This is a genomic window from Thiorhodococcus mannitoliphagus (assembly GCF_010915725.1).
In the GTDB taxonomy this organism is placed as follows: domain Bacteria; phylum Pseudomonadota; class Gammaproteobacteria; order Chromatiales; family Chromatiaceae; genus Thiorhodococcus; species Thiorhodococcus mannitoliphagus.
Map to the genome: position 1 here is coordinate 1 of NZ_JAAIJR010000016.1, position 57,671 is coordinate 57,671.

The 57,671-nt window shown below is 63.2% G+C and carries 49 protein-coding genes and 2 pseudogenes (1 of these 51 running past the window's edge); 32 read left to right on the forward strand and 19 right to left on the reverse strand.

The window, feature by feature from the left end; translation table 11 throughout:
- A pseudogene (locus tag G3480_RS05605) lies at positions 1-322 on the forward strand (IS4 family transposase); the annotation flags it as partial.
- A 10-nt stretch (positions 323-332) separates the two neighbouring features.
- On the opposite strand, the pseudogene G3480_RS05610 reads toward G3480_RS05605, so the two are convergent.
- Positions 333-884, reverse strand: a pseudogene (locus G3480_RS05610) (AAA family ATPase); the annotation flags it as partial.
- 846 nt (positions 885-1,730) lie between these two features.
- On the opposite strand from G3480_RS05610, the gene G3480_RS05615 reads away from it, so the two are divergent.
- From G3480_RS05615 to G3480_RS05635, 5 genes are all read left to right on the forward strand, one after another.
- Positions 1,731-5,501 carry a DUF1631 family protein gene (locus G3480_RS05615; protein ID WP_164652693.1) on the forward strand — a complete coding sequence of 1,257 codons (3,771 nt, stop codon included), beginning with the start codon at positions 1,731-1,733 and terminating at the stop codon, positions 5,499-5,501.
- A 36-nt stretch (positions 5,502-5,537) separates the two neighbouring features.
- Positions 5,538-5,708, forward strand: coding sequence for a hypothetical protein (locus tag G3480_RS05620; protein ID WP_164652694.1), 171 nt, complete (start codon positions 5,538-5,540; stop codon positions 5,706-5,708).
- A gap of 46 nt (positions 5,709-5,754) precedes the next feature.
- Entirely contained in the window at positions 5,755-6,435 is a 681-nt protein-coding gene (locus G3480_RS05625; protein ID WP_164652695.1) for a response regulator transcription factor, read from the forward strand.
- Positions 6,425-7,765 (forward strand): sensor histidine kinase, encoded by a 1,341-nt coding sequence (locus G3480_RS05630; RefSeq protein WP_164652696.1) that lies wholly within the window; start codon positions 6,425-6,427, stop codon positions 7,763-7,765. The genes G3480_RS05625 and G3480_RS05630 overlap by 11 nt, the downstream gene beginning before the upstream one ends.
- A 203-nt stretch (positions 7,766-7,968) precedes the next feature.
- Positions 7,969-8,331 (forward strand): hypothetical protein, encoded by a 363-nt coding sequence (locus G3480_RS05635; RefSeq protein WP_164652697.1) that lies wholly within the window; start codon positions 7,969-7,971, stop codon positions 8,329-8,331.
- A 109-nt stretch (positions 8,332-8,440) separates the two neighbouring features.
- On the opposite strand, the gene G3480_RS05640 is transcribed toward G3480_RS05635, so the two are convergent.
- Positions 8,441-9,256 carry a YfdX family protein gene (locus G3480_RS05640; protein WP_164652698.1) on the reverse strand — a complete coding sequence of 272 codons (816 nt, stop codon included), beginning with the start codon at positions 9,254-9,256 and terminating at the stop codon, positions 8,441-8,443.
- A gap of 267 nt (positions 9,257-9,523) precedes the next feature.
- On the opposite strand from G3480_RS05640, the gene G3480_RS05645 reads away from it, so the two are divergent.
- From G3480_RS05645 to G3480_RS05685, 9 genes are all read left to right on the forward strand, one after another.
- Complete coding sequence (locus G3480_RS05645) at positions 9,524-10,264, forward strand: carbonic anhydrase (protein WP_164652699.1); 741 nt, start codon at positions 9,524-9,526, stop codon at positions 10,262-10,264.
- A gap of 348 nt (positions 10,265-10,612) precedes the next feature.
- Complete coding sequence (gene mobA, locus G3480_RS05650) at positions 10,613-11,251, forward strand: molybdenum cofactor guanylyltransferase MobA (protein WP_164652700.1); 639 nt, start codon at positions 10,613-10,615, stop codon at positions 11,249-11,251.
- 192 nt (positions 11,252-11,443) lie between these two features.
- Entirely contained in the window at positions 11,444-11,914 is a 471-nt protein-coding gene (locus G3480_RS05655) for an Hsp20 family protein (protein ID WP_164652701.1), read from the forward strand.
- Positions 11,915-12,183: 269 nt separating this feature from the next.
- Complete coding sequence (locus G3480_RS05660; protein WP_240905610.1) at positions 12,184-13,305, forward strand: AI-2E family transporter; 1,122 nt, start codon at positions 12,184-12,186, stop codon at positions 13,303-13,305.
- A gap of 82 nt (positions 13,306-13,387) precedes the next feature.
- Complete coding sequence (locus G3480_RS05665; protein ID WP_164652702.1) at positions 13,388-14,749, forward strand: DegQ family serine endoprotease; 1,362 nt, start codon at positions 13,388-13,390, stop codon at positions 14,747-14,749.
- An 89-nt stretch (positions 14,750-14,838) separates the two neighbouring features.
- Complete coding sequence (locus tag G3480_RS05670) at positions 14,839-15,165, forward strand: hypothetical protein (RefSeq protein WP_164652703.1); 327 nt, start codon at positions 14,839-14,841, stop codon at positions 15,163-15,165.
- A gap of 163 nt (positions 15,166-15,328) precedes the next feature.
- On the forward strand, positions 15,329-15,559 hold the full coding sequence (locus tag G3480_RS05675; protein WP_164652704.1) for a PepSY domain-containing protein: 231 nt from the start codon (positions 15,329-15,331) through the stop codon (positions 15,557-15,559).
- Positions 15,560-15,589: 30 nt separating this feature from the next.
- Positions 15,590-16,288: a response regulator transcription factor gene (locus tag G3480_RS05680; protein ID WP_206171512.1), complete on the forward strand. Its 699-nt coding sequence runs from the start codon at positions 15,590-15,592 to the stop codon at positions 16,286-16,288.
- A complete protein-coding gene (locus tag G3480_RS05685; RefSeq protein WP_164652705.1) occupies positions 16,285-17,625 on the forward strand; it encodes an ATP-binding protein in 1,341 nt (446 codons plus the stop codon). The genes G3480_RS05680 and G3480_RS05685 overlap by 4 nt, the downstream gene beginning before the upstream one ends.
- Here G3480_RS05685 and galE read toward each other — a convergent pair.
- From galE to G3480_RS05755, 14 genes are all read right to left on the reverse strand, one after another.
- Positions 17,622-18,632 (reverse strand): UDP-glucose 4-epimerase GalE, encoded by a 1,011-nt coding sequence (gene galE, locus G3480_RS05690; protein WP_164652706.1) that lies wholly within the window; start codon positions 18,630-18,632, stop codon positions 17,622-17,624. The genes G3480_RS05685 and galE overlap by 4 nt on opposite strands.
- 122 nt (positions 18,633-18,754) lie before the next feature.
- The gene (locus G3480_RS05695) at positions 18,755-19,213 is read right to left on the reverse strand and encodes a protein YgfX (protein WP_164652707.1); all 459 of its coding nucleotides are present in this window, start codon (positions 19,211-19,213) and stop codon (positions 18,755-18,757) included.
- Between the two features lie 9 nt (positions 19,214-19,222).
- Complete coding sequence (locus tag G3480_RS05700; RefSeq protein ID WP_420824608.1) at positions 19,223-19,498, reverse strand: FAD assembly factor SdhE; 276 nt, start codon at positions 19,496-19,498, stop codon at positions 19,223-19,225.
- A complete protein-coding gene (locus G3480_RS05705; RefSeq protein WP_164652708.1) occupies positions 19,499-20,191 on the reverse strand; it encodes a succinate dehydrogenase iron-sulfur subunit in 693 nt (230 codons plus the stop codon).
- Complete coding sequence (sdhA, locus tag G3480_RS05710) at positions 20,191-21,954, reverse strand: succinate dehydrogenase flavoprotein subunit (protein ID WP_164652709.1); 1,764 nt, start codon at positions 21,952-21,954, stop codon at positions 20,191-20,193. The genes G3480_RS05705 and sdhA overlap by 1 nt, the downstream gene beginning before the upstream one ends.
- Positions 21,955-21,961: 7 nt before the next feature.
- The gene (gene sdhD, locus G3480_RS05715; protein WP_164652710.1) at positions 21,962-22,306 is read right to left on the reverse strand and encodes a succinate dehydrogenase, hydrophobic membrane anchor protein; all 345 of its coding nucleotides are present in this window, start codon (positions 22,304-22,306) and stop codon (positions 21,962-21,964) included.
- 4 nt (positions 22,307-22,310) lie between these two features.
- The gene (sdhC, locus tag G3480_RS05720) at positions 22,311-22,685 is read right to left on the reverse strand and encodes a succinate dehydrogenase, cytochrome b556 subunit (RefSeq protein WP_164652711.1); all 375 of its coding nucleotides are present in this window, start codon (positions 22,683-22,685) and stop codon (positions 22,311-22,313) included.
- A gap of 422 nt (positions 22,686-23,107) precedes the next feature.
- On the reverse strand, positions 23,108-24,022 hold the full coding sequence (locus G3480_RS05725; RefSeq protein ID WP_240905611.1) for a lysylphosphatidylglycerol synthase transmembrane domain-containing protein: 915 nt from the start codon (positions 24,020-24,022) through the stop codon (positions 23,108-23,110).
- Between the two features lie 678 nt (positions 24,023-24,700).
- On the reverse strand, positions 24,701-25,384 hold the full coding sequence (locus G3480_RS05730) for a hypothetical protein (RefSeq protein ID WP_240905612.1): 684 nt from the start codon (positions 25,382-25,384) through the stop codon (positions 24,701-24,703).
- A 29-nt stretch (positions 25,385-25,413) separates the two neighbouring features.
- Positions 25,414-26,412, reverse strand: coding sequence for a lysophospholipid acyltransferase family protein (locus G3480_RS05735; protein WP_338114069.1), 999 nt, complete (start codon positions 26,410-26,412; stop codon positions 25,414-25,416).
- Positions 26,381-30,418 (reverse strand): translocation/assembly module TamB domain-containing protein, encoded by a 4,038-nt coding sequence (locus G3480_RS05740; RefSeq protein WP_164652713.1) that lies wholly within the window; start codon positions 30,416-30,418, stop codon positions 26,381-26,383. Before G3480_RS05740 ends, G3480_RS05735 begins: the two co-directional genes overlap by 32 nt.
- Complete coding sequence (locus tag G3480_RS05745) at positions 30,415-32,160, reverse strand: autotransporter assembly complex protein TamA (RefSeq protein ID WP_164652748.1); 1,746 nt, start codon at positions 32,158-32,160, stop codon at positions 30,415-30,417. Before G3480_RS05745 ends, G3480_RS05740 begins: the two co-directional genes overlap by 4 nt.
- Before the next feature lie 309 nt (positions 32,161-32,469).
- On the reverse strand, positions 32,470-33,450 hold the full coding sequence (glk, locus tag G3480_RS05750; RefSeq protein ID WP_164652714.1) for a glucokinase: 981 nt from the start codon (positions 33,448-33,450) through the stop codon (positions 32,470-32,472).
- A gap of 617 nt (positions 33,451-34,067) precedes the next feature.
- The gene (locus G3480_RS05755; protein ID WP_240905614.1) at positions 34,068-34,403 is read right to left on the reverse strand and encodes a sulfur globule protein CV3; all 336 of its coding nucleotides are present in this window, start codon (positions 34,401-34,403) and stop codon (positions 34,068-34,070) included.
- Positions 34,404-35,202: 799 nt separating this feature from the next.
- On the opposite strand from G3480_RS05755, the gene G3480_RS05760 reads away from it, so the two are divergent.
- Together G3480_RS05760 and gorA are read left to right on the forward strand one after the other, a co-directional pair.
- Positions 35,203-35,937, forward strand: a complete 735-nt coding sequence (locus G3480_RS05760) for a glutathione peroxidase (protein ID WP_164652716.1) — start codon at positions 35,203-35,205, stop codon at positions 35,935-35,937.
- A 188-nt stretch (positions 35,938-36,125) separates the two neighbouring features.
- The gene (gene gorA, locus G3480_RS05765) at positions 36,126-37,502 is read left to right on the forward strand and encodes a glutathione-disulfide reductase (RefSeq protein WP_164652717.1); all 1,377 of its coding nucleotides are present in this window, start codon (positions 36,126-36,128) and stop codon (positions 37,500-37,502) included.
- A 322-nt stretch (positions 37,503-37,824) separates the two neighbouring features.
- Here the strand turns inward: gorA and G3480_RS27620 are convergent, their stop codons facing one another.
- Complete coding sequence (locus tag G3480_RS27620; RefSeq protein WP_167752457.1) at positions 37,825-37,992, reverse strand: hypothetical protein; 168 nt, start codon at positions 37,990-37,992, stop codon at positions 37,825-37,827.
- 811 nt (positions 37,993-38,803) lie between these two features.
- Here G3480_RS27620 and metG point away from each other — a divergent pair.
- The 7 genes from metG (at position 38,804) to G3480_RS05800 (ending at position 46,282) form a co-directional block, all read left to right on the forward strand.
- On the forward strand, positions 38,804-40,849 hold the full coding sequence (metG, locus tag G3480_RS05770; RefSeq protein WP_164652718.1) for a methionine--tRNA ligase: 2,046 nt from the start codon (positions 38,804-38,806) through the stop codon (positions 40,847-40,849).
- 189 nt (positions 40,850-41,038) lie between these two features.
- Positions 41,039-41,620 (forward strand): electron transport complex subunit RsxA, encoded by a 582-nt coding sequence (gene rsxA / locus G3480_RS05775; protein ID WP_164652719.1) that lies wholly within the window; start codon positions 41,039-41,041, stop codon positions 41,618-41,620.
- Between the two features lie 12 nt (positions 41,621-41,632).
- Positions 41,633-42,193, forward strand: a complete 561-nt coding sequence (gene rsxB / locus G3480_RS05780) for an electron transport complex subunit RsxB (RefSeq protein ID WP_164652720.1) — start codon at positions 41,633-41,635, stop codon at positions 42,191-42,193.
- A gap of 14 nt (positions 42,194-42,207) precedes the next feature.
- Positions 42,208-43,794: an electron transport complex subunit RsxC gene (rsxC, locus tag G3480_RS05785; RefSeq protein WP_164652721.1), complete on the forward strand. Its 1,587-nt coding sequence runs from the start codon at positions 42,208-42,210 to the stop codon at positions 43,792-43,794.
- A 93-nt stretch (positions 43,795-43,887) separates the two neighbouring features.
- A complete protein-coding gene (gene rsxD / locus G3480_RS05790) occupies positions 43,888-44,928 on the forward strand; it encodes an electron transport complex subunit RsxD (protein ID WP_164652722.1) in 1,041 nt (346 codons plus the stop codon).
- Complete coding sequence (gene rsxG / locus G3480_RS05795) at positions 44,925-45,572, forward strand: electron transport complex subunit RsxG (RefSeq protein ID WP_164652723.1); 648 nt, start codon at positions 44,925-44,927, stop codon at positions 45,570-45,572. The genes rsxD and rsxG overlap by 4 nt, the downstream gene beginning before the upstream one ends.
- Positions 45,572-46,282 carry an electron transport complex subunit E gene (locus G3480_RS05800; RefSeq protein ID WP_164652724.1) on the forward strand — a complete coding sequence of 237 codons (711 nt, stop codon included), beginning with the start codon at positions 45,572-45,574 and terminating at the stop codon, positions 46,280-46,282. The genes rsxG and G3480_RS05800 overlap by 1 nt, the downstream gene beginning before the upstream one ends.
- 1 nt (position 46,283) lies before the next feature.
- Here G3480_RS05800 and G3480_RS05805 read toward each other — a convergent pair whose 3' ends face one another.
- Positions 46,284-48,389 (reverse strand): ATP-binding protein, encoded by a 2,106-nt coding sequence (locus tag G3480_RS05805; RefSeq protein ID WP_164652725.1) that lies wholly within the window; start codon positions 48,387-48,389, stop codon positions 46,284-46,286.
- 161 nt (positions 48,390-48,550) lie between these two features.
- Here G3480_RS05805 and G3480_RS05810 point away from each other — a divergent pair, with 161 nt between their 5' ends.
- Positions 48,551-49,441 (forward strand): phosphoribulokinase, encoded by an 891-nt coding sequence (locus G3480_RS05810; RefSeq protein ID WP_164652726.1) that lies wholly within the window; start codon positions 48,551-48,553, stop codon positions 49,439-49,441.
- 144 nt (positions 49,442-49,585) lie between these two features.
- On the opposite strand, the gene recQ is transcribed toward G3480_RS05810, so the two are convergent.
- Positions 49,586-51,790, reverse strand: a complete 2,205-nt coding sequence (gene recQ / locus G3480_RS05815) for a DNA helicase RecQ (protein ID WP_164652727.1) — start codon at positions 51,788-51,790, stop codon at positions 49,586-49,588.
- Positions 51,791-52,275: 485 nt separating this feature from the next.
- On the opposite strand from recQ, the gene nifE reads away from it, so the two are divergent.
- From nifE to fdxB, 7 genes are all read left to right on the forward strand, one after another.
- Complete coding sequence (gene nifE, locus G3480_RS05820) at positions 52,276-53,739, forward strand: nitrogenase iron-molybdenum cofactor biosynthesis protein NifE (protein ID WP_164652728.1); 1,464 nt, start codon at positions 52,276-52,278, stop codon at positions 53,737-53,739.
- Positions 53,732-55,129: a nitrogenase iron-molybdenum cofactor biosynthesis protein NifN gene (gene nifN / locus G3480_RS05825; RefSeq protein WP_164652729.1), complete on the forward strand. Its 1,398-nt coding sequence runs from the start codon at positions 53,732-53,734 to the stop codon at positions 55,127-55,129. The genes nifE and nifN overlap by 8 nt, the downstream gene beginning before the upstream one ends.
- A gap of 128 nt (positions 55,130-55,257) precedes the next feature.
- Positions 55,258-55,689: a NifB/NifX family molybdenum-iron cluster-binding protein gene (locus G3480_RS05830; protein ID WP_240905615.1), complete on the forward strand. Its 432-nt coding sequence runs from the start codon at positions 55,258-55,260 to the stop codon at positions 55,687-55,689.
- Positions 55,677-56,168: a SoxR reducing system RseC family protein gene (locus G3480_RS05835; protein WP_164652731.1), complete on the forward strand. Its 492-nt coding sequence runs from the start codon at positions 55,677-55,679 to the stop codon at positions 56,166-56,168. Before G3480_RS05830 ends, G3480_RS05835 begins: the two co-directional genes overlap by 13 nt.
- A gap of 159 nt (positions 56,169-56,327) precedes the next feature.
- Complete coding sequence (locus tag G3480_RS05840; RefSeq protein WP_164652732.1) at positions 56,328-56,801, forward strand: NifX-associated nitrogen fixation protein; 474 nt, start codon at positions 56,328-56,330, stop codon at positions 56,799-56,801.
- A gap of 160 nt (positions 56,802-56,961) precedes the next feature.
- Positions 56,962-57,180 (forward strand): CCE_0567 family metalloprotein, encoded by a 219-nt coding sequence (locus G3480_RS05845; RefSeq protein WP_164652733.1) that lies wholly within the window; start codon positions 56,962-56,964, stop codon positions 57,178-57,180.
- Between the two features lie 217 nt (positions 57,181-57,397).
- Positions 57,398-57,671, forward strand: partial view of a ferredoxin III, nif-specific gene (gene fdxB, locus G3480_RS05850; protein ID WP_164652734.1) — the 5' portion only. 35 nt of this gene lie beyond the right edge of the window; only the first 274 of its 309 coding nucleotides appear in the window; the start codon lies at positions 57,398-57,400; its stop codon lies beyond the right edge, outside the window.

Sequence of the window (57,671 nt, forward strand, 5' to 3'; positions counted from 1 at the left end):
GCAGCAAGACGTCCACGCCAAGATCCTTGCCCTGAACCTCGCCAGCATGGTTCGAGGACTCGCCCAGGTGCTCGCAACCCGCCGCCACGCCGCGCGCAAGCATGCCTATCACGTCCGCTGGACCAGCAGCCTCTCGACCATGAAGCACACCCTGGTTCGACTACTGATCGGCACCTTACATCCTCCAACCACCTTGCTGACACAGGCCGTCCTCACGCTTTCCGATGCCGTCGAGGCGGTACGGCCAGACCGACAATTTCCACGCCGCAATCCCGGCAAGCTCAAGCCTGGATTCCACCCGGCTTACTGCCGGGCGGCTTAAGTCCATGGCATTGGGAGTGATCCTGACCGCCGGGGTGCGCGGCCATGAGTACCTCGTTGGCGAAGTTGTCGTACTCGTCGATGAGCAGGTAGAGCTTGTGGGGGGTTCTGCGCACCGCGCCTAACAGAGACTCCAACGACGAGAGTGCATTGTGCGGATGCAATGAGATCGCACGTTTCCAGTGCGATTGGTAGTCATCGATGCATTGATAGATTCTGTCGTTGATATGCTGATGCAGCGCCGCTTCGATGTCGCCGATCTCCCCATACGCGGCGACCAGCGAGAAATCCCATTTCAGTACGAAGTATTGATTGTGCCGCCGTGTCGGGTGTTGCCCGACGGCGAGCGGACCGAAGAGCGCCTCGAACTGATCGGCGCGGTTGAGATCGTAATAGTGCTCAAGCATGGAGAGCAGCAGGCTTTTACCAAAGCGGCGCGGGCGCAGGAAGATGAGTTGCCGTCCAGCGTTCTCGAGTGCCGCCAAGCGGTCGGTGCGGTCGAGATACCAGTAACCCTCCTGCCTCAGGGTGCCAAAATCGCTCAGACCATAGGGAAAGTGCATGGGCGCTCAACTCCTGGGGCGAGATCGGAATTCAAGCATAGCACGGTCGCTGCGACCCTCTCGGCGCCCCTCGGCGCTATTGACAAGCCTTCCCTGGCTTGCACGGACTCAGGGTTAATCCTGCGGCGGATTGTCCTCAATCACCTGCGCCTCGGTGCTGACCGGGTTGAGGGCGCCGACGGCTCGCCACCAGAGTTCGGCGCCGCTAGGAGCCTGTCCGACTTGGGGGGATCGAAGCGAGGAAGTGGGAGAGCGAGGCCATTTCGTTCCGGTTTTGAGGCGCATAGTGGTTCTATGTAACGAAAAAGCGGGGCGAAAGGGACCGTTCTCCCGATTCCGCAGCCGATTCATCCTAAGTCGGACAGGCTCCTAGGGGCTGAACCCCAGGCGCAGATCCAGCACAGATGGCGGTCAGGGTGGCGTTGGGGCCATGGAGTTGCAGCCAGCAGGAGGCGTCCGCGTCCGACACGCTGGCCCGATAGCCCAGATAGGCGCCATCCGGACTCAGCGAGATCGAGGCTGCTTGGTCGCGCAGCCCATAGGGAATGGGAGACCTGGTCAGCTGTCTTGGTTTGCAATAATGGGAGACCTGCCCCTTCTCGGTGACCCAAACGCACCACCGGTGGGAGCGCCGCTCCCACTGCGGGCTGCACGATGTCGATTCAAGCGAGCAGGCGATCCGATGATCAAGGCCGCATGGAGAGACGACCAACCCCGGACGCGATAAGAGGGGCCAGCGGCAGGGATGGTCGTGGAAGCATGGCTGTGGCAGTCTAGCGAAACGATCTCGCGATGGGCGAGCGGCGACGGAGATGTGAAGTAGGCCCTTACCGCTAGGTGACAAGGATGAACGAGACGCGACATCTCGAGCGACGGCGTTATCTCCGCCATGGCGTCGAACTGATGGGGAAAACCCTAACGCCGGACGGACAGGGCGTGCCTTTCAGCGTACTCGACATCTGTCTAGGCGGCCTGCGACTGAGCACAATGGAAGCGACCGCGCACCTGGGGTGGCGTAACGGCGAGCGTCACGACATCCAGATACAGCTTGCCGAGGATGGGCAGGTGCTGGAGGCCACCATTGAAGTCCTTTGGCGCGACGAGAGCCTCATTGGCGCGCGCTTTACGGGGCTGAAAGAGCCCGAACGACAGCGCCTTTCGGTCTTTGTCGTGGGACTCCGAGGCGACCACCGAAGAGACTGGCAGCCGCTTGATCGAGAGGCGGCAGCAGCGGCCAAGGGCATCCTACTCGATCTCGTCTCCCAGCACTTGCCCTCACTGCTCAGCCGCATGCTCGAGCGAACACTTGCAGCGCTCTGGCAGCGCCAAGAGCATGCCCCAAGCGCTGTGACACAGGCGGTCTGGGAGAACGACCTCTCACTCCTCACCGACCAGCAGCTGCAGGAGCGCCTGCCGCAGGCGATCCTGGCTGCGGTGCTCGAAAACCTCGAGCAACTCGATGTCATTGAGGTTGCCTCCCCCGCAACCGCCCAGGCCCAGGACATGGGCACCTCCAATCAACTGGCGCTATTGGATCCCGAGATCTTCGAAACCTGGCTCGTCAAGTTGGACTGCGCCGAGCGCCTCGCTGAGACGTTGTCCGAGCCACTGAGCGATCTCTGTTCGCGCACCGCCCCATGGTGCGATGACAGCAAGCTCGCCATCATGCCCCTCAGGTTCATTGAAATCCTTGTGCAGGCATTGACTGAAATCGGGATGAGTGACGTCGTGCTGCGACCACTCCTCTTGTGTGCCAGAGCCCACGTCAGCGAGGCCCTTTGGGAATTGTATCGAAGCCTCCTGCAAGCCATCCCAGCGCCAGGCGGCACAATGACGAAGCGCCCCGCAGCCACTGGCGCCGAACCGGGCGGGCGCCCCGGCAACTCAGCCGTCAGTGCGCAGACATCCGAGGACGCAGCGATAGCGCAGCCGGTCTTGAGCGCCGCGTCCGAGATCGATCATGCTGTCAGCGATCAAGGCCCCACAGCCGCCGCCCCTGAGACAGGCATGGACTTCTCAGGGATGCTCGAGGGCTTACACAGGCTGGCGCTCGATCCATCTTCCCAGCCGCCACCAAGTATCAATGTCGAATCCATGGCCGCTTGGCGGCACTGGGTGGAGGGCTTGGGCGCTGAGCAGTTGAAGCGACTCCCATCCCGGCGCCTTCACGAGCGCGCCTCGCTCGCCGAGCGCTTTCTCGCGGAGATGCTCGCAGACGAGGCCGTGGTACCTGGCTTCAAAGGGATCGTCGAGCGACTTTCGCTGCATCTGCTCGCGATGGCGATCGATGAGACGGACGCCTTGGTCGCTGAGACCCATCCACTGACCAACATCATCGACCTCTTGGACCAGATCTCGCGCTTTCTTCCGAATGGCCGGCGTGATCATCCGGCCTTTCATCAGGAGTTTGACAAGCTCGTTCAGCGCACGGCCGCGACCAACGCCCATGATCAGAGCGCACTCAGCCGTCTCGCGGAGCGACTCAACGCCGTTGAGGCCCACCTCTCTAGCTTGTCTCGCTCGAGTCTCTCGCATGGCGCGCAACGCTGTGCCTTGGATGAGCGGGCACGATTGGCCCGCGAGCATGTTCGTGAGCAGCTCAACCGCGCCTTCACCGGGAGACGCATCCATCGAACCCTATGGGAGCTGCTCGATCTCGCATGGCGCAGCCTGCTGGAGTCGCTGTGCATCGACGCTGATTTAGACGCGGATTCAGAGCCCGAGTCTTGGCAGCGTCACTGGGATCTGCTGTGGGATGTCCATCTCGCCACGGGTGGTGACCGCGACCCTGGAGATCGCGCACCTGCCAATCCGGAACGGGTCCTGCAGCAGGTCCGCCAGATCTTGAAGGGCCGCGATGTCCCTCAGCATGTCATCGATCCTCTCATCGCAGGGATTGAGGTAGCGATTCAGCACGTCGACACAGACAGCATGCCGGCGGAGGAGTATCGGACGTTCGCGAAGCTCGAGCCAAGCCCGGGCGATGAGCCCGACACACCGCCGCTCGGTCTCGACGAGGAGCGCTGGCGGAGTGGAAGCCAAGTGGTGGATGCCGTCTCGATTGGCGCGATCCTTTGGCTCAGAGACAAGGATTCCTTGAGGGCGATGCGGCTGATCTGGCGCAGCACCGATGGCTCGCGCCTTGGGCTCGCCGACCCGCTCAGCGATAAGCGGATCAAAGTGCTGCGACGCAGTCAGCTTGTGAAGGCCCTTCTGAAAAGCCGCGCGAAGACCCAGCCAACCGCGGATCAAAAGCTGACACAACGTTGCGAGGAAGCGCTACTCACGCGCTTTCAAGCCCGGCTGCAGCCCATCCGGGAGGCTCAGGCAATGCCTGAGCCGGCAACACATGCGCGGATGCGCGCGCTCCTTGCCGAGATGCTCCTGGCTACCGAAGAAAGCCGTTCCAGGACGCTTCTCGGGGTTGTTGAGCTAGACCGTTTTGAATTCCTATCCGCGCACCACGGACTGCGCTTAGAGCAAGAGATCATGGCAGCCGTCGCCGCCATTGTGGCTCAGCAGCTGCCCGACCTGCGCTGTGTCGCTGATCTCGGCAAGGGCCGCTTCGGGCTCCTTCACTCAATCGCGCATCGCAGCGAGGCTGCGGAGCTTGGGGAGCGACTGCGCGCCCGCATTCAAGCGGACCTGCTCAAGACACTGGCCCTGGATCTCAGGCTCTCCCTGAGCCTGGGTTTAGCCTTACCCGAGGAAGGTCGTGACGATGCGGAGTCGCTGCTTTCCGCAGCGAACCTCGCCTGTCTGGCCGCACGGCATCAAGGTGGGGATCGCACGGTACTCTTTGGCGAAGGTGATGCGGCGATCCAAGAATATCTGGCACAGATGCGCACCTTCATCAGTGCGGAATCTGCGATCAAGGCGCAGCGAAACCGGTTGCGCTGTCAACGGATTGTCCCGATTGATCCAGCATCGGGCGACACGCACCACCACGAAATCCTCTTGAGCGTCTACGAGGAAGATGGCTCGCCGATGGCGCTGTTGGACTTTATTTCCGCCGCCGAGTCATTGCAGCTGATGCGCGAAGTCGATGCGCAGGTGATTGCCGCAACGCTCGAATGGCTGCATCGGCATCCGCAGGAGGCCCTTGAGCTGGGAGGTGTCGCCATCAACTTGTCCGGCCAGTCCTTGAGCGACCCTAGACTCGTTGAGTCGATTCGCGAACAGCTCGAACGCTGGGCGATTCTGCCCCAGCAAGTAAGCTTCGAAGTCACGGAAACCGCAGCCATCGCCGATCTCGACTGCGCCATCACCCTCCTCACGGGGCTACGCGCCATGGGCTGCCGCATCGCACTCGATGACTTCGGCTCTGGTCTCTCCTCCTACGATTACTTGAAGCGTCTCCCGGTCGACTACGTCAAAATCGATGGCACCTTCATCAAGGACATCCTGAACAGTCCCGAGGACCGCGAGATCGTGCGCTCCTTCAACACCATCGCCCATTTCATGGGGAAGCAAACGATCGCCGAGTATGTCGAGAACGCCGACATTCTCGCCGCTCTGCACGAAATCGGTGTCGACTACGCGCAAGGATATGGGATCGAGAGACCGCGGTTTCTGGACGAGCATGCGAAGCCTGAGACAAGGGCTGCGATGCCATGAAGCAAGGGGTTGTCCCAGGCAAGGGCGGTAGGGCGAATGCCCGCAGGGCGATCCGCCAACGACGCCAACCGCAACGCCGACGGTGGAACCGCTTTGCGTTCCACCCTACAAGGTGATGCCGTCGCGATGGTCGAAGTGATGATCGAGGTCTTCCAGGACGAGACAGCGGATCTGGGGCAAGGGCCGCGGCGGCCGACGATGGAATGAGTCGAATGCAATGGGAAACCGCTCCACCCTGGGTTAGGGTATCGGCATGTACCTGCTGATCATCGAGGACAACCCGGACCTCGCGGGCAACCTCAGCGACTTCTTCGACGCGCGCGGCCACCGGGCAGATCTGGCGCAAAACGGCCTCGCCGGGCTCAGCTTCGCGCTCGAGCACGACTATGACGTCATGGTGCTGGATCTGATGCTGCCCGGCATGAATGGACTGGAGGTCTGCCGCAGACTGCGCGACGCCGGGCGGGATCTGCCGGTACTCATGCTCACCGCGAGGGATACCTTGTCCGACAAGCTCGCGGGCTTCGAGCATGGCGCGGACGACTACCTCATCAAGCCCTTTGCCCTGCCCGAGTTGGAGGCCCGCCTGACCGCGCTAGTCAGACGGGCGAAACGCGCCATGCCGCGCACGCTGCTGCGGGTCGGCAACCTGACCTTCGACCCGGATCGGCTGCGTGTGGAGCGCGCCGGCCGACGGATCGAGCTAGCCCCGATTCCGCTGCGCATCCTGCAACTGCTGATGCAGCGCGCGCCCGGAGTCGTGCGCCGGGAGGAGATCGCCCGGGAGATCTGGGGGGAAAATCCACCCGACAGCGACGCCCTCCGCGCCCATGTACACGCACTGCGCAGCGCCCTGGATCGCGAGGAGGAGCCCCCCTTGCTGCATACCATCCGCGGCATCGGCTATCAGCTCGCGGAGCCCGATGACCGCTAGGCGCAGCCTGCGCCGCCGCGTCGCCGTGACCCTGGCGGTCTTCAGCGCCATGGTCAGCCTGACGCTCGCGACCTTCATGTATGTCGCCTCGCACGACCTCGAACGGCGCCTGGTCGACGACACCCTAACCGCAGAGTTGGACGACTATGTCGCGCGGCGCCAGCGCAATCCCCAATCTTTGCCTGAGCGCACGGCGACCATTCGCGCCTTTGTCGTCGCGCCTCAGGGCGGCACGGCGCCGGTCCCTCCGAAAGTCGCAGCGCTCGGTCCAGGCAGCCACGAACTCACCCTGGACGGAACGCCCTATCGGGCGGCGGTGCGCGTCGTCGAGGATCAAAGGTTCGTCGTCCTCTTCGACGTCAGCGCACTTCAGCGACGGGAGCATGTCTTCTTGCTGCTGCTCGCCGCGAGTGTCCTACTGGTGACGCTTGCCTCCGCGCTGGCCGGACGCTGGCTGGCCTGCATCGTCGTCGCGCCGGTGACCGCACTGGCGCGGCGCGTCTCCGCACAACGGCCGGAAGACCCGCCACGCGCACTCGCGGGAGAGTTTCCCTGGCAAGAGGTGCAGCAGCTCGCGACGGATTTCGACGGCTACCTGACCCGCCTGCACGATTTCATCGAGCGTGAGCGCTTCTTCACCGCAGACGTCAGTCACGAGCTGCGCACACCCCTCACGGTGGTGGCCGGCGCCGCCGAGCTGCTGCAAGCGGATCCTGGTTTGGACGAGCGCAACCGCTCGCGCGTGACGCGGATCGCGCGTGCGGTGGCCGAGATGCGGGAGATGACCGAGGCATTGCTTGCCCTTGCACGCGAGCAGGAAGTTCGCTCAGAGCGCCCGCTGGACTGCGATGTCGCAGCCGTGGCCGAAGAACTGGTCCAGCGCTACCGCAATCTCTTTCCGGACAAGCCGGTCGAACTCATGCTGGAGATCGCTGCGCGCCCGCGCCTGCAATCCGATCGGGCCGTGCTCTCGATGGTGCTGGGCAATCTGCTGCGCAATGCCCTCGCCTTCACCCAAGAGGGTCATGTCAGGCTGCGCATCGAGTCCCTGCTCGTTGCCATTGAGGACACTGGGTCCGGACTCGATCCCGCAACCGGTCAGGATCTCTTCCGACCCTTCGTACGCGGCAGCGACAGCCGCGGCGCCGGACTTGGACTTTCACTGGTCCAGCGGCTCTGCGCGAAGGAAGGATGGGAGGTGCAGCTGAGCAACCGCCAGGCCGGCGGCACAAGCGCCCGTCTGCGATTCACCGGAAGCAACGCGGTTGATTCATCCTCAGGCCGAGACAATCGTCTTAGCCAGGCGTCCTGCCAGAGGCTCGATCAATGAGCACGGCGCCCTGCCGTGATCGGACGTCGTCGCGGTGGGGTGCCCGACTCATGATCGATGCGAAGGAGCTGCTGACTGACGCCAAGCGCACTCAATCCGCGCCGTCTTAACGCTCCATTAACCTTCCCTTGTCATTCCCTTCACCCTGCCTTCGTTAAGCTGACGTGATTCCCGAGACAGCAGCCCTAACAGTGAGGCGCTCCATGAATCACACGCAGGCCATGAATCACACTCAGGTCTCCGAGACAGCCTCGTCCGCGCAAGGACCACTGGCGAAAACCCTCTGGCATCTCCCCCTGATCTTTGCTGGCTTGATCGCAGCCTATGAACTCGAGATCGGCCATTTAGCAATAGCCGGCCTCGCAGCCGGATTGTTGGTCGCCTTTCAGGCCCGCATGGACAAAGCCGATGGGACCCGCGCCACCAACACCCGCCTGTCCAAGCTCGCCAGGGGCGATGGTGGCAGCCGTGCGGCCAGTGAACCGCTAATCATGCGTGGTGCGGGACGCAGCGTGCTCGACGGCGGAAGCCTGGAACATCGTCAGCGCGAACTCAAGAGCACTTGAAGGACTTTCCCGAACCGCCCCAAGGTCCGCGCAGCCTGATGCCGAAAAGCAGACGACGACCCAGGAGATTTCGCCCCTGGGTCAGTCCGTGGATGAGCTGGGTCGCTCTTTAGCCTGATTGCTTTGCGGACTCGGGCGCCTTACCCGAATCAGTGCTCCCCAGAGGCTCGTTCACAACGTGTGTCGTCAAGACCAGTGCATCCCGCGCCTTCTTCAGCTCCAAATTGGCTTGATGGAGTTCGTCTTTCTGGATGAGCTTCAGCGCCTGGTCGACCGACTCGACCGTTTGGGACAAGGGCATGCTCAGGGTTTGGTCGACCAACGCCAGATCGACCATTTGCAGCGCTTCGGCCGCCGCGCCACGCTCGCCCTTGCTCAGATGCTCGCTGGCCTTGGCGACCGCATCAGAGCGGGCTTGAGTTTTCGCGGCCTTGCTATCCACCGCCTTCGCGGCATCGCCAGACGATGCCTTGTCGGCGCTCGCGGTGGCGCTCTGCGTTGCCTTTGGCTTTGCAGCATCCAGCGAGTAGCTCTCGACGACCTGCAGGTCCGAGAGGATCGGGATCATGTCATCCCGACTGCCTTGCGTGTCTTGAGCAACCTGCTGAGCCTTCTCTGCGCTCGCTGGCCGGTCCTCGGACTTGACCGTATCGAGCAGACTTTTGGCCTCCTTCAGCAGGTCCCTCGCATTGTCGACGTAGCCGTCGTTGATGGCGACCCGCGCCAAGTGAATATCGTTCATGGCGGCGAGGCCATGCTCGGACAGCTCAACCTGACGATCGGCCTCGGACCCGCGGACAGCCTCCTGGGAAACCTGGGCCTGGGGCGTGCCCTCGGTCTTTTGAGTCTCGGCGTAGAGCTGCCCGACACCGGCGACACCCAGGGCCAAAACCGCGATTGCAGCAATCTCTTTCGTCGCTTTCATGATCTCGTCTCCTACTCAAGGGTTGATCGTCGCGTCCTCCTTGGACCTGCTGACTCCTTGCGGTGACTGAGATCATGAGTCAATGCCGCTTACCGCAGCGTTTCCATCAGATTAAAAAGACTTTAGACAGGGCGAGAAGGTGACCGGCGCCCTGAAGGCTCACAGAGGACATGAGTCATTGCCACGATTGTGGTTTTGTGACTCTCAAACTTTCCAACACTTGGTCGCACGACCAGTTCCGCTAACCAAAAACGACGAGGAAGAACAATGCGCTATAAATCTCTGATCCTATCCTTGACCATGGCGACCAGCGGCGCTGCACTCGCGGTCGATCATGCCGCCCACTGGGGCTACGAGGGCGCCGCTGGCCCCGAGCACTGGGGAGAACTCGACGCCAATTTCACGCTTTGCACCAACGGCAAGAACCAGTCGCCAGTCGACCTTACCCATATCGTCGACTCGAACCTGCCGCCAATCGACTTCCACTACGCCCCCGGCGGAAGCGACGAGATCAACAACGGTCACAGCATCCAGATCAATTACGAGGGCGGCAGCGGAATTACCGTCGACGGCCACGCGTTCGAGCTGAAACAGTTCCATTTCCACACCCCGAGCGAGAATCACATCGGCGGCAAGGAATATCCCATGGAGGCCCATCTGGTTCATGCCGACGCGGATGGGAATCTCGCGGTCATCGCCGTGATGTTCGAGGAAGGCGCCGACAACGCCGCGCTATCCGCTCCCTGGAGCGTTATCCCCAGCCATGCGGATGAAAGCGTTCACCTCGCCGCCAAGGCCTCAGCCGAGGGCCTGCTGCCCGAGAATCGCGACTACTACAGATTCAACGGCTCGCTCACGACGCCGCCTTGCACCGAGGGTGTCGTCTGGCTCGTCATGAAGGAGCCTGTCACCGCCTCGCACGAGCAGATCAGCAGGTTCTCCGAGATCATGGGCCACCCGAACAACCGTCCGATTCAAAACCTGAACGCACGCGTGGTCATCGACTGAGGACAGGCCGATTGCGCCCTTGGGCGGGGCAGGAATGCCTCGCCGCTAGTGAATAGAAATGCGTGACGCGGCCTTGATCCTGGCTGGGTCCAAGCGCGCAGTCGTTAGGAACGGCGCCTCGCTGCGACGAACGCCTGATCGCGGCGGGGCACCCCCCCAAGATCGCTCGACCTGACTTGAGCCTCAGCGCCAAGACAAGGCACTGCCATGCTTCGTGCGCTGCGTGCTCTGGGGGTGTTTGCGGTTCAGCAGGTCTTTGCTTAGGCTAGCCGTTTCAGACCGTCGCGCTGGCGGCTGGAAGCTGACCGCTCCACTCACCTGTCAACGGCCTTGTCCGAAGTCTACGAGATGACCGCGATTCCCGCGCATGACATCACTGGGGTCATTCTGGCCGGAGGCGCCGGGCGCCGCATGGATGGTCGAGACAAAGGCCTGCTACCCTTCGGGGGCCGTGCGCTGGTGGAATGGGTAATCGACGCTTTGGCCCCGCAGGTGGGTGCGCTGATGATCAGCGCCAACCGCAACCTCGACGCCTATGGTCGCTATGGCATCCCAGTCATCCGCGACACTGAGCCGGGCTTCCAGGGTCCACTGGCTGGCATCCTCAGCGCCATGCAGCGCGCACAAACACCCTGGATTCTCACGCTGCCCTGCGATGTCCCCTTTGCGCCCCGTAATCTCGCCCACCGCCTTGGCAGCGAGATCATCCGGCAGCGCGCGGATCTCGCGGTCGCCACGGATGGAGCACGTCGGCACAACCTCCATGCCCTGCTCCCCAGGGCACTGGCCCCGGACCTCGTGGGCTTTCTGGCGCGTGGCGAGCGCAAGGTCGAGCTGTGGCAGAGAGGCCACCGCATAGCGCAAGCCGACTTCAGCGACTGCCCCGACGGCTTTCTAAACCTCAACACCCTCGCTGAAGCCCAGGGAGCCGAAGCGCGCATTGGCAACCAACCACCGCTAAGACCTGATATCACCCGACGCTCTTGACGGTCGTGAAGCGCGAAGCCCCAAGCCCACACGCCGCTGTCATCGCCCTGAAGACCAGCCCTCAGACCTGAGTATTGACATCTCATGGGCGGGACTTTACTTTACATAACACAGACGCTCGACGGAGGTCTGTAACGCTGCGGTTCCTTCGGGAACGCATCTTTCCATATTGCTCAACAAGAGAATATGTCCATGTCAAATATCGATTTCTCTCCTTTACTGCGCTCGATGATCGGCTTCGACCGCATGACATCAGCGCTCGAAAGCGCCTATCGGGCCGAGCCGGGCGGCTACCCTCCCTACAATATCGAAGCCTGTGGTGAGAACGACTACCGGATCACCATGGCCATCGCTGGATTCTCCGAGCAGGATCTCGGCATCGAGGTCAAAGAGAACATCCTCACCGTCTCCGGCGGTCGTCCCGAGGACGCGGATCAGGATCGCCACTTCCTGTATCGCGGTATCGCCAACCGGAGCTTCGAGCGCAAGTTCCAGCTGGCCGACTACGTCCGTGTTGTCGAGGCTCGTCTCGAGAATGGATTGCTCCATGTCGAGTTGCGCCGAGAGATCCCCGAAGCGATGAAGCCACGCAAGATTCAGATCCGCAGCGATGCGCAGCGCGATGGCTACATTGAGGGCGAGTCCAAGCGAGCCGTCGCCTAACTCGACGCCGCTCAAGGCGGTCGACCAATAAGAGGCCGGGCATCAGCCCGGCCTTTTGCGTCGCCCAATGTCCAGAACGAAATGAGGCGTCTTGGCTGAAGGCAGTATTGGTCATGAATGCGAGATTGACCCGCCGCTAGCATGTCAAAGGGTCTTCGTGGCAAAGGGTCCTCTTGAGAGAGATTCAGCATGGACCCGAGGTGGGCTACTGGTCAGACATTCGCCATGGGCGTAGGCTTTTCGCACTGAACGCGCTTTGGGAGTCATGCATGGAACGAATGGATCAACAACTCGGATTCACGCCAGCCGCACGCTTTCTGCTGGTCGCCGGCGCCTTCGTCGTCGTCGTCGCGGGCCTGAAGGCCGCGACCAACCTGGTGACCCCCTTTCTTCTGGCGATTTTCATCGCGGTGCTGGTCGAGCCGCCGCTTCAATATCTGCGACACCGCGGCCTGCCCGGCTGGGCCGCGATGCTCGTGGTCGTCGCGCTTCTGGTGGGCGTCGGCGGCGCCATCATCGGACTCTTCACGGGCGCCCTGAACGGCTTCAATGCGAGCCTTCCGGAGTATCAGCAACGACTGAATGTGATGTCGGGCGAGCTTGTGGCCCGGCTCGACGAGGTCGGTCTGCACGTCTCCCGCAGCGTGCTGAACTCCTTCATCGACCCGTCCGGGGTTCTCGGTTTTGCGAGCGACCTGATCAAAGGACTGAGCGGCGTGCTGGCCAATGCCTTTCTGATCCTCTTGACGGTCATCTTCATCTTGCTCGAGGCGCATAGCCTGCCCAGCAAGCTGCGCGTCGCCCTGCGGGCGCCGCAGGCGACGCTCGTCCACTTGCACGAAGTGGTGAAGACCATCAACCGCTACATGTTCATCAAGGCGAACACGAGCCTGGCGACGGGTGTGCTGGTCTGGGTCTGGCTGACCTTCCTCGGCGTCGACTTCGCGGCCATGTGGGCCATGCTCGCCTTCCTGCTCAACTTCGTGCCCACGATCGGTTCCATCATCGCCGCGATTCCGGCGGTGTTGCTTGCCCTGGTGCAGCTTGGACTTGAGTCTGCGCTGCTCGCGACCCTTGGCTACCTGGTGGTGAATATCCTGATCGGGAATGTGATCGAGCCTCGGGTCATGGGCCGCGGGCTCGGACTCTCCACCTTGGTCGTCTTTATATCCTTGATCTTCTGGGGTTATGTACTCGGCTCCGTCGGCATGTTTCTGTCGGTGCCGCTCACCATGGCGCTAAAAATCGCTCTGAGCACAAGCCCTCAAACCCAGCCCCTGGCGATCATGCTCGGCCCAGAAATCGAGGCCAAGGAGGTCGTCGCTTTCGCCCCTCAGGATCCAACCGGGGACAGGCAACACGCACCGCACAAGGCAGTGGCCAACGAATAGGCCTGAGCACATCAGCCCCATTGCACCAAAGGCCGTGGGCGCTTAAGTTCTCTGTCCGTCGCTAGCAACCCAACCTCATGCCATGTATCTCCATCAAGCCGTAAGCAGACTTGGCTGTATCCTTCTACTGCTCTCGAGCATCACGCAGGCTCAGGCCGGACTCCCGCCGGCAGTGGATGGTCAGCCACTCCCGACCCTCGCCCCAATGCTGGAGCGTGTCGTGCCGGCGGTCGTGAATATCTCGACCATCACCCGCATCGAGGCCGCGGAGCACCCCTTGCTCCGCGACCCCTTCTTTCGACGCTTCTTCGACGTCCCTCAGCAGCACCAGCGACGAGAGAGCAACAGCCTTGGGTCCGGCATCATCGTGGACGCCCAGCGCGGGCTCGTGCTCTCCAATCACCATGTCATCGCCAAGGCCGACGAGATCCGAGTGACGCTGCACGATGGACAGACGCTGCAGGCGACCCTGATCGGCTCGGATCCGGAGACCGATGTCGCCGTGCTGAAGATCCCCGCCGAGGGGCTCACTGCCCTACCCTTGACCGACTCCGATCGTCTCCGGGTGGGTGACTTCGTCGTCGCCATCGGCAACCCCTTTGGACTCAAGCAAACGGTGACGTCCGGGATCGTGAGCGGCCTGGGGCGCACCGGTCTGGGTATCGAGGGATATGAGAACTTCATTCAGACCGACGCCTCCATCAACCCAGGCAACTCAGGAGGCCCCCTGGTGAACTTGCGAGGCGAGCTGGTCGGGATGAATACGGCCATCTTGGCGCCGGGCGGCGGCAACATCGGCATCGGCTTCGCCATCCCGGTGAACATGGCGCACGCCATCATGGAACAGCTCGTCGAGTTCGGCACCGTCAGACGCGGTCTCTTCGGCGTGAGCGTGCAGGACCTGACCGACGAACTCGCCAGCGCCCTGGGAATTCGCGGCGGTGACGGCGCCCTGATCACCTCTGTCGAGGATGGCTCGGCCGCGGACGATGCGGGACTCAAAGCCGGGGATGTCATCCGAACGTTGAACGGCAAAGCGGTGCGCGGCTCGACCGACCTGCGCAACCAGTTCGGACTCTTGCGCGTCGGTGAGACAGTCGAGCTCGACGTCATCCGCAAAGGCCAATCGAGACGACTCAAGGGAAAGGTCGCAGACCCCTATAACGACTTCGTCCCAGGTGAGCGGATCTCGAGCAGCCTGAAGGGCGCATTGCTGGGCGAGCTGAATCTCCAAGACAACATCCCGGCCGTTCCGGTCGGAGCCGTGGATCCTGACAGCCCGGCCTGGCACGCCGGCCTGCGTGAAGGCGACCGCATCATCCAGGTCAACCGCCAACGCATCGGCGGTCTGAGGGATGTCGCGCGCGTCCTGCGGGAGTCGCAAGGCGTTTTCAGTCTGCGCATCCAGCGGGGCGACGACTTGATTCTGCTGACGCGACGGTGATTCAGCAGGCATTCAGGATGCGCTGCGTAGGATGACCTCCAAGACGGGAGAACAAGGTCCCGTCTCTCAACCAAAGCGGAGATCATCCAATGAAAACCAGTCGCCTGATCACCCTGATGTCGGTCGCCACCATCGCCAGTGCGCTGCTCCTGCCAGCGGTTGCCTCCGCCCACGGGCGGTCAGACCGTTGGCACCCGTCGCATGAGGAGCGCTGGACGCCGCCGTCGAAGTACGCAGCTCGGGACCATCACCGGCATGACAAGTGGAGCAAGCGGTACGGCAAGGGGCACGGCAAGCACTACAAGGGACGCACCAAAATCTACGTCGACGGACCCCGGCGCCCGCCCCGCTTGGTCCACCGCGAACCGCCGGCCAGGCTGCACCTGGGCAACGGCCTGACCATCATCTATCGCTAAAGCAGCGACGCGAAAACGCACTGAGCGCGCCCGTCAGCCAAGACCCTTTTGGGTGAGACATGGCGTGCTCAGTGGGCGCTCGCCGCAAGTGCCATGCGGCGCCAAGCCGCGAGAATATGCTAGATTCACGCTGTCGTTCCGATTTCGCAGAGCCTCTTTCATCATGCGCATCTCCAGGATCACCCAAGCCCTTTGCCTGACCCTAACGCTGTTTGGCGCCGCTTGGACGCCCCTGGCTCAGTGCGGTGAGCTGACAGCCGCCGAGGCAGGCAAGATCGCCGGTCAGCAAACCGGCGGACAAGTGCTGGCGGTCAAGGCCGCCGATGGGGGATTCCAAGTAAAGGTACTGACGCCAGACGGTAAGGTGCGTTACGTCTTCATCCCGAACCGCTGAGGCTGGCACCTCGCCAGCGCGATCATCCGAATGAACGTCCTGATTATCGAAGACGAGCCCGAGCTGCGCCGCCAAATCATCGACCGTTTCATCGCCACCGGCTGGCGTGCCGAGGGCACGGGTGACGGCCCCGAGGGGCTCTACCTGGCGTCCGAGTATGGGTTCGACGCGGCTGTCGTCGACCTCGGGCTGCCCGGTCTATCCGGCCTCGAAATCATCCGCCGGCTCCGCACCCAGCAGAGCCTGCTCCCGATCCTCATTCTCACTGCCCGAGACCGCTGGCAAGACAAGGTCGAGGGTCTTGAGGCGGGGGCCGACGACTACCTTGTCAAACCCTTCCACCAAGAGGAGCTGGTGGCCCGTCTGCGCGCATTGGTCAGGCGCGCCGCGGGGACCGCCTCGCGCGAGCTGCGCATCGGCCCACTGCGCATGGACCTCAACACGGAGCAGCTTTGGGTCAAGGATCGGGAGATCGAGCTAACGGCCTATGAGTACCGCCTCATCGAGCAATTAGCGACCAGTCGCGGCAAGGTGCTTTCCAAGCAGGCGCTCGCCGACCAGCTCTATCCTCACGACGAAGACCGTGAAAGCAATGTCATCGAGGTCTTGGTCGGGCGGCTGAGACGCAAGCTCGACCCCAGGGGCGAACTCAGCCCGATCGAGACGCTTCGCGGCCGCGGCTACCGACTGAGCCTCGCGACCGAGCCCGGCGACGGCGACGACGCATGAGGTCACTGCGCGCGCGCGTGCTGCTCTCAGCCGCGGCAGTGCTGACGCTCTTCGTCCTGCTCACCGCCCTCGCCCTCGAGCGGGCCGTACGCGACGCCGTGATCGCCGCGCGCGAGGAGCGTTTGCAGGCCCAGATCTTCCTGCTCATGGCCGTCGGCGAGGAAGACCAGGGCGGTCTTGTCTTTCCGAATGCACTCGCCGAGCCACGCCTCACCTTGCCGAACTCGGGGCTCTATGCCGAGGTGCTGAGCGCGCTCGGCGACCCGGTGTGGCGCTCGCCCTCGGCGCTTGGCCTCGAGACGCCCGCGCCCCTGCCATTGCCGCCGGGACAGCGGCGCTTCGCGCGCCTGTCCGCGCCCGACGGGAAGCAGTACCTGGTGCTCGCCTTCGGCGTCACCTGGGCAACTGGGGCCGTTCCGCAGGACTACAGCTTCGTGGTCGCCGAGGAAGCGGCAGCGGCCGAGCGCGAGGTCGTACAATTCCGCACCAGCCTCGCGACTTGGCTGGGCGCCATGACGCTGCTCATGCTGGTCGCCCTGGTCTTGGTGCTGCGCTGGGGACTCAGGCCGTTGCGGCAGGTGACAGAGGAACTCGCGACCATCGAGTCAGGCCGGCAAGCCCAGATCATCGGACGTTATCCGCGCGAGATCGAGACCTTGACCGATCGCCTGAATGCGCTGCTCGCCCATGAGCGCGCCCGCCAGCGCCGCCTGGACAATACGCTCGGCGACCTGGCACACAGTCTCAAGACGCCGCTCGCCGTCATGCAGGGCGCGCTGGAAGAAGGCGAGATTGCGCGGTCGACCCAAGGCCCGCTGCAAGAGCAGCTCGAGCGCATGCACCACATCGTCGACTATCAACTGCAGCGCGCCCGCACCAGCGGCCAAGGCAGCATGACCTTGGCGCCACCCGTGCCTGTTGGCGCCGTCGCCAAACGTCTCATCGCCTCCCTGGAGAAGGTCCATCGCGACAAGGGCGTTGCCGTAGCCATGAGGATCGACGATGGCCTGCTATTTCGCGGCGTGGAAGGTGACCTCATGGAGATGCTCGGCAATCTGCTGGAGAACGCCTTCAAATGGTGCCACGGCCAGATCCGCCTAGAGAGTAGAAGGGAGCCATCGCAGTGGTCCCTTTGCATCGAGGACGACGGACCCGGGATTCCGGAAGGTCAAGTCTCCCGGTTGCTCGAGCGGGGTGCGCGCGCGGACGAGTCGACGCCAGGATATGGGATCGGGCTCGCCGTCGTCCGCGAGATCAGCGCGGCTTACGGCGGGCGTTTGGAGATCGACCGAAGCACCCTTGGCGGCGCCCGTGTCAGGCTAAGCCTGCCGCGTTAGTCGTAGCCATTGGGGTTGGCGGACTGCCAGCGCCAGGCATCCTCGACCATGGCTTGGATCCCGTACTCGGCCTCCCAGCCAAGCACCTCGCGCGCCAGGGTCGGATCCGCATAGCAAGTGGCGATATCACCGGGACGACGCGCGACGAGTTCGTAGGGAACCGGCTTGCCGCTGGCGGCCTCGAAGGCGGCGACCATCTCCAGCACAGAGTAGCCGCGACCGGTGCCCAGGTTGCACGTCATGACACCGGGTGAATCCTGCAAACGTCGCAGCGCGGCCAGATGCCCGCGCGCCAAGTCCACCACGTGGATGTAGTCGCGCACGCCGGTGCCATCGGGCGTCGGGTAATCGTTGCCGAAGACGCGGAGTTGCGGCAGCTTGCCGATCGCGACCTGCGAGACGAAAGGCATGAGGTTGTTGGGAAGACCGTTCGGGTCTTCACCGATGAGCCCGCTCGGATGCGCGCCAACGGGGTTGAAATAGCGCAGCAGCGCGACATCCCAGGAGGCGTCAGAGCGCGCGATATCACGGAGGATCTCCTCGATGAACAGCTTGGAGCGGCCGTACGGATTGGTCGCCGAGAGCGGAAAGTCCTCTTTGATGGGCACGGAGGCAGGATCGCCATAGACCGTTGCCGAAGAGCTGAACACCAGCTTCTTCACACCCGCATCCGCCATGGCCTGACAGAGTGCGATCGTGCCGCTGACATTGTTCTGGTAATACTCCAGCGGCTTCTCAACCGACTCACCCACCGCCTTGAGTCCAGCGAAGTGAACGACCGCGTCGAAGGCGCCCTGATTGAAGATTTCCTCCAAGGCGAAGCGATCACGGATATCGGCCTGGATGAATCCCAGGCTCTTTCCCGTGATTTCACGGATCCGGTGCAGCGCTTCCTCCTTGCTGTTGCAGAGGTTGTCCACCACCACAACCTGCATGCCCGCCAGTAACAGCTCCACACAGGTGTGGCTGCCGATATAGCCGGCACCCCCCGTCACCAGAACTCGCATCGCCCCTTCTCTCCCGCTACCAAAGCTCGAAATATTGTATTCGATTCATCCGAGAAAGATGCGGCTGTCCTCCAGACGATCTTTCGTACGGGCAGTTGTTTCCTTGGTGCCTTGATGATGATTCAGACGACAGCATCGCCCGCAGTCACACCCTGCAACCGCAGACGCTGCCTCAGCCGCCTGAGCTGGCCCGGATCGATAGCGTCACTGGGGATGGGCAGCGCAGATCGACGCCAGCGGCCGAGTCGGAAATTCAGCATGACCAGCGGCACCGAGACAAAGGTCGACGCCGACAGTCTGACCGTCAAAGTCCGGCCTGAATTCAACGTCAGCTGCCAGTCCCCGCCGGCCTGCCAGATCGCGACCTGAATGGACCCAGGTGCACGACGCAGCACCTGAGCCTGGAGGACATGAACGAAGCTCACCAGCACCAGCAGGCTCAAAGGCAGGCGGTAGACGCCAATGGGAAGCGCCCAGACGGCGACCAAGGCCACGAGATGAGAGCCGGCGACAAAGAGCGCCAAACGCGGCGAAAACCTGGGACGGATGACGAGCGGCGGCCAGTCGCGATGCGAGCCCACGGCCGGCGCCTAGGCGCTAGGCTCGGCGGCCACCGCGCGAACATGCTCGACCAGCGCCTGGTACTTGAGCTCGGGCAGCTCGGCGCGCGAGATCAGCCACTTGTGCAGGTCCTGGTCCTGCTCGCGAAGCAGTGCCACGAAGAGCACGCGATCGGACGCACTCAGATCGGCATAGCCAAGCTCGAGAAAACGGCTAAGCAGATGGTCCAGCTCCAGCATCCCGCGCCGGCACTGCCAGCGCAGACGCCGGAGCTGCTCCTGCTCGTCGGCCGATGACAGGCTCACTCAGAGCCCCTTGTCCAGCATCAACTCCTTGATGTGGCCGACGGCTCGGGTCGGGTTGAGCCCTTTGGGACAGACCTCGACACAGTTCATGATGCTATGGCATCTGAACAGCTTGTAGGGGCCTTCCAAGGCGTCCAGGCGCTCCTCGGTCGCCTGGTCGCGGGTATCGGCCAGGAAACGCCAGGACTGCAAGAGCGCGGCGGGACCATGGAACTTATCCGGGTTCCACCAGAAGGAGGGACAGGCCGTGGAGCAACAGCCGCACAGGATGCACTCGTAGAGCCCGTCCAGCTTGTCGCGGTCGGCGGGCGATTGCAGGAGTTCCTGCTCCGGCAAGGGATCCTTGCGCACCAGGTAGGGCTTGACCGCGCGGTACTGCTCGTAGAACTGGGTCATGTCCACGACCAGGTCGCGGATCACCGGACGGCCCGGCAGCGGACGCACCACGATCGGCTGCTTCAGCTCCGTGATGGACGTGACACAGGCGAGCACATTGCGCCCGTTGGCGTTGACGGCATCGGAGCCGCAAACGCCCTCGCCGCAGGAGTGGCGGAAGCTAAAGGACTCGTCCTGCTTCTTCACCTCGAGCAGGGCGTCACGCAGCATCATGCCCTGAAAGGTCTCGATCTCGTAATCCTGCATCCGCGGCTTCTTGTCCGTATCCGGATTGAAGCGGTAAACACTGATCTTCATTAGTACACACGCTCTTTCGGCGGGAAGGACTCCACTGTCAGGGGCTTGGTCCGCACGGGTTTATAGTCCATGCGGTCGCCATCCATGGAGTAGAGACTGTGCTTGAGCCAGGCCTGATCGTCGCGCTCAGGATAGTCCGGCCGCGAATGGGCACCGCGGCTTTCCTGGCGGTGCAGCGCGGACACGGCGATCGACATGCCGACGTCCATCATGTTCTCCAGCTCCAGCGCCTCGACGCGGGCCGTATTGAAGACCTTGGAGTGGTCGCTCAGACGCACATCGGGCATGCGCTCGCGCAACTGGCAGAGCTTTTGATAGCCCTCCTGCATGATCTCCTCGGTTCTGAACACGCCGGCATGGTCCTCCATGCACTTGCGCAGCTCGGCACGCATCTCCTGAACCGAGATGCCATCGCCCTTCTGATCCCAGCGGCCGAGTCGTGACATGGCCTTGTCGAGGCTCGCCGAATCGGCCGCGCGGCGGTAGGGATTCTCGCGCACGAAGTCGATGATGTCCTTGCCGGCGAGGCGCCCAAAGACCAGGATGTCCAGCAAGGAGTTGCCGCCGAGTCGGTTGGCGCCATGGACCGAGGCGCAGGCACACTCGCCCGCCGCATAGAGTCCGACCACGACCTCTTCGGAGCCCTTGCCGGCCGGCATGGCGACACGCCCGAAGCGGTCGGTCGGGATACCGCCCATGGCGTAGTGTGCGGTCGGGAAGACCGGAATCGGCTCGATGACCGGATCGACACCCGCGAAGATCTTGCTCGATTCGCGAATGCCTGGCAGACGCTTGGAGATGACCGACTCGCCAAGATGGTCGAGCTTGAGCATGACGTAATCGCCACGCGCGCCGCAGCCGCGTCCTTCCTTGACCTCGGTCACGATGGCGCGGGAGACGACATCGCGGCTCGCCAAGTCCTTCGCACGCGGGGCGTAGCGCTCCATGAAACGTTCACCATCCTTGTTGATCAGATAGCCGCCCTCGCCGCGCGTGCCCTCGGTAATGAGCATCCCCTTACCGGCAATACCGGTCGGATGGAACTGGAAGAACTCCATGTCCATCAGCGGAATGCCCGCGCGCAACGCCATGGCCGTGCCGTCGCCGGTATTGATGTGTGCGTTGGAGGTGGTGCGGAAAACCTGCCCGAAGCCGCCGGTCGCAAGCAGGGTCGCCTTAGCCTCGATCAAGAGCGGCTCGCCCGTTTCGATCTCGAGCACTAAGGCACCGCAGCAAATGCCGTCGGCGTCACGAACGAGATCGACGGCGAAGAACTCGTCGAAGAAGTGCGTCCGCGCGCGGATGTTCTGCTGATAGAGCGTATGGAGAATGGCGTGGCCCGTGCGGTCGGCCGCTGCACAGGTGCGCGCGGCCTGATCGCCGCCGAAGTTCTGGCTCTGGCCGCCAAAGGCACGCTGGTAGATCTTGCCGTTATCGAGCCGCGAAAAGGGCACGCCGGCATGCTCCAGTTCATAGACCGTCGGGATGGCCTCGCGGCACATGAACTCGATGGCATCTTGGTCGCCGAGATAGTCGGATCCCTTGACGGTGTCGAACATGTGCCAGTGCCAGGAGTCGGGCAGCACGTTGGCGAGCGCCGCATTTACACCGCCCTGGGCAGCGACCGTGTGAGAGCGCGTTGGAAAGACCTTGGAGACCACGGCGACCCGCAGATCGGCGCTCGCAAGCTGCAGCGCCGCATTCAGTCCGGCCCCGCCGGCACCGATGATCAGGGCGTCGAAATGGCGTGTTGGAAGACTCATCCGCGATCTAGCCTCCGATCCCAGCGGTGATGATCGCCTTGAGGGCCCAGAGACCCGAGGCGAGGAAAACGAATCCGAACAGCAACATCAGGCCGACACGCAGCCCGAGGACATGCACATAGTCGACGAGCACATCGCGGCTGCCGACCCAAGCATGGGCCAGGACCACAGGCACGAAGAGGATGAGCCCCATGGCCACGGCCGGGTGGGTCACCCAAGTCACCAAATCAGCATGACTGGCGGGTGGGTTGAATATCCAATACAGCACGAGATAAGTGGAAAAAAACGCGAGATAGACGGCAGTCGCGCGCTGCAACAGCCAGGCCATGAGCCCCGAGGCTTGACGACTCATTCCTTCACCCTCCCAAGGCCAGGACGACAACCAGAAGAACGGGTGCGCCGATCAGAACGACCCAGGCAGTCTTTCGCGCGACCGGTCGATCCAAGCCAACGCCGATATCCAGACCCAGATGGCGGATGCCGGCCAGCAGGTGATGAAGCAGACTCCAGGTCAGCAGCAGCAGCGGCAGTTGGATCAGCCAGGAGTCCAAAAAGGCGGCCGTGGCGGCGAATCCCTCCGGGCCGGATAGTGCCTGATGGAACAGGATGGCGGCGACAGGAATGGACAAGACCATGAGCACACCGCTGATGCGGTGCAGGATGGAAACAAGCCCTGGCAGCGGCAGCTTGATGTGCCACAAGTTCAGGAAGACGGGTCTGGATGTATGCATTCTCGGACCTTTGATGAACCGCGTCCGCTCGGCCAACGCAGAGCTGAAGCTGCCAGCTCAGTGCGCGCAAACCAGGCCGGGCCCGCGATTGTCGCGATGAAGATACAGAGGATCCCGAGGGATCATGAGCATCGACAACATGCGCCTTTTACGAAGCGCGCCAGGATATAGGTATTCTTGCGAAACCATCAATAGTTTTTATCAAAGCTTAGCTTCGACAAATACACTCGGTTATTCCCCTGCGCAGGACATGACTGCCACCAAGTCGCGACAATCCGAAAGATTCTCGAGACGAACACATCAAGGCTCTCAGGTCTAATCGAGGCTCTCACGTCCAAAGGCCGCATTCGCTGCAGCCATCCGGAATGCATCGACAGCCAACGCAAGTGCTGGCCGCTCAATGCAGGCTCAGACGCACCTCCTCAGGCGTTGCCCACGCGAATACGCCTGCCGCGCTTGGGCAGCAGCAAGGCAAGTCCACCCAGGATGAGGGTCACACCGAGCAGGAAGAGATGCAGATTGACCGCGCCGGCGAGCGCAAGCTCCGGATCGACCCCGAAGGGCAAGAGCGCGGCCACGGCAGCGAGTTCATAGCTACCACTCCCAGCGATACCATGAAAGGGCAGCACGCTGGACAGCTCGGCACCGAGCACGCCGGCCAGGAGGCGTCCCAAGTCGAGCGGCAAGAAGAACTTGAGCACACTGCTGAAGGCGGCGAGCTTCAGCGCCCAAATCAGGGCCGTCCAGAGGTAAACCCGCGCCACCAGCCAGCCATCGCGGGGCGCGGCCGACAGGATTCGCTGCGCCAGCACGCGCAGTCGTCCGGAGCCCGCGAGCCAATGTGACGCCCCCAAAGACCTGGCGAACCCCATCAGCGAGAGTCCGGCGAGCCAGAGTCCGGCCGCCGCCCACCACAGCCAGGACGGATGGGTCAGATTCAGCACGAGCAGCGCGACCAGCACCAGGAAATGCAGATCCAGTACACGAATCCACATCAGAGCGGCCGTCGAGTCGAGGAAACCCTGGCCGAAATAGCGCCGCATCAACCAAGGAAAGACCATCTCCCCGGCGCGCATCGGCAAGAGATTGTTGGCGGTATTGTGCAGCACCGACAGACGCAGCACGATCAGCAGGCGACCGGCGAACCTGGGACGAAAATAGTCGTAGACGCGGAAAGCGCGAAGCGCATAGCTCAGCGCCGAGAGCAGAAACAGCCAGGCAAGGAGCCAAGGCGAGAGTGCCAGCCAGGGCGAGAGCAGAGCCCCCCAGCCAACTTGATGATGAACCGCCAGGATCAAGGCCGCGAGCAACCCGCCCCCAAGGAGCCAATCGCGCAAGCGACCGATTCGCGGCACCTCGTTGAGGGGGCGATCAGGGTTCAGGGGATGATTAGGGCTCAAACGATGATCAGGCTCTTTTTCCACCACACAGCATTCCTCAAAGGCTCTTGCGCTTCATCCTAGCAAGTGTCCATCAATTGTTTCCCGATGCGAGCGATGCCGCCCGAAATCCCCCCCTAGCCCCCCTTTGCGAAAGGGTGGAAGTTGTTGATGGACGCTTTCCTAGCTTGAGCTTCATCCTAGGAGCCTGTCCGACTTAGGATGAATCGGCTGCGGAATCGGGAGAACGGTCCCTTTCGCCCCGCTTTTTCGTTACATAGAACCACTATGCGCCTCAAAACCGGAACGAAATGGCCTCGCTCTCCCACTTCCTCGCTTCGATCCCCCCAAGTCGGACAGGCTCCTAGAAAACGCGGCCAGCCACCAAGCCGGACGGGGCGCAGCGCGTAAACTAGCGAGGCTTCGCCTCAGACCGACGAGTCATACCATCGGGATCGCTATCGGAATCGGGATCGCTATCGTCGGTTCGATCCCGATCCCGATCCCGACGGCCTTGGATGGTCGGACGCTGCATCGAAATTTGACTCATCTGCAAGCATTTTGCGCCCTCAAGGACCCTAGGAGACTGGTCGATGCGATGAGCGACGCCAAAGGAGCGCAATCGACCAAGCACCATCAGGCCCGCACCACCCGAACTCGACGCCCTCCAGGACTCATCGCCTCGCCGCTCGCCAAGCGCTCGGCCAGCGGCGCCAGATCCGGGCGGCGATCGAAGATCACCAGCCAGCCCTGCTCCAGACCCAGGCCGGCGAGGTAGACGTCGAGTTGCTCCAGCCCCTCCCGTAGCGGATCGCTTGCGCTCGGACGCCAGACCTTGAGTTCGATCCCCAGGGTCACCCTGCGGTAGCGCAGGCAGAGGTCCATGCGCCCGGAGCCGATGGCGTACTCGCGCTCGAGCGTGCCCTCGCCGTTGACCACCCGCTGCAGGAAGGCCATGAGCACCAGGTGCGGTGCAATCTCGTGATAGGAGGTGCTGCCGAGCAGCGGCTCGCCATGCCGACGCCAGAAGGCGAGGAAGGCGTGGAGCAGGGCCTCGGGGTCGAGGTCTCCCGTGGGCGTGAGCCAGCTCGGACTGATCCGCGGCAATGAGTCCTGAGGGGCACTGGCGAGCATGCGCGGCAACACCTCGCGGTAGATAGGGTTGGCCACCACGAGCCCGCCGCCATCGGCACGACGCAGCAGCCCCAGATCGATGAGGTAGTCGCGGTCGTCGATCGGCACCTCGCCCAGGGCGGTGCCGGCCAGCATGGGCTCGATGACGCGACGCACACGCGCCTCCCGCAGTTTGTCGGCCAACATGGTAGCGGATCCGCCATTGAGCGAGGCTCCTAGGCGCTCCGTCCCCCTTCCTGCGCCCCCATCTCCGGCTTCGCCCGCTTTCGGCGCCGACGCTTGGGCGGATAGATCGGCGGCTCTCCGGGCGGGCGGGTCTTGAAGCGACGATGCACCCAGAAATACTGCTCCGGCATGCTCGCGATGCGGGCTTCGATGACCGCGTTCATGCGGGCCGTATCCCGCTCGGCATCCCCACTCGGGAAGTCGGCGAGCACTGGATCGAAGATCAACTCCAAGCCACGCCCCCAAGGGAGAAAGCGCGCGAAGGTCGGGATGACGACGGCACCGGCCATGGAGGCAAAGCGCCCGAGCATGGGCACCGTCGAGGTGGGCACACCGCAGAAGGGCACGAAGATACCGCGGCGCCCGCCATCCTGGTCCGGCAGATAAAAGAAGGGCGTGCCCTGCTTCATCTCGCGGATCAGCCCGCGCAGGTCGTCCTGGCGCTCGACGGACAGGCTGCCATATTGCTGTCGTGCACGGCGAATTTGATGGTCGACGACGGGATTGCGGATCTTCTGGTACATGTAGATGCCGGAGTGCACCAGAGCGGTGAAGGCCGCGCCGCCGAGTTCGAGCCCGATGAAGTGCGGCACCAAGACGATAATGGGCCGACCTTCAGCGATGCAGGCGTCGATGATCTCTCGGTTGCGGATGCGCACCAGCCGGCTCAAGCGCTCTCGCGACGCCCCCCAGCCGACACCTTGCGCGAGGGCGGCAACCCCGAGCCAGCCAAAGTGCGCGATCATGATGCGCTCGCGCTCCCAGCCGCCGAGATGAGAGAGACAGCACTGGAGATTGCGCCGCGCGACGACGCGGCGCGAGCCGGCCAGGAGGTAGCTCAGACGCCCCAGAACGCCGCCGAGCGCCCAGATCAGGGGAAAGGGCAAGCGACCAAGGGCGAAGATGACGCCGATGCCGAGCCAGCTCGGCCAATGCCTCGGATGCAGCAGCGCGGGATCAGTTTTCGAACTTGAAGTAGATGTCCGCACCCTGGCTGTCACCTGTCTCCGTCTGTAGCTCGATGTTACGCGAGAGGTCATAGCGCAGCTTGACTTTGTTGGCCTCGTCGCCGAGTCCGCTCTCGTACTCCATGTAGATCTTGGGTGCGACATAGGTCCCCATGGACAAGCCAGCCCTGTCCGCCTGATCGTTCCCTGATGGTGGGATCCCCGTCACGAGGTACTTGGTGATCTCGGCCTGCGTCATGCCAGGATCGCTTTCGGAGAAGAAGGCGAGCTTGGGGTTGCGGATGCTCCCAAGGACACGCACACCGGCTGTTGTATCGCCGCCGTCACGCTCTGCCTGAAGCAAGAGGCCGGGATTGTCGATGGGGCTCTTGGCATAGATCAAGCGACCCTGTGTGATCTTGAGCGGCGCGCCCAGCTCGGCCGCAAGCCCGAAGCCACCTGAGATACGGTACTCACCCTCTTGGATCTGCAGCTGGCCGTCACCGAGCATGTCCTTGCCGGGCGCCTGCAAGATGGTCAAATTACCAGCCAAGCGGCCACGCACACCGAAGGCGTCGATGGTGACCTCATTTCCCATGACGACACTGAGATCGATCGAGAGCGGGTAAGGCGGCGCTGGCTCCTTCGCCTCCAAAGTCACGTCGGGCGAGGGCGAGACCGTGCCGGCAGGGACCGAGCGGGGCCGAATCCGCGCCTCCGGGATGCGCACCTCGCCGCGAATCGCAGCCCCCTTGGTCCCGGCTTGGATGTCGATCTTCGGCGAGATCAGGGCGAAGTATTCCTTGGTGTCGGCCACCTTGAGTTTATCGCCCTGGATCTTGATCTCGGCCGTATAGTCACTCCCTCGCAAACCTCCGGCGCCTGTGATGTTGAGACGTCCGCCGCCAATAAGGCCGCCGCCTTCGATGCTGAGCTGGTCCAAGGTCGGCGCCCGCGCGGTCAGGCTGAGGTCTTTCACCCGCAGGCCAATCAAGGGAACCTCGAAACCAATGCCCTTGATCTCGGCGAGCCCCTTCACGCCCGGCTGGGCGAGGGTTCCGCCCAATGTCAGATCGGCATCGATCCCGCCGCTCAGTCCGTTCAGCTCAGGGGCCATATCGGCGATGAGCGAGAGGTTCTGGACCTTGGCCATCAGTCCTCCGCGCAAGGACTGCCCCGGACGAGCCGGATCATCGAGACGCCAGCCCGGCAGGCTCAGCGCGCCGTTCACCTCGCCGATCTCTTTGAGCGGCAGACCCAGCTTGGCGGACAATCCGCTCCCACCAGCATCGACGCTGAGCCGCGTGGTCGAGAAGTCCAGTTTCTGGCGCTTGCCCTTGCCGATGTCGACGCTCACCACGCCTGCGGGGATCTCGGCGACAGCAGTCCCGGTCAGCGTTGGCCCCTTGGCCGTAAAGCGGCCCTTCACACGCGCCAAGCCATCCGCCGTAAGCTTCTCCGGCAAGAGCCCTTCGAGCAGCGCAAAATCCAGCTTGTCCAGATCCACGCCCGCGGTCCATTGCCCGGATTGCGGCTGCGTGAAGTCAAGACAACCGCCCGAGCCGCCGGCATGCCGCAGGCACAGCGGCCCCGCTGCAATCTTGGGCGGCTCAAAGCTGATCGGCATGGCACGCTGCAGCGCCCAGGCGCCGAACTCGGGCGTGCTCAGATCCAGGGTCGTGAGCTGACCATTGTAGGCACCGCCGTCCTTGAGCCCCCCTGAGAGCGCGAGCTTGGCGGAGAGTTGCTCGCCGTTCAGGGCGACGGAAAGCTGGTGATCGGGCAGCGCACCATCGCCGCGGATCGCGACACTGTCCCATTGCAGGCCGCCCGCACTCAAATCCTTACCCTCGAGCCGCACGGCGAAGCGTCCGTCCGTGCCCAGCCCAACTTCCGCGTCTCCCGTCAGACTAGCGATCCCATTCCCGGCCAGGGCCACACCCTCAAGGCTCAAGTCCAGCTCGACATCCGGGGCATCCAGCGCGCCGCGCACCTTACCCTGAACGTCGATGCTCCCCGTGGCCTGCGGCAAGACGCTCGCGAGATCCGGTGAGATCAGGGCGAAGTCGAGGTCCAAGGCATCGGCGACGGTGCCGTCGACCCGGAGCTTGCTCGGACCGGATTCGGCCGCTAGGCCCTCGATGCGCGTCGTCTTGCCTTCGATAGAAATCTTGCCCTTGGCACCGATCGGATAGCCCCGCAGCCTTCCCTGGATCTGCTCGATGACGGCAACGAGGCTCGGACCGCCCTCCTGGAGCAGACCTTGGGTCCTGACCTTCCCGTCGATGCGTCCGGGCCATTCAGGCGCATAACTGCCGGGATTGACGCCCGCGATGCTGAGTTCAGCGTCCCAGCCGATCTGCGGATCCAGATCAACCTTGGCCTGGCCTTGGATACGCCCCTCGAGGATATCCAGGCGCAGGGTCTCGACGCGCGTTTGCTTGAGGTCGCCGTCGCCGACCAAGGTCAGACTGGCCGGAGGCAGACCGGGACCCGAGGTCGTGGTGATCAGGTCGTAGTCGAATTGCTCTAGGCTGCCCGCTGTTTGTAGATTGAGCGCGACCCGATCATCCAGCCCCGCGACAAAGCTGCCGGGGTTGAGGTCGTTGCCGCGCAGCTGGAAGTCCCACTTCAGCTCGGGCGCCCAAGCCAGACTCCCCGCGCCCTCGACGACGCCTTCCAGCGTGTCGATCTTGAGCTGCTCGAGCTTGGTGCTCTGCGCCGTGCCCTGCCCTTCCACGGCGATCTTGGCGCTCGGAAAGCTCGGGCCGGCAGCCAAGGCATCGAGCGAATAAGCAAAGTCCTCAAAGGTGCCAGAGGCGTCGACCTTGCCCTCGGCAGACTCGGCCAGGACATCTCCGCTCAACGGCCAGCGCAGCCGCTTCCACTCACCCTGGAAGGCGAACCGGCCTGGCGTGGGATTCAGATCCAGCTCACCCTGTGCATCGAGTGCGGCCTGCGAAACCTGCTCGGTCATCTCCAGCTTGCGGATGCTGAGGCGCTGCTCCTGCCATAACAGGTCGAGGACGAGGGCGAGATGACCGAAATCCGGGAGATCCGGGGCGCGCGCGTCCAGCGTTCCAGACAGGGTCGCTGCGTCCAGGCTGCCGCTGGTCTTGAGTTCGGCGCTGGTCTCCACGGCGGGGAGATCCGGCTTGAAGTCGGGCAGAACGACCTTGAGGACCTTGACCGACCCCGTCCAGGCCGGCCGTTCGAGAACGTTCGTGACCTCGGCGTCGACATCCACGTCCGCCGAGCCGCGCACCTGGTGCGTCAGGGTCAGTCGCTTGAGATCGCCGCCCAGCTGCCCCTCGCCCTTGAGACGGGCGTCTGGCGGCAAATCGAAGGTCCACTGTAGGTCCAACCCGAGCGGATAGTCGTCGCTCAGCCGCGCCTGGCCCTGCGCATTCGCGGCAAGCTGCGGCTGCTCCAGCAAGACCTCCAAGGCGGAAAGCTGGAGTTCGCTGCCTTCCAAGGCCGCGCTCAAACCAGCGTGCTCCAGGACGAACATGGGCGCCTCTGCGCCTTGCTGGAAGATCCGCAGCCGATCGACCGACGCCTGCTGAAGGTCGAATCGAATGGGGATGGCGATGTTGGGCAAGACGAAGGGCTCCTCATCCTTTTGCGCAGCAGGCCCCAGCGTCACCTCGATATCCCGTGCCGCGAGCTGCTCCACGGCGACCACGCCCCGAAAGAGGGCTGCGGGCGACCAGTCGAGATCGAAACCACCGACAGCGACCTGCGTCGTCGGCAGATGCAGCTCGAAACCCTCCAAGTGCAGCCGGCCGAGAACGCGACCCTCGGCGACCTGGATCTTCATCAGACCAGGCGCCGCCCGATCGGCCAGCGAAAGGGCGGTGCGCAGCCCCTGCTCGGTGCCGAGAAAGTAGAAGAGCACGCCAAACACCAAGATCAATAGCGCCAGGATGGTCACACCCAGCCAGCGCAGGAGGCGCCAGCCAAGCGCTTTCTTCGGCCGCGGGCTGGCTTCGGCCTCTGACGGTGAATCCGGTCGCTCCTCGGTAGGGGACTCAGTGGTTTCGCTCATAGATCCGGTCCAATCACGACATGTAGCCTGGCCGGTGGAAGCCCCTCATAGTCGCCATCGTCCTTGGTGAGCGCGAAGGCCACATCGATACGCACCGGACCAATGGGCGAGGCCCAGCGCAGACCGACACCAACGCTCTGCTCGAATTTCTGCTCATACTCTGGATCGAAGGCGTTGCCGAAATCCGTGAAGACTGCGGCGCTCCAGGGCCCCTTGATGCGCCGCTCCAGCTCCAGGCTGCCGACCGCGAGATAACGGCCGCCAACCGTGTCATCGGTCACCGGTTCGTTGGGGCCCAGGACATCGAAGCCCCAACCGCGAATGGAGTTATCGCCGCCGGTGTAGAAGCGACGACTCGCGGGCAGGTCGTCGACACTCTCTGCCCAGGTCGCGCCAAGATCGGTTCGGGTGATGAAGCGATAGTTCTCGCTGAGTCGCTTGACCCATTTGAATTGGACCTGACCGCTCAGGTAGGACACCTCGGAAACAAGCCCCTGGACTGTGCCCAGGAGGCTGTACTTGAGTCGGTATCCATTGTTGGTGTTGATGGGGTCATCGGCGACCGTCTTGGACCAGGAGATGTTCGGGACGAGCTCGTTGGTCGCGCCGAGCGAATCCGCGCTGGTCTCGAGGTCGTCGTAGAGGTAGTCGATACCGATGTTGCGGCGCCAGCCACCCGGCGTGACCGTGGAGTGCGCCGCCTGCAACGCATTGACCCAGCCTTTGCGGGTCGTCGTGTCGTATCTCGAGGAAGTCGGCTTGATGATGATGTACTCGCGCGTTGGATCCCGGATCGGAATGCGATAGTCAATCTCCAGCGAGGAGAGCGCTGGCGCCAGACTCAGCTCGGAGCGCAGCTTGTGGCCCCAGCGATTCAGGTAGCGCCGCCGATAGTCCAGCGTCAGACGCGGGCCGACGTTCGTCGCATAGCCGAGACCAATGCGATACTGGTTCGCCATGTTGCGCTTGGCGATGACCTCGATCGGCACCTCATGGTCCGGCCCGGCCGCGTCCTTGTCGGGAATGATCTCGACATCCTTGTAATACTCGCTTCCCAGCAGCCGGCCCTGCAGTGCCATGAGTCGGTCGGGATCATAGACGTCACCGGACTTGACCTTCACATAGCCCTGCAAGAAGTCCTCGTCGAGCAGATCCTGCTGGAAAGTCACCTTGCCGATACGGTACTGCGGGCCTGTCTCGATGTGGAAGACGATGTGCGCATCATAGGCCACGGGGTCGATCAACACCTGATGCCGGGTCAGCTCGTAGTCCAGAAAGCCTTCGGAAGAGGCGGCATAACGGATGTCGGACTTGGCCTTTTCGTAGCTCGAGTGCAGCAGCACGTCCCCGACCTTCATGGGGAAGGTCTTGGGAAACGTCGGATCTTCCGCGCCTTCGCCCGTCACCTGATAATCGACGCTTGCCACCTTGACCGGCTCACCAGGCGTGACGCGATAGGTCGCGGTCCAGGTGCCTTCTTCGCCTGGAGGCTCCTGAAGATCGTCCTTGACCTCAACCCTGTAAAGCCCGAAGGGCGCCAGGGCGTCGCGGATCTCATCAGGCGCGACGCGATGCAATGCCAAGACACGCGACGGCGTCAAGGCTGCGTCATCGCGCTCTCGGTAGATATCCAGGAGCGCCAGGACGTTGGCCTCCTGCGCGCCCTGAAGGCCCTGCACGCGGACATCGAGCTTGAGCGCCAGGGCTGGGGAAGCGACCAGGGCCGCGCCGATAAAAAGCAGGAGCTGCCATCCGGTCCGATGACTGCGGGCGAGGTCCGAACCTGAGGGGACGGGTTTGTTATTGGCCTGTTCACCAACGAAGGATCCATATGTCACGCTGACATCCTGGCTGAGGTCATACCGTCGCTCCAGTCTAACTTGGGGCCAACCAAGCCGCGACCGACATGAGCGCCCTGGACAGCGGCGAAGCCCGTCCGACTCCCGCGTTCGCAAGCGCGCAGAGCTGAGAGGTCAGGATAGCGCATGCCAGCACGCCTTGACCGATGAAGGGAGTAGGTCACTTGAGCAAGCCAGGGTCTCTTCGAGCAGCTACTGCGACGTTGTGAAACGTGCCGCACCGAACAGCGGCGTATGGGGCTGGAGAATCACCCTGACCGGCATGCGACGCATAAGCGAGCCCATGCGACCCTTATCGAAAAAGCCTTCGAGGAAACTCCCCTTGCGCAACAGCGCGAGATTCTTGAGTGCGATCCCGCCACCCAGATAGACACCGCCGAGCGCCATGTGCTTGAGCGCCACATTGCCCGCTTCCCGCCCGTAGAATCGCATGAAGAGATCCATGGCCTCGGCGCAGAGCGAGCAGCGCCCATCGACCGCGGCCTGAGCCACAGCGGCCGCCGTATCCCCACCCTCCTCGATCGCCTTGCGAATCCAGGCTGGCTGGCTAGCCCCGTGACGCAGCAGCAGAAACTCATAGATGTTTGCGATGCCAGGACCGGAAACCAGGCGCTCCCAGCTAACGCGACCATAGCGCCGCTTCAGGTGTGTCAGCAGGGCGAACTCCAGATCGTCGACCGGCGCGAAGTCCGAGTGCCCGCCCTCGGTCGCGAAGGCATGGTGATAGAAGCCGTCCCAAAACAGCCCGGCCTGACCGAGCCCGGTACCAGCGGCGACCACGCAGGCATTCCCCTGATTCAAGGCATCGCCAGGGTGTATCTCGGCCAGGTCCTGCTTCTCGAGCACCGCAATTCCCCAGGCGACGGCCTCGAGATCGTTGAGCAGTTCCACCCCAGCAAAGTCAAAGCTGTGCTCCAGGGCATCCGCATCCAAGGCCCAAGGAAGATTCGTGGTCTCGGAGCGCCGGTCCTGTACGGGACCAGCCACCGCGAAGGCGGCGAAACGGCAGCTGAACCCGGTTTCGTTCAGATAGTGCTGGACGATCTGATCAAAGGTCGCGAAGGAAGCGCTGGGGTAGCGCCTGAGCCCGGAGAGATCGACGTGTTCACCGTCCGTGTCCGCGACACCCAGTGCTGTCTTGGTTCCACCGATGTCACCCACCAACAAACGCATATCCTGTCTCCAAGTCTCTAGCGAGGCTTCGCCTCAGACCGACGAGTCATGCCATCGGCCTTGGATGGTCGGACGCTTCATCGAAATTTGACTCATCTGCAAGCATTTTGCGCCCTCAAGGATTCTAGGAGCCTGTCCGACTTAGGATGAATCGGCTGCGGAATCGGGAGAAGGGTCCCTTTCGCCCCGCTTTTTCGTTACATAGAACCACTATGCGCCTCAAAACCGGAACGAAATGGCCTCGCTCTCGCACTTCCTCGCTTCGATCCCCCCAAGTCGGACAGGCTCCTAGTTGGCAAGCAACGGCTCGCCTTCGCCTGGCTACGAGAGGCCGCAAATCAGACGGGAGATGATAGCAAGTTGCGGGAGCAGCGGTGAAATACCCGCGCGTTCGAGCGCGAGCCCATGCATGCGCGGCAGGCAAAGCCTTGCGGGCAGAGCGACAGAGAGCCAACGCCGGCGATCAAACGGCAGGACGAGGCCGCCTGGTCTCCGCCTCCGAGCGTCAAGCCGGGTCAAGACGCTGAGCAGGACTCAAAGATGGGTTTGGGACATCGAGGATGGCGGGGCATCCTTGCCCCGAGCAGCACAACGCGGTGGATCCGCGCGTCCTGGACCTACTTTGAGGAGGTCGCGCTTTGCGGCGTCGTCACGGCTGGGTAGCCATACGCGGGATAGCCATACGCGGGATAGCCATAGCCCGGATAGGCGAGCCCAGGATAGCCATAGACCGGGCCACCCCAGCCGTAGTAAGGCACGCCATAGCCGCCGTAGGGACCATAGCCGGACCAAGGCCCGCCCCAAGGTCCACCACCCCAAGGTCCACCACCCCAGGGTCCGCCACCCCAAGGACTGAACCAGTCGAAGGGTCCCCAGCCCCAGAAGGCGTTGGCAGGCATGGCGCCAAGCGTCGAGACACCGGCAATGGTAGCGGCCAGTAAAAGCGGCTTCATCGTCATTTTCTCGTTCCTCGCTTTAGACTGTCTCAAGGCGATGCGAACACCACGAGTTCAGGCTCGGCGTCCGCTCCAAATCGGAGCACCCATCTTCCGATGCTTCCGCGAGATCGACGCGCTCAGGGCGCCGACCGCCACCGCAGGTCCGTTGCAGTCATCACCCGAAGTCCGGCAGCTGGAACCGCAAGGCACAATGGAGACTAAGAACAACAAAGGCGGGGTCCGCGCGGACTCTTTCATACTCAGTGCGGGTGAGCCCTGGTGCCGGAAGATCAAGATTGAGACCCTTCGTAGGCTTCGCGTTCTTTGCAGCTCAACTGAACTTTATGCAGCTCAACTGATCTCGAGTTCGGATCATGGAAGACCGCTCCGCAAGATGCTGTCACGCTCACTCGGAGCAGCGACCGCAGACAGAAGTTAGGCTGGAAGTCGGCAAATGACGTTGACCTAAATCAATAGTCGCTAATATAGAAGCGCGAGCGCCACAGCTTCAACTGAGCCCCGCGTATCGGCGCTCGCGCCCTGCCCGATCGGATCTCCGCCCTTGACGGAATCGTCTGCCGCTTCAGCCAAGCTTGATTCGCCGCACAAAGGCCACACCTGGCGTGGCAGATTAGCGCAGCGAGAAACGATCGTTGACAGCTATCACCGTGATATTAACAATCCATTTCACAGATGAGCTATCCCGCCCTAATCTTAGTCCCAAGCAAGACGCAACGAGCGGCAAGCCAAGACACCAAACACCATCGTCGCACCACAACAATCAACCACAACCTTCAGCTTAAGGAGTTTGAATATGTTTGAAGATCGCACTGGAAGCCGTGTTCCCAAGGTCACCTTCCACACCCGCAAGGGGCACGAGTGGGTCGATGTCACCACAGATGAGATCTTCGCCGGCAAGACCGTCGTCGTCTTCTCGCTGCCGGGCGCCTTCACACCGACCTGTTCTTCCTCGCACGTGCCGCGCTACAACCAGCTCACGCCCCTGTTCAAGGAGCATGGTGTCGATGAGGTCGTCTGTGTCTCCGTCAACGACACCTTCGTCATGAACGAGTGGAAGCAGTCGCAAGACGCGGACAACGTCACCTTCATCCCAGACGGCAACGGTGACTTCACCGCTGGCATGGGCATGCTGGTCGATAAGGACGCGCTCGGATTCGGCAAGCGCTCTTGGCGCTACTCCATGCTGGTGAAAGACGGCGTGGTCGAGAAGATGTTCATCGAGCCCGACGTCGAAGGCGACCCCTATGAGGTCTCCGACGCGGATACCATGCTCGCCTACATCGCGCCGCAAGCGCCGAAGCCGATGGACGTCGCTGTCATGAGCCGCGATGGTTGTCCCTTCTGCGCCAAGGCGAAAGAAGCACTGAGCAACGCCGGCATCGACTTCGAGGAGCTTGTCCTCAACAAGGACTATACGGAGCAGGGGCTGCGCGCCATGACCAATGCGAACTCCGTCCCCCAGGTCTTCGTCAATGGCGATCTCATCGGTGGATCCGAGGCGGTCGAGGCCTGGCTGGCCGCGCGTTAATCGCCGATCGATCCGTCGATCTTTGAAATTGGCGCCCTCCCCCTGATCCAGGGCGGAGGGCGCTTTCGCTTGAGGCATGCGAGCCGAGGCTGGAATACCCTAGGGTCGAGACCGCCCGCGCGAGCATGATCCGCCGGGGATAGCAGCGGATTCACCTGCGATTCGGAACAATTGAGAGGTTGAGCAACATGAGTCAGCATTTCGACTTGATTGCCATCGGTGGCGGCAGCGGCGGCCTGGCCGTGGCCGAGAAGGCGGCCCAGTTCGGCCAACGCGTCGCCATCGTCGAGGGCGCCAAGCTGGGCGGAACCTGCGTCAACGCCGGCTGCGTGCCGAAGAAGGTCATGTGGTATGCCGCCCACCTCGCGGACGCGATCACGGACGCACCGGATTTCGGCGTGCGCGCCAGCTCCGAAGGGCTCGACTGGGAGAAGCTGGTCGCGGGCCGCAACCGCTATGTCGCCAATATCAACACCTACTGGGACGGCTATGCCGACCGGCTCGGCATCACCCGCATCGACGGCTTCGCCCGTTTCGTAGACGCACAGACCATCGCCGTCGGGGATCAGCACTACAGCGCCGCTCATATCGTGATCGCTACCGGCGGCCGCCCTATCGTGCCCCGCATGCCCGGCCACGAGCTAGGCATCACTTCGGACGGCTTCTTCGCGCTGGAAAAACAGCCCAAGCGCGTCGCCATCATCGGCGGGGGCTACATCGGCGTGGAGCTGGCGGGCGTCCTGAGATCCTTCGGAACCGAGGTCACCACCGTCGCCCTTGAAGACCGCGTGCTGTGGCAATTCGACCCCTTGGTCAGCGACACGCTCAGGGAGAACATGGAGGCTGCGGGCATCCAGGTACACTTGGAGTTCGAGGTCGCCAGCCTGGAGCGCGAGTCGTCCGGGCTCACCATGGCCGCCAGCGATGGACAACGCCTGAGCGGATTCGATCAAGTCATCTGGGCCGTGGGGCGCGCACCGAACACCCGTGATCTCAATCTCGAGGCGGCGGGCGTCGAGGTGCAGGGCAACGGCATCATCCCAACGGACGCCTATCAGCGCACCAATGTCGAGGGGGTCTACGCACTCGGCGACATCACCGGACGCGACCCGCTGACGCCGGTCGCCATCGCCGCCGGACGCCGGCTGGCCGAGCGCCTCTTCAACGACAAGCCGGAGTCGAAGCTGGACTATGCCGACATCCCGACCGTCGTCTTCGCCCACCCGCCCGTCGGCAAGGTCGGACTGACGGAGCCAGAGGCCCGCGAGCGCTACGGCGACACCCTGACCGTCTACGAGACCAGCTTCACCCCGATGCGCTATGCGCTCAACGCGCACGGCCCCAAGACGGCGATGAAGCTCGTCTGCACCGGCCCAGAGGAGCGCGTCGTCGGCATTCACCTCATTGGCGACGGTGTCGACGAGATGCTCCAAGGCTTCGCCGTCGCCCTGAAGATGGGCGCGACCAAGGCCGATTTGGATGCCACCGTCGCCATCCACCCCTGCAGCGCAGAGGAGCTGGTGACCATGAAGGAGCCGGTGAGGCGCCCCGGCGAACACGCCTGACCGCCGTGGGAGCGGCCGCCCGATCGCGGCGGGGCGCCGCTCCCACCTCGCACTGCCTGACGGAGGCGCGATGCCCATTCAACCGAGTGGGCGATGCCATGATCAACGCCCTTTTCGGTTGACGCTTCTTTGAGGCTACACCTGCCGAAACGGCGCAGTCGATAGCGGTCACCCCAGCGTCCCGATCCCGCATCCGGCGGGCCTCATCAAGGGTCGCCGGGGGCCGGAAAGGTTCATGCCGGGAGTCGGCCGAGCAGTCGACGGCGCTAGACCGAGGCAAGATCTCTTGAGCCCAAGCCCCTACCGCCGATCGCGGCCGGGTTCAGGAAGGGGTGTCTGTATCGGCCGGCGGTGGCACAGTTGGTTCTGGACTGTCCTTCGCTTCTGGATTTTCCCGCGAGCCTACCTTGCGCTGGCGCTTTTCCTCTTTCTTAGCCTTTTTTGCCAGATCTCGCTGGCGCTTCTCGAACGCGTAATTGGGTTTTGCCATCGGGTGCCTCTCTCGGGGAATCCTTGAATGTCACGATTGTACGGCACTTCTCTTGCTATTCCCCAGGCGCTTTCGCCGAACCCCTAGACCCGATGGCCGAAAAAGACCCCGCCCGCCGACTGCCAACTCAGCGAAACCAGTGCTTGATGCGCGGGCGGCGAATGCCAGAGATTGACGCCTTCCTGGCTGCGGAAGCGCGGAATTGGTTGCGTGCACTTTTTGTGACCTTCACAGCCCGGATCCTTCGTCACGACTGAAGCCCCGTGCAGCACTTCGCACCAAAGTCACAGAGGCATTCACCCTAGATCCGACGCTTGGGCTGACTCCAGGGTCCAGCCTGATGTCTGGCAAGGCGCATTGTGCAGCCGGTAGGGTGGACGAGCGAGAGCGAAGTCCACCGAATCCCGCGTCGGCGTTGGTGGACTGCGCTGCGCTTGTCCACCCTACGGAAGACGACTGGCCGAAACGATCATCGACCCCGGCAAAGCGCATTGAGCAGTGACTTCTTCTAAATCAGCATTTTGCGTGATACACGAAGGACAGAAAACCGCAAAGCCACGCCCAAACAAGGCTTTGAACTCGCCGCTAATAAGGGCCATTTCCTGGGCTCAACACCTATCGGTTTCCCGAAATCAACCGGAACAGCCGCTCCAAGCCTGCGTAGCCAGGCCATCCTGGCCTGGTTTGCCAGGGCTGGAAGCCCTGGCTACATAAAACCGATAGGTGGTGAGCTTTCTTGGGTCAGCGATAGCCCACAGTTTTGCTCTCATGAGATACTTCGAAGATTTTTCCGCCCTGGATAGACAATCCAATGACGCAAGCTCGCAACATTCTCATCACCAGCGCCCTCCCCTACGCCAACGGCCCCATCCACATCGGTCACCTCGTCGAGTACATCCAGACAGACATCTGGGCGCGGTTTCAGAAGATGCGGGGGCAGAATTGCTGGTACGTATGCGCTGATGATGCGCACGGGACGCCGATCATGCTGCGGGCGCGCCAGGAAGGGATCTCTCCGGAGGAGTTGATCGCGCGCGTTGCGGAGGAGCATCAGGCGGACTTTGCGGCCTTTCGCGTCGGTTTCGACAACTACCACTCCACGCATTCCGAGGAGAACCGGTACTTTTCAGAGCTGATCTACAGCCGCAACCGCGACAAGGGACACATCTCGAAGCGGATGATCACCCAGGCCTATGATCCGGTCGAGCAGATGTTCCTGCCGGATCGCTTCATCAAGGGCGAATGCCCCAAGTGCGGTGCGGCAGATCAGTATGGCGACAACTGCGAGGCTTGTGGTGCCAGCTACTCGCCGGCCGAGCTGAAGAATCCGCGTTCAGCGGTCTCCGGTGCGGTGCCCGAGCAGCGCGAGTCGGACCACTACTTTTTCCGTCTTAGTGACTTCGAGGAGATGCTCAAGCAGTGGACGCGCGGCGGCGGACTCCAAAAGGAGGTCGCCAACAAGCTCGACGAGTGGTTCGACGCCGGCCTGCAGGAGTGGGACATCTCACGCGATGCGCCCTACTTCGGGTTCGAGATCCCGGATCACCCCGGTAAGTTCTTCTATGTCTGGCTCGATGCCCCCATCGGCTACATGGCGAGCTTCAAGCATCTGTGCGACCGCACCGAGGGGCTCGCCTTCGACGACTTTTGGGGCAAGGACTCCGATGCGGAGCTCTATCACTTCATCGGCAAGGACATCATCTACTTCCACGCGCTGTTCTTCCCGGCCATGCTGCACGGGGCGGACTTCCGCACGCCCAAGGCCATTTTTGCGCACGGCTTTCTCACCGTGGATGGTCAGAAGATGTCGAAATCGCGCGGCACCTTCATCAAGGCGCGCACCTACCTGGACCATCTCAATCCGGAGTATCTCCGCTACTACTTCGCCGCCAAGCTCGGCCCCGGCGTCGACGACATCGACCTCAACCTGGAGGATTTCACGGCGCGGGTGAATGCCGACCTGGTCGGCAAGGTCGTCAACATTGCCAGCCGCTGCGCCGGCTTCATCGGCAAGCGCTTCGGCGGGCGGCTGTCGGCCTCCCTGTCGGAGCCTGCGCTCTTGAGTGCCTTCGTCGAGGCAGGCGATCCCATCGCAGACGCCTATGAGCGCAGAGAGTTTGGCCGCGCCGTGCGGGAGATCATGGCGCTCGCCGATCGCGCCAATCAGTACATTGATGAAAAAGCACCCTGGGTCATCGCCAAGCAGGATGGCCGGGATGCAGAACTCCAGGATGTCTGCTCCATGGGCATCAACCTCTTCCGCATCCTCATCGGCTACCTCAGGCCGATCTTGCCGGGCACTGCGGCGGATGCCGAGACCTTCCTGCGTGTGGAGCCCCTGTCTTGGGAGGCGCTGAGCACAGCATTGCTCGACCATGAGATCGCGCCCTTCAAGCCACTGATGACGCGCGTCGATCCCAAGCAGATCCAGGCGATGCTGGAAGCATCCAAGGAAGACCTCAGCGCATCGGCGGCGGCACCATCCAGCACCGAGACATCCAACCCTCACCTGGAGCGCGACCCGATCGGCGAGACAGTCGACTTCGAGACCTTTGCGAAGACCGACCTGCGCGTCGCCCTCATCCGCGACGCAAAGTACGTCGAGGGAGCCGACAAGCTGCTTCAGCTGACGCTGGACCTCGGCGGCGAGACCCGCAACGTCTTCGCTGGGATTCGCTCGGCTTACGAGCCCGAGTCGCTGGTCGGGCGCATGACAGTCATGGTCGCCAACCTTGCCCCGCGAAAGATGCGTTTCGGCATCTCCGAAGGCATGGTGCTGGCGGCTGGCCCAGGCGGAAAGGAGCTGTTCATCCTGAGCCCGGACTCTGGAGCAGAGCCAGGGATGAAGGTGAAATAGCGTCCAATCCAGCCCTTGGGCGCCGACGCGGTCGCTCCGATCGGGAGGGCCGCAAGCGGAATACCTCGAATAACCTTACGGTGTTTCGGTTGTAGCCCTCAGCCGTGCGTCGTATGCTTCGGCGCCTTGCGCTCGCGCGGCGTTTTCACGCACGCACCTTTAGTCCCTGCTCTCTGATTCCTCGATCGCATGACTGAATACGCCCTCATCCTGGTCGGCACGGTACTGGTCAACAACTTTGTGCTGGTCAAGTTCCTTGGACTCTGCCCCTTCATGGGCGTCTCCAAGAAGCTCGAGACCGCCACGGGCATGGGCTTGGCGACGACCTTCGTGATGACGCTCTCGTCGGTGATCTCCTGGACTGTCAATGAATACGTGCTCGAGCCCCTGGACATCGGCTATCTGCGGACCATTTCCTTCATCCTGGTGATCGCCGCCGTGGTGCAGTTCACCGAGACCGTCATGCGCAAGACGAGTCCGATGCTGTACCAGCTACTGGGCATCTTTCTACCCTTGATCACGACCAACTGCGCCGTGCTCGGTGTCGCCCTGCTCAATCAGCAGGCACAGCACACCTTGCTGGAATCGGCCTTATACGGCTTCGGGGCCGCGATCGGGTTTTCGCTGGTGCTCGCGCTCTTCGCGGCGATTCGCGAGCGCGTCGCCGTGGCGGACGTGCCCGAGCCCTTCCAGGGAAGTGCGATCGCGCTCATCACGGCTGGCCTGATGTCGCTGGCCTTCATGGGCTTCGCCGGCCTGGTCGCAAGCTGAGACCGCCCCGCCATGCTTGCCGCCATCTTCGCCATCGCCGGGCTCGCCGCCCTTTTCGGAATCTTGCTCGGCTACTCGGCGATCCGCTTCAGGGTCGAGGGTAACCCCATCGCCGATCAGATCGACAAGATTCTGCCGCAGACGCAGTGCGGGCAGTGCGGGCATCCGGGCTGCCGCCCCTACGCCGAAGCCATCGCCCGGGGCGAGGACGACATCAACAAGTGCACCCCGGGAGGCGAGGCGACGGTGCTGGCCTTGGCCGACCTGCTCGGGCGCGAGCCGGTCAGCCTCGACGCCGAAGAGAAAGAACCGGCAGTAGCGCAAATCGACCCGAAGGCTTGCATCGGCTGCACGCTTTGCCTGCAAAGCTGTCCAGTGGACGCCATCATCGGCGCGGCCAAGCAGCTCCATGGCGTCCTGGCGGCGGAGTGCACCGGCTGCGAGCTGTGCCTGCCGCCCTGTCCGGTTCAGTGCATCAGCATGGTGCCTATCCCCGAGGAGATCGGGCGTTGGCGATGGCCCTACCCGAGCGCGCAGCCGAAGGGCACTGACGCCATGGCCGAAGCCGCCTAATCGGAGCCTCGCCCTTGTCCATCGTTCATCTGTTATCCGGTAAGCGACGTCTGTGGAAGTTCCACGGCGGCATTCATGTGCCCGATGAGAAGGCGCTGTCAAACGCCTGCGCCATCGCGACCATGCCCTTACCCAAGCGCCTGGTCATTCCGCTGCAGCAGCACATCGGCGCGCCGGCTCGCCCCTTGATCAAGGTCGGCGACGGCGTCCTCAAGGGACAGACGATCGCCGAGCCGAGCGGCTTCATCAGTGCGCCGGTGCACGCCTCCAGCTCGGGGACTGTGGTGGCGATCGAGTCGCATCCCGTCGCCCATCCCTCGGGCCTCTCCGCGGTTTGCGCCATCATCGAGCCCGACGGAAAAGACGCCTGGAGCGAGCTTCCGCCGCCGCTGCCGGACTACCCCCAGCTCGATCCCGCCCTGATCCGCGAGCGCATCCGTTGGGCTGGCGTGGTCGGCATGGGCGGCGCGGCCTTCCCCACGGCCGTCAAGCTCTCTCCCGGCATTGAGCGCACCATCCAAACGCTCGTCATCAATGGGGCCGAGTGCGAGCCTTACATCACCTGCGACGACCGACTGATGCGCGAGCGTGCCGCACATATCCTCGAAGGCGTGCGCATCATGCACCATCTCCTCGGTGTCGCCGAGGTGCTGATCGGCATCGAAGACAACAAGCCCGAGGCCATCGCGGCGATGCGCCTCGCGCTCGCCGACACGGATATGGGAAGCTACACCGAGGTCGTCTCCATCCCGACGCTCTATCCGAGTGGCGGCGAGAAACAGTTGATCCGCATCCTGACCGGCAAGGAGGTGCCCACCAAGGGCATTCCGGCCCAAGTCGGCATCGTCTGTCAGAACGTCGGTTCCGCCGCGGCGGTGGCGGACGCGGTGCTGGAGGGCAAGCCGCTGATCTCACGCGTCATCACGGTCACCGGGCGAGCAATCAAACATCCACGCAACCTCGAGGTCCCGATCGGCACCAGGGCCGAGGATCTCATCGCCCACTGCGACGGCTACCAAGAAGCCCCACGCAAGCTCGTCTGCGGCGGTCCCATGATGGGATTCGAACTCAAGCAGCCCAGCGTGCCGGTGACCAAATCGACCAACTGTTTACTGGCGCTAACGGCCGTGGAGAGCCCGGACCCGGAACCGGCCCTGGCCTGCATTCGCTGCGGCCGCTGCGCCGAGGCCTGTCCCGCCAAACTACTGCCGCAGCAGATGTATTGGTACGCCCGATCCAAAGACCTCGATCGCATCCAAGACTACAACCTCTTCGACTGCATCGAATGCGGCTGCTGCGCCCAGGTCTGTCCCAGCCATATCCCCCTTGTCCAGTATTACCGCTACGCCAAGACGGAGATCTGGGCCCGCGAGCAGGAGCGCAAGAAATCTGAGCTTGCCCGCACCCGGCACGCGGCCAGGCAAGCGCGGCTCGAGCGGCAGGAGAAAGAGCGCCAGGCGCGACTGCGCAAGCAGAAGGCCGCCTTGGCGGCGAAGCAACCAGACGGCGCCGAAGGTGCAGATACCAAGAAGGCCGCCATTGAGGCGGCCAGACAGCGCGCCGCCGCCAAGAAGGCCGCAACGCAAACCCAAGCAACCTAGGCGGGCCGACCATGCGCCAAGGGCGCATCCCCAGGACAGGTCACCCAGCCGCGAGCCGCAACGCCCTCATTTGCCCGTTCACAGCATCCGCCTATGAAGAGCACCATCGTTTCCTCGCCCCACGTCCCGCGTATCAACCGGGTCGACCAGATCATGCTTCAGGTGCTGCTGGCCTTGGTGCCCGGCATCGCCGCCATGACCTGGTTCTTCGGCTGGGGCGTGCTCATCAACGTCGTGCTGGCCGTGACCTTTGCCGTCACTGCGGAGGCGGCGGTCATGGTGCTCCGCGGCCGCCCCCCCTTGGTCGCGGTTGGCGACCTGAGCGCCGTGGTCACGGCCGTGCTCTTCGCCATCGCGGTGCCACCAACCCTGCCCTGGTGGCTCACCCTGCTGGGGATCCTCTTCGCGATCGTCCTCGTCAAACAACTCTACGGCGGCATGGGTTACAACCCCTTCAATCCGGCGATGGCCGCCTATGTCTTCCTCTTGATCTCCTACCCCGTGGCCATGACCACCTGGCTCGCACCCAGCATGCTGGCCGAGCACAGCTTTTCCTTCATGGAGTCGCTGCGGGCCATCCTCACCGGCGTCCTGCCGCCCGGCCTCGACTGGGACGGGGTCTCCTCGGCCACGCCGCTGGACGAGATGCGCGGCAAACTGGATCTCGACATGACCATCGCGGAGATCCGCCAAAGTCCGCTCTGGGGCAGCTTCGGCGGTCGCGGTTGGGAATGGGTCGGGAACTGGTTCCTGCTCGGCGGACTCTATCTTCTGTGGCGGCGCGTCATCACCTGGCACATCCCGGTCTCCATGCTGACGGGGCTCCTGGTCTGCGCGGGGATCTTCTGGGTGCTCGATCCGCAGACGCATCCCTTCCCGGCCTTCCATCTCTTTAGCGGCGCGGCCATCTTGGGTGCCTTCTTCATCGCTACGGATCCGGTCACCGCCTGCACGACCAAACGCGGACAGGTGATCTTCGGCGCCTTGATCGGCGTGGCCGTCTACGTCATCCGCAGCTGGGGCGGCTACCCAGACGCGGTCGCCTTTGCGGTGCTGCTGATGAACATCGCCGCGCCGACGATCGATTACTACACCCAGCCACGCGTATTTGGACATGGCGGAGAACGCGGATGAAAACCAAATCCATCTTGCTCGCCGGATTCGTGCTCGGGGCCTTCGCCGTGACTGGCGTCACCCTGGTCGCACTGACGCACAAGGCCGTCGACGGTCGCATCGCCGACAACCAGTACCAGGCCATGAAGCGCAAGCTCGACACCATCCTGCCGGCACAGCGCATCGACAATGATCCGCTCCAAGACAGTGTCCAGGTCAGCGCGCGTGACTATCTGGGTGCCGAGACCACCCAGGTCTATCGAGCACGCAAGGGCGAAGACCCAGTCGCCGTCGTGCTCGAGCCCGTCGTCCCGGACGGCTACGCCGGCCCCATCAAGCTCCTGGTCTCCGTGATGCACGACGGCACCATCGGCGGCGTCCGCGTCATCTCGCACCATGAAACGCCTGGGCTTGGCGACAAGATCGAGGAGACCAAGTCTGCTTGGGTGCTGGAGTTCAACGGAAAGTCTTTGCACAACCCGCCGCTCGAGAAATGGGGCGTCAAGCGCGACGGCGGCGAGTTCGACCAGTTTACGGGCGCAACCATCACGCCAAGGTCCATCGTCAACGCGGTAAAGAACGCCCTCATCTATGTCGATCAAGAGGGCGAGGCACTCTTCAAGGCGAAGCCGGCCGCGCCGGCGCAAGCGCAGGAGCGCACCTGATGTCCGCGCCGCCAAGCTACAGGAGCATCGTGGGAGAGGGCATCTGGAGCAACAATCAGATGCTGGTCGCCCTGCTCGGCCTCTGCCCCTTGTTGGCGACGACCACGTCGGCAACGAACGGGCTCGGCATGGGGTTGGCCACCACGGCGGTCATTGCCTGCTCGAACGGCACCGTCTCACTGGTGCGGAATCTGGTGCGTCCCGAGATCCGCATCCCCGTGTTCGTCCTGGTCATCGCCTCCTTCGTGACCTTGGTCGAGCTGATCATGCAGGCCTATTTCTACGAGATGTATCTCGTGCTCGGCCTCTTCATCTCGCTTATCGTCGTGAACTGCATGATCATCGGCCGAGCTGAGGCCTTTGCCTCCAAGAACCGCGTCGACCGCGCCCTGGTGGACGGACTCGCCGTTGGCCTTGGTGCCACGCTGGTGCTAACCACGCTGGGTGCGCTGCGCGAATTCGTTGCCCAAGGGACGATCTTCTACCAGGCCGATCTGCTGCTCGGCGAGGCCGCCAAGGGGCTGACGATCAGCCTGGGAGAAGACTATCAGGGCGCGCTGATCGCCATCCTGCCTCCAGGTGCCTTTATCGGCCTGGGCCTCATGATCGCGCTCAAGAACAGCATCGATAAGCTCGTCAAAGGTCTCAAGGCGGCTCCGAAGCCAGCCCCAGCCGCTCCAGCACCCTCGGTAGAAACCGCTGCGACTTGAGTCACGGGAGGGGTGCCTGGGCCAGGGTCTCAAGCACCCGGCGCAGCTCGGCGGGCCGGACGGGCTTGCTCAAGAAGTCGTCCATGCCAGAGGCCAGGCAGCGCTGACGCTCTTCTTCAGAGGCGTTTGCGGTCAAGGCAACGATGGGCAACCGACGCTCGCCTTGTGCCGCGCGACAACGGCGGGCGAATCCGAATCCATCGAGTCTTGGCATGTGGAGATCGACGAGCGCCAGCTGATAATCGCCTTGCAGTGCCGCGGCCAGGGCGGCTTCACCGTCCCGGAATCGGCTGTGCTCGACACCGAGCTTGGTCAGAAAGGTGGTCAGCACCTTGGCGGCAATCTCGTTATCTTCGGCCACCAGCACCCGGACGCTCGCGACCTCAGACTTGCCGGCCGTCATGACCCCGACCTTTGCCGTCGCATCGTCCGCGCCAGCAACCCCCGGCAGGTCACGGCCCGCAAGACGCAAGACACTGAGCACCAGCGGCTCGGGCAAGAAGGGCTTGCTCAACACCTCGACATCCGCCACCGCCAACCTTGGCCTACTACCAACGTAGAAGAGCGCAAGGCAGGGAATCGATGCCCCGAGGCCCGCGCGGAGCTGATCCACTTGCGCGGAAAGATCCAACCCCGGGGCGCTATCCCCAAGAATGACGACATCCGGCCGCGCCCGCCCGGCAGCGAGCGACCACGCCCCCGCAATGACCTCAGTGCTCGCTCCCTCACGCCCTAAGATCGCCATCAAGAGGCCGCGTTGCCTCGCATTCGACTCGACAACCAGAATGCGCAGCCCGCGCAGCCGCCGATCAGAGGCGCTCGCGGAGCCTTCGGGCGCTTGCGCCAGCAAAGGCAGACGTGCCTGGAAGCGGCTGCCGCGGCCTTCCTCACTCGTCACCTCCATCTCGCCCCCCATCAATCGCGAGAGGTTGCGCGCGATGGCGAGCCCGAGACCGCTGCCGCCGAAGCGGCGCGTGGTCGATGCATCGACCTGAGTGAATCCCTCGAAGAGCGCATCCAGCTTATCGGCAGGAATCCCGATCCCGGTATCCCGCACCTCCAGCAGGAGGTGGGGCCGATCCAAGTTCGCAACGGAAGTGGCGACGCTCAGTCGCACCTCAACCTCGCCGCTCTCGGTGAACTTGATCGCATTGCCGAGCAGGTTGAAGAGGATCTGACGCATCCGCAGCGGGTCGCCGCGCAGGCTTCGCGGCACATCCGCGTCGACCCAGCAGATGAGATCGAGCCCTTTCTCTCGCGCACCCGCTGCCAGGATCTCGCAAACCTCGCGTGTCAGCTCCTGCGGATCAAAGGGGATCCTCTCCAGGGCCAGCTTGCCCGCCTCGATCTTCGAAAAGTCCAGCACATCGCCGATCAAGGCATCCAGTGTCGCACCAGAGCGGCGGATGGCCCCGACGTAGTCGCGCTGCTCGGCGTCAAGCTCGGTCTCTTCGAGCAAGCTTGCCATGCCGCTCACGCCACTCAGCGGCGTGCGTAGCTCATGCGTCATGAATGCCAGGAAGTCACCCTTGGCACGATTGGCACGCTCGGCGTCCTCGCGCGCCTGCTGCAGCTGGCGCAGCAGCGAGGCCTGATACCAGGGCAACAAAATCAGCAGCAGCAGGAAGAAGCCGGCCTCGAAGGGGTGCTGCCGCCACTCGTCCAGTTGGATCAGAACCAGATTGTAGGCGACGACGGCAACGACCGCCGCCAGGGCCAAATGCCCGCGCCCGAAGCGCGTTCCCGCCGAGATAAAGATGAGGATGTAGAGCAGATAGAAGGGACTGATCGCATCCTGGGTGATGAAGATGGCTAGACTGGCCACGATCACGTCCAGACAGAGGGCGAAATAGCGTCTAGCGGGCCAGTCGCCCCGCTGCAGCACGCTTGCCAGCAGCACCAAGCTCGCGAAAAAGTGCGTGACGAAGATGGTGAGGAAGTAAGCGAGATCGACCTGGTAGTAGCCGGACCAAGCACCGACGCCGATGTAAAGGGCGCCGAGCAGGTTGGTCAGTATGCGCACCACGGCCGACTGCAGTTCGGGGTTCGCCCGCAGTCGGCTCAGCATGGATGAGTCGAGGAATCTAGCGAGTCCGAAATTCTTCATGGCCGCCCTCCCTGGCTAACGCATCGATGCCCAAACGCGCGGCAACTTGCGGGCTATCGAGTTGAATCTTCGTGATATATTAGGAGATCATTTCTCACTAATGGTATCCGGGTCAAGCCGCCCGCGTCCTGAAGATAACGAAAGAGAACGGGGAGAAGCTCATGTCAAAGAAACACCCAGTCGTCGCCGTCACCGGCTCCTCCGGGGCGGGAACCACCACCGTCAAGCGCGCCTTCGAGCACATCTTTCACCGCGACAGCATCAGCGCCGCCGTCATTGAGGGTGACAGCTTTCACCGCTATGACCGCGTCGCCATGAAAGCCGAGATGACCAAGGCCGCTGAGCGCGGCGAAAGCCTCAGCCACTTCGGCCCAGCGGCCAACCGCTTCGACCTCCTCGAGGAACTCTTCCACAACTATGGCGAGAGCGGCGGCGGCAAGAAGCGCTACTACATCCATAGCGACGACGAAGCCGCCGAGCACAACGCGCGCCTGGGCACGAGCTTGAAACCCGGCCAGTTCACCCCCTGGGAAGACATCCCCGAGAAGACCGACCTGCTCTTCTACGAGGGCCTGCATGGCTTGGTCATGGCCGATGATTCCAACGTCGCCCAGCACGTGGATCTCGGCGTCGGCGTGGTGCCCATCGTCAACCTCGAGTGGATTCAAAAGATCCACCGCGACAACCTGGAGCGCGGCTACTCGGCGGAGGCCATCGTAGACACCATCATGCGCCGCATGCCGGACTACATCCGCTACATCACGCCGCAGTTCTCGCTGACGGACATCAACTTCCAGCGCGTGCCCACGGTCGACACCTCCAACCCCTTCATCGCGCGCGACATCCCGACCCCTGACGAGAGCTTCGTCATCATCCGCTTCAAGGATCCGGAGAAGCTGCAGATCGACTTCCCCTACCTGCTCTCCATGATCCACGAATCCTTCATGTCGCGCCGCAACAGCATGGTCGTACCCGGCGGCAAGATGGGGATGGCGATGGAGATCATCCTGCAGCCCATCATCGAGCGCATGATGGAGGCTCGCAAGGTCTGATCCGCGCGTCTTTAGCGCACATGGGGAAATGCCCATTGACAGCATTTCCCCTCCGGACCCGCTGTGGTCCGGCATCTTCGCGCACCTCGAGTCCAGGAGCCGACTGAATGCCCACACAGCATTCAGTCGGCTTTTCATTGGTCCTCAGTGTGGCAATGGCCCCATCCCGGCGCGAACGCAGCGCAGCACGCCATAGTCGTAGCGCCCCTCAAGGGCGTCGTAGATGGGCTTGAGAAAGAGCGACGTGGGATCTGAGAACTGCTCGAAAGCCTGCTCGATAAGGTGCCGCGCAGCGGCATCCAGATCAACGACGTCGTCGACGCTCAGCTCCCCTTCCTCAATGCAGCGCGACAGATGCGTGAAGACGGTCGTCCGTTTGAGCGTTCGGCGCGCGGCGATCGCATCCGGATCAAGCCCCTGCCGAAAGAGTTCCAAGGTCGCCAGAATCGTGTCCGAGAGCCCAGCCTCCCGCACGCGCGGCGCCTGCCGCCTGTGCTCGGGCACCAAGGGCAGCGGCGGCACATCATTCGGGCGGCCGTGCTCTGCGGCATGATCCGCGAGAACCGCGAGAAAGCCGACCCCGAACCGCTCCAGCTTGGCCTGCCCGACACCGCTGATGCGACTCAGCTCGTCGAGGTCGCGCGGCCGGTAGGTCAACAGCTCTTGCAGGGTCGCGTCGGTGAAGATCACATAGGCGGGCACGTTTTGCTCTTGCGCCAGCCCGCGCCGGTACGTTCGCAGGGCATCCCAAAGGGCAGCCGCCTCCGGATCCGTCGGGACTGTCACAGCCCGTACTCGACCCGCGGCAGCCGTCTGTTTTCGGTCCGGATCGCGCCTGAGCTGAATACTGCGCTCGCCCCGCAGAATCGGCCGGCTTTGCTCGGTCAAGCGCAGCGCGCCATGGCCCTCCATGTCCACCGCGACCAGCCCAGCCGCCACGAGCTGACGATAGACCGACTTCCATTGATCCGCCGATAGCTCCTTGCCGACCCCGTAAGTGCTGACCTTGTCGTGGCCGAAGCGGCGAATCCGCTCGAGATCCTTGCCCACCAGCACGTCGGTCAGATAGGCGCTGCCAAAGCTCTGGCCGGTGCGATAGATGCAGGAGAGCGCCTTCTGCGCGGCAACCGTCCCGTCCCAGGTCTCGACCGGCTCCAGACAGGTATCACAGTTGCCACAGGGCTCGGCCAAGGCCTCGCCGAAGTAGTTGAGCATGACCTGGCGGCGGCACTGGGTCGTCTCGCAATAGCCCAGCATGCCGTCGAGCTTCTGCATCTCGATGCGCTTGAAGTGCTCGTTGGCCTGAGAGCCCTCGATGATCCGTCGGAGCATCACCACATCGCCCAAGCCATAGGTCATCCAAGCGTCGGCCGGCAAGCCATCGCGTCCGGCGCGACCGGTTTCCTGATAGTAGGACTCCAGGCTCTTGGGTAGATCCAGGTGGGCCACGAAGCGCACGTCCGGCTTATCGATTCCCATGCCGAAGGCGATGGTCGCAACCATCACCAAGCCCTCTTCGCGCAGGAAACGGGCCTGGTGCTCGCGCCGCATGTCGGCGGGCAGTCCGGCGTGGTAGGGCAAGGCGGCAAAGCCCTGACCTTGGAGATAGGCCGCAGTCTCATCGACTCGACGGCGTGACAGACAGTAGACGATACCAGCATCGCTCGGGTGCTCCCGGCGCAGGAAGCTCAGGAGCTGCTGTCGGGGATTGGCCTTCTCGACGATGCGATAACGGATGTTGGGCCGATCGAAGCTGGAGACGAACTGCCTCGCCTCCTCGAGACGGAGACGCTTGACGATCTCGCTGCGGGTCGGCGCGTCGGCGGTGGCCGTCAGTGCAATGCGCGGCACCTGCGGCCAACGCTCGTGCAAGCGACTGAGTTCGATGTACTCGGGCCGGAAATCGTGCCCCCACTGAGAGACGCAGTGCGCCTCGTCGATGGCGAAGAGCGCGACCTGAATGCGCTCCAGCAGGGACAGAAAGCGGTCCGTCAGCAGCCGCTCGGGGGCCACGTAGACGAGGTCCAGCGCGTCCTCCAGCATCCCCTGCTCAACCGCCCAGGCCTGATCCGGCGTCAGCGAAGAGTTGAGAAAGGCGGCACGGACACCGAGTTGCCTCAAGGCATCCACCTGGTCCTGCATGAGCGCGATCAGCGGCGAGACGACGACCGCCGTGCCCGGCCGCACCATGGCCGGGATCTGATAACAGAGCGACTTGCCGCCACCGGTCGGCATCAGCACCAAGGCGTCACCACCACCGATCACTTGATCGATGATCTCGGCCTGGGCACCCCGGAAGGCATCGTAGCCGAAGATACGGGTCAAAATTTGGAGTGGGGTTTCGTCCATAACACGACTATCGGGCAGATGTAGCTTCGCAACAGGGACTCGCAGAGTCTCGGACGGGGAGGATACCCGCTCGCACGAGCAAGGCGAACCTCAATCGCTGGGAGGATCGGCTTCTAAAGCGACCAATCTCGAATGCCTCAGCTCAATGTGAGGCCAGCTTCCGTGCCTATGTCTTCCCTGGTTGTTCGCGCGGCCCAGAAAGGGCGACACGCCGACCTGAACGGCACCGCTCACCCGCCGACCGAAGGCACGCAGCTCAACGGAAGCCTATACCCTGAATTATCAGAGACAACCGAGGCTCGCTGCCCCGCAAGGCCATCGTCCAACAACTCACGAGCATGAGGTTGTCGGACTTGCTTCAAAGCCCCTGATTGTCGGGAACCTCACAGCGCATCGATAGCCAATTCTTTAGTAAAAACAAATATTAGAGAAATGGCATAAGCTCTGCATGGACTCTTATCAAACGATTCTGTTGGGAGCCTTGCATGAAGCAAAAAGACATTTCCGCCCTGCTCGACGAGCCGGCCTGTGCCCACAACACCAAGGGCAAATCCGGCTGCGCCAAGCCGAAGCCGGGCGCGACTGCGGGCGGCTGCGCCTTCGACGGGGCTCAGATCGCATTGCTGCCGATCGGGGATGTCGCCCATATCGTTCATGGCTCCATCGCCTGCGCCGGCAACTCTTGGGACAACCGCGGCGCACGCTCGACGGGACCCGCCCTCTATAAGATTGGCATGACGACTGACCTCACAGAGCAGGACGTCATCATGGGACGTGGCGAGAAGCGTCTCTTCCACTCCATCAAGCAGGCGATCGATTCCTACCAGCCGGCCGCCGTCTTCGTCTACAACACCTGCGTGCCCGCCCTCACCGGCGACGATGTCGAAGCCGTCTGCAAAGAGGCGCAGACGCGCTGGGGCACGCCGGTCGTCCCCGTCGACGCCGCCGGCTTCTACGGCACCAAGAACCTGGGCAACCGCATCGCCGGCGAGTCCATGGTCAAGTACGTCTGCGGCGGCCGCGAACCGGACCCCGTCCCCGCGGGCATCGAAAGCGCCGACTTCAAGGTCCACGACATCTGCCTGGTCGGCGAGTACAACATCGCCGGCGAACTCTGGCGCGTCATGCCGCTCTTCGACGAGTTGGGACTGCGCGTGCTCTGCACCCTGTCCGGCGACGCCCGCTTCCGCGAGGTGCAGACCATGCACCGCTCGGAGGTCAACATGATGGTCTGCTCCAAGGCCATGGTGAACGTCGCCCGTAAACTTCAGGACGCCTTCGGCACGCCCTGGTTCGAGGGCAGCTTCTATGGGGTCCAGGACGTCTCTCAGGCCCTGCGCGACTTCGCCCGCATCATCGACGATCCGGATCTGACCGCACGCACCGAGGCGCTCATCGCCCGCGAAGAGGCTCGCATGCACGCGGCGCTGGAGCCCTGGCGCCAGCGGCTGAAGGGGCGCAAGGTGCTGCTCTACACCGGCGGCGTCAAGTCGTGGTCCGTCATCTCGGCGCTCCAGGACCTCGGCATGACCGTGGTCGCCACCGGCACCCGCAAGTCCACCGAGGAAGACAAGGCGCGCATCCGCGAACTCATGGGCGAGGATGCCGTGATGCTGGACGAGGGCAATCCGCGCACCCTGATCGACATCGTGCGCAAGAACGACGTCGACATCCTCATCGCCGGCGGCCGCAATATGTACACCGCACTCAAGGCGCGCATTCCCTTCCTGGACATCAATCAAGAACGTGAATTCGGCTACGCCGGCTACGAAGGCATGCTGGAGCTGGCCAAGCAGCTCTGCCTGACGGTCGAAAGCCCAATCTGGGAGGCGGTTCGCCGTCCGGCACCCTGGGCACAGACCGTCGCTCCTCAAGAAGCACCCATCGCCGACGCGGCGGTCGAGACCACAGATGCCGAGCCAGTCGCCGTGGAGGCCAACCATGCCTGAGATCATCAAACGTAAGAAGGCCCTGTCGGTCAGCCCGCTCAAGGCCAGCTCCACGGTCGGCGCCGCCCTCGCCTTCCTCGGCTTCAACCGCGCCATTCCCATGCTGCACGGCTCTCAGGGCTGCACCGCCTTCGGCAAGATCTTCTTCGTGCGCCACTTCCGCGAGCCCATCCCGCTGCAGACCACGGCCATCGACCAGGTCAGCGCCATCATGGGCACTCAGGACTTCGTGGTCGAAGGACTCAAGACCATCTGCGAGAAAAACAGCCCTGACATGATCGGCGTGCCGACCACGGGATTGGTGGAGACGCAGGGCGCGGACATCGGCATGGCCGTGCGCGTCTTCCGCCAAACCTATCCGCAGTTCGACCACATCCCCGTCGTCCCCGTCTCCACGCCCGACTTCACCGGGTCCATGGAATCCGGCTACGCGGATGCGACCAAGGCGATCATCGAGACCCTGGTGCCTAAGGCCGAGGAGGCTGGCACCGAGCCCGGACGTCGCCGCCGTCAAGTCAATGTCATCGCCGGCTCTCATCTGACGCCGGGTGACCTCGAGCACCTCAAGGATCTGATCGAGCTCTTCGGCCTGCGGCCGGTCGTCATCCCGGATGTCTCAGACTCGCTGGACGGCCACCTGCCCGAGGCCGACTACAGTCCGCTCACCATCGGCGGCGCCTTGGTGAGCGAGATGGCCACACTGGGTGATGCCTTGGCGACCCTGGTCGTTGGCGCCTCCATGCATAGCCCCGCAGATACGCTCAAGGCGCGCACCGGGGTTCCGGACTATCGCTTCGATCACCTCATGGGCCTGGACGCCGTCGATGCACTCATCAGCACCCTGGCCGACATCGCCGCCGTCCCGGTGCCGCACAAGATCGAGCGCCAGCGCGCGCAGCTGCAGGACGCCATGCTCGACTGCCACTTCATGCTCGGCATGTCACGCATCGCCATCGCCGCGGATCCGGATCTGCTCGTCGGCCTGAGTCAGATGCTCGCCGGCGTCGGCACCGAGACCGTCGCCGCAGTCAGCCCTTCGAACGCGCCGTCACTGCAGAAGGTGGCCTGCGACCAGGTCAAGATCGGTGACTTGGAAGACCTGGAGATCGCCGCCCGCGCGGGCAAGGCCGAGGTGCTGATCACCAACTCGCACGGCGTCCATACCGCCGAGCGGCTCGGCATCCCGCTGCTGCGCGCCGGGTTCCCGCAATACGACCGCCTGGGCGGCTTCCAACGCACCTGGATCGGCTACCAGGGGACCAAGGCCGCGCTCTTCGACCTGGCCAACATCCTGCTGACGCTCGAGAAGGGGGAGATCCACCCCTATCGGTCCAAGCTCAAGCAGTGGCCGGCCAACGAGCGCGATGGAGACGTCAAGCACGCCGCCTAGAGGATGGATCCAGCGCAGCGAACCCCATCGATTCAGCCGTCGCGCGCCATCCAACGACACCCGCAGGAAGTCCCATGACAGTGGAACGACGACTACGAATCCTGAACTGCTGCAGCGAGGCAAAAAGCATGGGCACATCGGTCAAGATCGCCTTCGCGACCTCCGACATGAAGCACGTCGATCAGCACTTCGGGGCCGCCGAGGCCTTCGCCATCTATGCGGTCGGCCAAGAAACGGCGGACCTCGTCGAGGCCGTCCAGTTCGGACAGCTCGATATGGACGGCAACGAAGACAAACTCGCCGCCAAGATCGATGCCCTGAGCGGCTGCATCGCCGTCTATTGTCAGGCCATCGGCGCCTCCGCCGTCAACCAGCTCCGGCCCAAGGGCATCCAGCCGGTCAAGGTCGCCGCGGGCACCCCGCTCAGCCACGCCATCTGCTCCCTGCAAACCGAGATGCGTGAGGGCCCGAGCGCCTGGTTGGCGCGCGCGATCGAGAGTCAAGGCCCACAGAACGCCAATCGCTTCGACGCCATGGAGGCCGAGGGATGGAGCGAATAATCGAGGAGACCGCAACCGTGGTCGCGGTCGAGGACGGCTTTGCTTGGGTCGAGGCCGATCGACGCTCCGCCTGCGGTCACTGCGGCAGCGCGGACGCCTGCGGGACGGGCACCCTGGCAAAACTCTTTCGACAGGGACGCACGCGCCTGCGCATCCATGACCCCATGGGTCTACGGAACGGCGAGCGCGTCACCATCGCGGTCCAGGGCGGCACCCTGCTGCGCGCCTCCTTTACGGCTTACATGCTGCCTTTGGCCGCACTGGTTGCCGCCGCCGGCCTGGCTACCGCCATGCAGCTGACGGAAGGACTGGTCGCAATCGCCGGGGTCGCCGGACTCGGCGCCGGACTCTGGCTCAGCGGCCGCCTGACTGGAGGGATTCAAGGACGCGACCGCTATCGCCCAATACTGATCGGCCGCGCGGGCTTCTCCGCTCCGGTGCCATTCAAGCCAAGCGGCGCGACACCCGGCAACCCCTAAGAAAGCGTCCATCAACAACTTCCCCCCTTTCACAAAGGGGGGCTAGGGGGGATTTCGGGCGGCATCGCTCGCATCGGGAAACAATTGATGGACACGCTCTAAGCATTGCCCTACTCCGCGACGCTCGCGGATTCATCCAAACATTTCGAGGCATCCACAATGACCGAAACCACCACGGCCAGCACCGAAAACGAAGGACTCATGGAGTCCGCCTTCGTGGTCGAGATGGTCCGCCAGATGCGCGCCATCGACCCCTACGGCCAGTACGACTCCATGTCGAACGCCGAGATCCTCGAACCCTTCATCCTCACCAAGGAGAAGAAGCGCGAAATCCCCATCATCGGCGACCCCGATGAAATCGTCGTGGCACGAGTCAAGGTCTTCTACAACGCCATCTCGGCCCTGATCGAGTCCGAGTGCAGCCTCATGGCAGTGCCCATCGTCAACCTCACCCATGAAGGCTTCGGCCGCGCGCTCATCACCGTCGGCAAGCTGGTCGTCATGGACCGCACCCTGCGCGACGTCCACCGCTTCGGCTTCCCCAGTCTCTCCAAGATGAAGGACGAGGGCGACAAGATCCTCTCGGTGGCCCTGGAGCTGGTCGGCACCCATCCCAAGGTCGCCGGACTCTGACCTAATTCCTAGGCTGGACGAGCGAGAGCGAAGTCCACCGAGCCCCGCGCCGGCATTGGTGGACGGCGCTGTGCCTGTCCCCCTAGGAACGAATCGAAGGGGCGCCTGTGGTCCACCACCGCGCCCGATGCAAACCCAGATGAATTCGCAGGAGTCAGCCATGACACCAGAAGAACTCAAGTCGCTCGAAAAGGCCGTGAAGAAGGCCAAGCGCATCGCCTCCGAAAAGGCGAGCGAGCTGCACGACCTCGTCGAGGACCGCCTGCCTGCGGCCTATGAAGAGATCCCGCAGATCGCCCAAGCCACCTATGACGCCTGCCAAGCCTGGGCCGAGGCAACTGCCGAACTCAAGGCCGCAGAGGCATCGGCAACCGCCTGACGCAGCTACGGACGTAGGGTGGACAAGCGCAGCGCAGTCCACCAGCGGCGGTGGCAAACCTGGTGGACTTCGCTCTCGCTCGTCCACCCTACGACCGGTCGCCGGCAGCAGGCTTGAACCCTATCAGCATTTAGCAGGCTCGGTCACCAGACCGAGGGATTCAGGGGCCCCAGCCCCTTTCAACACAGAGCTAACCAGTAGGACTCGGAGTACAGATATGTCTGTCATCACAGGACTCACCCGCGGCGGCGTCGAGTGGACGCCGGCCTTCATCGTCGACCTCGACCAAACCAAGTGCATCGGCTGCGGCCGCTGCTATAAGGTTTGCCCACGCAGCGTTTTCGAGCTCATTGACCGTGATGATCTCGACCTGGACGACGACAATCTCGACGATGATGATTTCGACGAAGCACCCGGGATGGTGATGAACCTCGCGGATACCATGGACTGCATCGGCTGCGAAGCCTGCTCGCGCGTCTGCCCCAAGGGCT

Bases quoted from the DNA above. Each gene is read 5' to 3' on its own strand.
- G3480_RS05840 (WP_164652732.1), top strand. From the start codon at position 56,328: ATGACCGAAACCACCACGGCCAGCACCGAAAACGAAGGACTCATGGAG.
- G3480_RS05675 (WP_164652704.1), top strand. From the start codon at position 15,329: ATGCGCATCTCCAGGATCACCCAAGCCCTTTGCCTGACCCTAACGCTG.
- G3480_RS05680 (WP_206171512.1), top strand. From the start codon at position 15,590: ATGAACGTCCTGATTATCGAAGACGAGCCCGAGCTGCGCCGCCAAATC.
- G3480_RS05620 (WP_164652694.1), top strand. From the start codon at position 5,538: ATGCCCGCAGGGCGATCCGCCAACGACGCCAACCGCAACGCCGACGGT.
- G3480_RS05760 (WP_164652716.1), top strand. From the start codon at position 35,203: ATGTTTGAAGATCGCACTGGAAGCCGTGTTCCCAAGGTCACCTTCCAC.
- G3480_RS05835 (WP_164652731.1), top strand. From the start codon at position 55,677: ATGGAGCGAATAATCGAGGAGACCGCAACCGTGGTCGCGGTCGAGGAC.
- sdhC (WP_164652711.1), bottom strand. From the start codon at position 22,685: ATGCATACATCCAGACCCGTCTTCCTGAACTTGTGGCACATCAAGCTG.
- gorA (WP_164652717.1), top strand. From the start codon at position 36,126: ATGAGTCAGCATTTCGACTTGATTGCCATCGGTGGCGGCAGCGGCGGC.
- G3480_RS05640 (WP_164652698.1), bottom strand. From the start codon at position 9,256: ATGAAAGCGACGAAAGAGATTGCTGCAATCGCGGTTTTGGCCCTGGGT.
- nifE (WP_164652728.1), top strand. From the start codon at position 52,276: ATGAAGCAAAAAGACATTTCCGCCCTGCTCGACGAGCCGGCCTGTGCC.
- G3480_RS05685 (WP_164652705.1), top strand. From the start codon at position 16,285: ATGAGGTCACTGCGCGCGCGCGTGCTGCTCTCAGCCGCGGCAGTGCTG.
- rsxG (WP_164652723.1), top strand. From the start codon at position 44,925: ATGAAAACCAAATCCATCTTGCTCGCCGGATTCGTGCTCGGGGCCTTC.
- sdhA (WP_164652709.1), bottom strand. From the start codon at position 21,954: ATGAGTCTTCCAACACGCCATTTCGACGCCCTGATCATCGGTGCCGGC.
- G3480_RS05655 (WP_164652701.1), top strand. From the start codon at position 11,444: ATGTCAAATATCGATTTCTCTCCTTTACTGCGCTCGATGATCGGCTTC.
- G3480_RS05845 (WP_164652733.1), top strand. From the start codon at position 56,962: ATGACACCAGAAGAACTCAAGTCGCTCGAAAAGGCCGTGAAGAAGGCC.
- G3480_RS05755 (WP_240905614.1), bottom strand. From the start codon at position 34,403: ATGAAGCCGCTTTTACTGGCCGCTACCATTGCCGGTGTCTCGACGCTT.
- metG (WP_164652718.1), top strand. From the start codon at position 38,804: ATGACGCAAGCTCGCAACATTCTCATCACCAGCGCCCTCCCCTACGCC.
- G3480_RS05625 (WP_164652695.1), top strand. From the start codon at position 5,755: ATGTACCTGCTGATCATCGAGGACAACCCGGACCTCGCGGGCAACCTC.
- G3480_RS05630 (WP_164652696.1), top strand. From the start codon at position 6,425: ATGACCGCTAGGCGCAGCCTGCGCCGCCGCGTCGCCGTGACCCTGGCG.
- G3480_RS05805 (WP_164652725.1), bottom strand. From the start codon at position 48,389: ATGAAGAATTTCGGACTCGCTAGATTCCTCGACTCATCCATGCTGAGC.
- G3480_RS05645 (WP_164652699.1), top strand. From the start codon at position 9,524: ATGCGCTATAAATCTCTGATCCTATCCTTGACCATGGCGACCAGCGGC.
- G3480_RS05615 (WP_164652693.1), top strand. From the start codon at position 1,731: ATGAACGAGACGCGACATCTCGAGCGACGGCGTTATCTCCGCCATGGC.
- sdhD (WP_164652710.1), bottom strand. From the start codon at position 22,306: ATGAGTCGTCAAGCCTCGGGGCTCATGGCCTGGCTGTTGCAGCGCGCG.
- G3480_RS05730 (WP_240905612.1), bottom strand. From the start codon at position 25,384: ATGTTGGCCGACAAACTGCGGGAGGCGCGTGTGCGTCGCGTCATCGAG.
- G3480_RS05635 (WP_164652697.1), top strand. From the start codon at position 7,969: ATGAATCACACGCAGGCCATGAATCACACTCAGGTCTCCGAGACAGCC.
- G3480_RS05830 (WP_240905615.1), top strand. From the start codon at position 55,258: ATGGGCACATCGGTCAAGATCGCCTTCGCGACCTCCGACATGAAGCAC.
- G3480_RS05670 (WP_164652703.1), top strand. From the start codon at position 14,839: ATGAAAACCAGTCGCCTGATCACCCTGATGTCGGTCGCCACCATCGCC.
- nifN (WP_164652729.1), top strand. From the start codon at position 53,732: ATGCCTGAGATCATCAAACGTAAGAAGGCCCTGTCGGTCAGCCCGCTC.
- rsxD (WP_164652722.1), top strand. From the start codon at position 43,888: ATGAAGAGCACCATCGTTTCCTCGCCCCACGTCCCGCGTATCAACCGG.
- rsxB (WP_164652720.1), top strand. From the start codon at position 41,633: ATGCTTGCCGCCATCTTCGCCATCGCCGGGCTCGCCGCCCTTTTCGGA.
- G3480_RS05705 (WP_164652708.1), bottom strand. From the start codon at position 20,191: ATGAAGATCAGTGTTTACCGCTTCAATCCGGATACGGACAAGAAGCCG.
- mobA (WP_164652700.1), top strand. From the start codon at position 10,613: ATGACCGCGATTCCCGCGCATGACATCACTGGGGTCATTCTGGCCGGA.
- G3480_RS05740 (WP_164652713.1), bottom strand. From the start codon at position 30,418: ATGAGCGAAACCACTGAGTCCCCTACCGAGGAGCGACCGGATTCACCG.
- G3480_RS05665 (WP_164652702.1), top strand. From the start codon at position 13,388: ATGTATCTCCATCAAGCCGTAAGCAGACTTGGCTGTATCCTTCTACTG.
- glk (WP_164652714.1), bottom strand. From the start codon at position 33,450: ATGCGTTTGTTGGTGGGTGACATCGGTGGAACCAAGACAGCACTGGGT.
- G3480_RS05810 (WP_164652726.1), top strand. From the start codon at position 48,551: ATGTCAAAGAAACACCCAGTCGTCGCCGTCACCGGCTCCTCCGGGGCG.
- galE (WP_164652706.1), bottom strand. From the start codon at position 18,632: ATGCGAGTTCTGGTGACGGGGGGTGCCGGCTATATCGGCAGCCACACC.
- G3480_RS05660 (WP_240905610.1), top strand. From the start codon at position 12,184: ATGGAACGAATGGATCAACAACTCGGATTCACGCCAGCCGCACGCTTT.
- rsxA (WP_164652719.1), top strand. From the start codon at position 41,039: ATGACTGAATACGCCCTCATCCTGGTCGGCACGGTACTGGTCAACAAC.
- recQ (WP_164652727.1), bottom strand. From the start codon at position 51,790: ATGGACGAAACCCCACTCCAAATTTTGACCCGTATCTTCGGCTACGAT.
- G3480_RS05800 (WP_164652724.1), top strand. From the start codon at position 45,572: ATGTCCGCGCCGCCAAGCTACAGGAGCATCGTGGGAGAGGGCATCTGG.
- G3480_RS27620 (WP_167752457.1), bottom strand. From the start codon at position 37,992: ATGGCAAAACCCAATTACGCGTTCGAGAAGCGCCAGCGAGATCTGGCA.